Source organism: Amphritea sp. HPY, from assembly GCF_050870985.1.
Taxonomy (GTDB): Bacteria; Pseudomonadota; Gammaproteobacteria; order Pseudomonadales; family Balneatricaceae; genus Amphritea.
On record NZ_CP194015.1, the window covers coordinates 287,015 to 344,685 of the forward strand.

General features: G+C 51.8%; 37 protein-coding genes (2 of these 37 running past the window's edge). 28 read left to right on the forward strand and 9 right to left on the reverse strand.

What is annotated here, in order from left to right; all coding sequences use genetic code 11:
* The 3 genes from ACQUQM_RS01310 to ACQUQM_RS01320 all read left to right on the forward strand — a co-directional run.
* Positions 1–664, forward strand: the end of a protein-coding gene (locus ACQUQM_RS01310) for an ABC transporter ATP-binding protein (protein WP_432472681.1). 1,121 nt of this gene lie to the left of the window's left edge; only the last 664 of its 1,785 coding nucleotides appear in the window; its start codon lies beyond the left edge, outside the window; the stop codon is at positions 662–664.
* A 77-nt stretch (positions 665–741) separates the two neighbouring features.
* Positions 742–1,878, forward strand: coding sequence for a phospholipase D-like domain-containing protein (locus ACQUQM_RS01315; RefSeq protein WP_432472682.1), 1,137 nt, complete (start codon positions 742–744; stop codon positions 1,876–1,878).
* A gap of 90 nt (positions 1,879–1,968) precedes the next feature.
* Complete coding sequence (locus tag ACQUQM_RS01320) at positions 1,969–2,442, forward strand: glycine zipper 2TM domain-containing protein (protein WP_432472683.1); 474 nt, start codon at positions 1,969–1,971, stop codon at positions 2,440–2,442.
* Positions 2,443–2,646: 204 nt separating this feature from the next.
* Here the strand turns inward: ACQUQM_RS01320 and ACQUQM_RS01325 are convergent, their stop codons facing one another.
* The gene (locus tag ACQUQM_RS01325) at positions 2,647–3,240 is read right to left on the reverse strand and encodes a YecA family protein (protein WP_432472684.1); all 594 of its coding nucleotides are present in this window, start codon (positions 3,238–3,240) and stop codon (positions 2,647–2,649) included.
* 130 nt (positions 3,241–3,370) lie between these two features.
* Here ACQUQM_RS01325 and recQ point away from each other — a divergent pair, with 130 nt between their 5' ends.
* The 20 genes from recQ (at position 3,371) to ACQUQM_RS01425 (ending at position 45,583) form a co-directional block, all read left to right on the forward strand.
* A complete protein-coding gene (gene recQ, locus ACQUQM_RS01330; protein ID WP_432472685.1) occupies positions 3,371–5,536 on the forward strand; it encodes a DNA helicase RecQ in 2,166 nt (721 codons plus the stop codon).
* A gap of 2 nt (positions 5,537–5,538) precedes the next feature.
* Positions 5,539–5,958 (forward strand): YqaA family protein, encoded by a 420-nt coding sequence (locus tag ACQUQM_RS01335; RefSeq protein ID WP_432472686.1) that lies wholly within the window; start codon positions 5,539–5,541, stop codon positions 5,956–5,958.
* 77 nt (positions 5,959–6,035) lie between these two features.
* A complete protein-coding gene (locus tag ACQUQM_RS01340) occupies positions 6,036–6,818 on the forward strand; it encodes a hypothetical protein (protein WP_432472687.1) in 783 nt (260 codons plus the stop codon).
* 1,042 nt (positions 6,819–7,860) lie between these two features.
* Positions 7,861–28,764 (forward strand): Ig-like domain-containing protein, encoded by a 20,904-nt coding sequence (locus tag ACQUQM_RS01345; RefSeq protein ID WP_432472688.1) that lies wholly within the window; start codon positions 7,861–7,863, stop codon positions 28,762–28,764.
* A 139-nt stretch (positions 28,765–28,903) separates the two neighbouring features.
* On the forward strand, positions 28,904–31,087 hold the full coding sequence (locus tag ACQUQM_RS01350) for a type I secretion system permease/ATPase (RefSeq protein WP_432472689.1): 2,184 nt from the start codon (positions 28,904–28,906) through the stop codon (positions 31,085–31,087).
* Positions 31,080–32,729 (forward strand): HlyD family type I secretion periplasmic adaptor subunit, encoded by a 1,650-nt coding sequence (locus ACQUQM_RS01355; protein WP_432472690.1) that lies wholly within the window; start codon positions 31,080–31,082, stop codon positions 32,727–32,729. The genes ACQUQM_RS01350 and ACQUQM_RS01355 overlap by 8 nt, the downstream gene beginning before the upstream one ends.
* A 33-nt stretch (positions 32,730–32,762) precedes the next feature.
* Complete coding sequence (locus ACQUQM_RS01360) at positions 32,763–34,106, forward strand: TolC family outer membrane protein (RefSeq protein ID WP_432472691.1); 1,344 nt, start codon at positions 32,763–32,765, stop codon at positions 34,104–34,106.
* A 171-nt stretch (positions 34,107–34,277) separates the two neighbouring features.
* Entirely contained in the window at positions 34,278–35,159 is an 882-nt protein-coding gene (gene ttcA, locus ACQUQM_RS01365; protein ID WP_432472692.1) for a tRNA 2-thiocytidine(32) synthetase TtcA, read from the forward strand.
* A 16-nt stretch (positions 35,160–35,175) separates the two neighbouring features.
* Positions 35,176–35,628, forward strand: coding sequence for a YaiI/YqxD family protein (locus ACQUQM_RS01370; RefSeq protein WP_432472693.1), 453 nt, complete (start codon positions 35,176–35,178; stop codon positions 35,626–35,628).
* 105 nt (positions 35,629–35,733) lie between these two features.
* Entirely contained in the window at positions 35,734–36,513 is a 780-nt protein-coding gene (locus tag ACQUQM_RS01375) for an enoyl-CoA hydratase (RefSeq protein WP_432472694.1), read from the forward strand.
* A 372-nt stretch (positions 36,514–36,885) separates the two neighbouring features.
* Positions 36,886–38,211, forward strand: a complete 1,326-nt coding sequence (soxC, locus tag ACQUQM_RS01380; protein WP_432472695.1) for a sulfite dehydrogenase — start codon at positions 36,886–36,888, stop codon at positions 38,209–38,211.
* Positions 38,195–39,199: a c-type cytochrome gene (locus ACQUQM_RS01385; protein ID WP_432472696.1), complete on the forward strand. Its 1,005-nt coding sequence runs from the start codon at positions 38,195–38,197 to the stop codon at positions 39,197–39,199. Before soxC ends, ACQUQM_RS01385 begins: the two co-directional genes overlap by 17 nt.
* Before the next feature lie 87 nt (positions 39,200–39,286).
* Entirely contained in the window at positions 39,287–39,649 is a 363-nt protein-coding gene (gene soxX / locus ACQUQM_RS01390; RefSeq protein ID WP_432472697.1) for a sulfur oxidation c-type cytochrome SoxX, read from the forward strand.
* 536 nt (positions 39,650–40,185) lie between these two features.
* The gene (soxY, locus tag ACQUQM_RS01395; RefSeq protein WP_432472698.1) at positions 40,186–40,641 is read left to right on the forward strand and encodes a thiosulfate oxidation carrier protein SoxY; all 456 of its coding nucleotides are present in this window, start codon (positions 40,186–40,188) and stop codon (positions 40,639–40,641) included.
* A gap of 27 nt (positions 40,642–40,668) precedes the next feature.
* Positions 40,669–40,983, forward strand: a complete 315-nt coding sequence (gene soxZ, locus ACQUQM_RS01400; protein ID WP_432472699.1) for a thiosulfate oxidation carrier complex protein SoxZ — start codon at positions 40,669–40,671, stop codon at positions 40,981–40,983.
* Positions 40,984–41,031: 48 nt separating this feature from the next.
* Positions 41,032–41,910 (forward strand): sulfur oxidation c-type cytochrome SoxA, encoded by an 879-nt coding sequence (gene soxA / locus ACQUQM_RS01405; protein WP_432472700.1) that lies wholly within the window; start codon positions 41,032–41,034, stop codon positions 41,908–41,910.
* A 24-nt stretch (positions 41,911–41,934) separates the two neighbouring features.
* On the forward strand, positions 41,935–42,360 hold the full coding sequence (locus tag ACQUQM_RS01410) for a hypothetical protein (RefSeq protein WP_432472701.1): 426 nt from the start codon (positions 41,935–41,937) through the stop codon (positions 42,358–42,360).
* Positions 42,361–42,446: 86 nt separating this feature from the next.
* On the forward strand, positions 42,447–44,213 hold the full coding sequence (gene soxB / locus ACQUQM_RS01415; protein WP_432472702.1) for a thiosulfohydrolase SoxB: 1,767 nt from the start codon (positions 42,447–42,449) through the stop codon (positions 44,211–44,213).
* A 129-nt stretch (positions 44,214–44,342) separates the two neighbouring features.
* A complete protein-coding gene (locus ACQUQM_RS01420) occupies positions 44,343–44,999 on the forward strand; it encodes a hypothetical protein (RefSeq protein WP_432472703.1) in 657 nt (218 codons plus the stop codon).
* Between the two features lie 32 nt (positions 45,000–45,031).
* Positions 45,032–45,583 (forward strand): elongation factor P hydroxylase, encoded by a 552-nt coding sequence (locus ACQUQM_RS01425; protein ID WP_432472704.1) that lies wholly within the window; start codon positions 45,032–45,034, stop codon positions 45,581–45,583.
* A gap of 76 nt (positions 45,584–45,659) precedes the next feature.
* Here the strand turns inward: ACQUQM_RS01425 and ACQUQM_RS01430 are convergent, their stop codons facing one another.
* Genes ACQUQM_RS01430 through ACQUQM_RS01440 form a run of 3 tightly spaced genes read right to left on the reverse strand, consistent with a single transcriptional unit; the run spans position 45,660 to position 47,244 of the window.
* Positions 45,660–46,109: a copper chaperone PCu(A)C gene (locus ACQUQM_RS01430; protein ID WP_432472705.1), complete on the reverse strand. Its 450-nt coding sequence runs from the start codon at positions 46,107–46,109 to the stop codon at positions 45,660–45,662.
* A 29-nt stretch (positions 46,110–46,138) separates the two neighbouring features.
* Complete coding sequence (locus ACQUQM_RS01435) at positions 46,139–46,744, reverse strand: SCO family protein (RefSeq protein ID WP_432472706.1); 606 nt, start codon at positions 46,742–46,744, stop codon at positions 46,139–46,141.
* Positions 46,744–47,244 (reverse strand): hypothetical protein, encoded by a 501-nt coding sequence (locus tag ACQUQM_RS01440; protein WP_432472707.1) that lies wholly within the window; start codon positions 47,242–47,244, stop codon positions 46,744–46,746. The genes ACQUQM_RS01435 and ACQUQM_RS01440 overlap by 1 nt, the downstream gene beginning before the upstream one ends.
* Positions 47,245–48,036: 792 nt before the next feature.
* Here ACQUQM_RS01440 and ACQUQM_RS01445 point away from each other — a divergent pair.
* The 3 genes from ACQUQM_RS01445 (at position 48,037) to ACQUQM_RS01455 (ending at position 50,771) form a co-directional block, all read left to right on the forward strand.
* Positions 48,037–49,362, forward strand: a complete 1,326-nt coding sequence (locus tag ACQUQM_RS01445; protein WP_432472708.1) for a deoxyguanosinetriphosphate triphosphohydrolase — start codon at positions 48,037–48,039, stop codon at positions 49,360–49,362.
* A 94-nt stretch (positions 49,363–49,456) separates the two neighbouring features.
* Positions 49,457–49,822: a translation initiation factor Sui1 gene (locus ACQUQM_RS01450; protein ID WP_432472709.1), complete on the forward strand. Its 366-nt coding sequence runs from the start codon at positions 49,457–49,459 to the stop codon at positions 49,820–49,822.
* A 184-nt stretch (positions 49,823–50,006) separates the two neighbouring features.
* On the forward strand, positions 50,007–50,771 hold the full coding sequence (locus ACQUQM_RS01455; protein ID WP_432472710.1) for a retropepsin-like aspartic protease: 765 nt from the start codon (positions 50,007–50,009) through the stop codon (positions 50,769–50,771).
* Between the two features lie 77 nt (positions 50,772–50,848).
* Here the strand turns inward: ACQUQM_RS01455 and ACQUQM_RS01460 are convergent, their stop codons facing one another.
* Entirely contained in the window at positions 50,849–51,808 is a 960-nt protein-coding gene (locus tag ACQUQM_RS01460) for a methylenetetrahydrofolate reductase (protein ID WP_432472711.1), read from the reverse strand.
* A gap of 210 nt (positions 51,809–52,018) precedes the next feature.
* Here ACQUQM_RS01460 and ACQUQM_RS01465 point away from each other — a divergent pair, with 210 nt between their 5' ends.
* Entirely contained in the window at positions 52,019–52,579 is a 561-nt protein-coding gene (locus ACQUQM_RS01465; RefSeq protein WP_432472712.1) for a DUF1285 domain-containing protein, read from the forward strand.
* A 1-nt stretch (position 52,580) separates the two neighbouring features.
* Here the strand turns inward: ACQUQM_RS01465 and ACQUQM_RS01470 are convergent, their stop codons facing one another.
* From ACQUQM_RS01470 to metG, 4 genes are all read right to left on the reverse strand, one after another.
* Complete coding sequence (locus tag ACQUQM_RS01470) at positions 52,581–52,910, reverse strand: DMT family transporter (protein WP_432472713.1); 330 nt, start codon at positions 52,908–52,910, stop codon at positions 52,581–52,583.
* A 98-nt stretch (positions 52,911–53,008) separates the two neighbouring features.
* Positions 53,009–53,995 carry a serine/threonine protein kinase gene (locus ACQUQM_RS01475; protein WP_432472714.1) on the reverse strand — a complete coding sequence of 329 codons (987 nt, stop codon included), beginning with the start codon at positions 53,993–53,995 and terminating at the stop codon, positions 53,009–53,011.
* A gap of 9 nt (positions 53,996–54,004) precedes the next feature.
* Positions 54,005–54,478 (reverse strand): CYTH domain-containing protein, encoded by a 474-nt coding sequence (locus ACQUQM_RS01480; protein WP_432472715.1) that lies wholly within the window; start codon positions 54,476–54,478, stop codon positions 54,005–54,007.
* Positions 54,479–54,600: 122 nt separating this feature from the next.
* A complete protein-coding gene (metG, locus tag ACQUQM_RS01485) occupies positions 54,601–56,643 on the reverse strand; it encodes a methionine--tRNA ligase (protein WP_432472716.1) in 2,043 nt (680 codons plus the stop codon).
* 245 nt (positions 56,644–56,888) lie between these two features.
* Between metG and ACQUQM_RS01490 the strand changes: the two genes are divergently transcribed.
* Positions 56,889–57,671: the 5' portion of an HDOD domain-containing protein gene (locus ACQUQM_RS01490; protein ID WP_432472717.1), read on the forward strand. It continues 468 nt past the right edge of the window; 783 of the gene's 1,251 nt are visible here — the first part of the coding sequence; the start codon lies at positions 56,889–56,891; its stop codon lies off the right edge, out of view.

Genomic DNA, 57,671 nt, shown 5'->3' on the forward strand with positions numbered 1-57,671 from the left:
AAAAGGTTTGAGCCTGAAGATCGGGGGCGGACAGAAAATCGCTTTGGTCGGTGCCAGTGGTGGCGGTAAATCCACCCTGGTGCAGGTGTTGCTAGGGTTGTATCCCGCGCAGCAGGGTGAGGTGCGATTTGGCGGTGTTCCGGTGACACGGATAGGGCTTGATCTGGTGCGGGAAAATGTCGCCACGGTATTACAGCATCCGGCACTGTTTAATGACTCGGTGCGGGGTAATCTGACACTGGGACGAAAATACAGCGAGCAACAGTTGTGGCAGGCGCTTGAGGTTGCTCAGCTGGATGATTTTGTTGCGCAGCTTGATGGTGGTCTGGAAGCGCTGGTCGGCCGACAGGGAGTTCGCTTATCCGGCGGGCAGCGACAGCGTCTGGCTATTGCCCGGATGGTGTTGTCTGATCCAAAGGTAGTGATTCTGGATGAGGCGACTTCGGCTCTGGACGCGGAAACCGAGTATCGTTTACTTAACGCGCTGGGGGAATTTCTGAAACACCGCACGACCATTATTGTGGCGCATCGTCTTAGCGCGGTGAAGCAGGCTGACCATGTCTATGTATTTGAAGATGGTCAGATCTCGGAGCAGGGCGGCCATCAGGAGCTGTTATCGCGCAACGGACTATATGCGCGTTTATATGGTCAGCGACAGCAATGAGTCCTGTTGTTGATTGAGTTTGTGCTGCTTGTGACTGTGTGTAAGTTGACTGTATATAAAGGGTAGGAGGCTGAACAGTGCGACAACGGTATCACTGGCGAGCGGACAATAACATTGATCTGTTGATCGATGGCGACCAGTTTTTCCCCCGTATGCTGGCTGCCATAGAGGGAGCCAGACAGTCGCTGCTGCTTGAGTTTTATATGGTCAGTTCCGGACAGATAACCGATAGCTTTATCGATGCCCTGACCAGAGCCGCCAGACGGGGAGTTGAAGTTTGCTGGCTGGTGGATGACTTCGGTGGCCGTGATCTTAGTAGTGAGGACTGTGAGTTATTGCGTGCAGCCGGAGTTAACTTAATCCGATATAACCCGATCCGGATACGTAAGCTACAGCAGAATTTTGCCCGCGATCATCGCAAGCTGATGCTGGTGGATCAGGTGACAGCCTTTATAGGTGGCACCGGGATCAGTGACGAATATCTGAAGGCTGATTCTGAGTTTGACTCTGAGTTTGATGCTGCGGGATGGCATGAAATTATGCTGCAGGTAACAGGCCCGGTAGTTGCTGACCTGCTGGATCTGTTTCGACAGCAGTGGCAACGCAGTGCCAATAAGGTTTTGGCGTTAACGGATATCGGCTATCAGCGTTGCGGTGATGCTAAAGCGAAGGTTGCTGTGATTCAAGGTCTCTATCAGCAGGATATTAAACTGAGTTTTATTCGCCATATCAGCAATGCAGAGCAGAGGGTCTGGTTGGCAACGGCGTATTTTCTGCCATCTATTTCAGTGCGCAGAAGCCTGCGTCGGGCAGCCCGAAAAGGGGTCGATGTGCGTGTTATTGTTGCAGGGCCCTGTACCGATCATCGCTGGATATACCATGCATCCAAGCGTTATTATCGCCGCTTGTTGAAAGCAGGGGTCCGAATATACGAATATCAGCCTACGCTTCTGCATGCAAAAATAGGGGTTTGCGATGACTGGGTTTCGGCGGGTTCATGCAATCTGGATCACTGGAATCTGCGCTGGAATCTGGAAGCGAATCTTGAGGTTGTGGAACCCGCTTTGACTCTGCAGGTCATACACTTGTTGGAAAGTGATATGCAGCGTAGCGAGGAAATTACCTATGAGCGGTGGCAAAAACGTCCCTGGCATCTTAAGCTACGTGAGCTGATCTGGTCGCTGGTGAGTCAGCTGCTGTTAAAAATCCGTTAAGCTTAGGCAGGTTATTATTGGCGGTAAGCTTTATACTCTAAGTAAGACTTATGAATTTAGCCTCAGGATGAGGTGTTACAGGAACTGATTATGAATATGCCGATGACTAAAGTGCTGTTTGCGACTTTTATCTCTCTGACTATGTTGCTGCAAGGATGTGCTTCCTCGCTGACCGGTGAAACCTATTCACGCAGTGAGGCGCGAAGGGTACAGCAGGTGCAGTATGGCTGGGTTGAAGCAGTGAATCCGGTGGTGATTGAGGGCCGTACTGATAGTCCGTTAGGCGCTGGTGTTGGCGCTGTAGTTGGTGGCATTGCCGGTAGTGAAGTTGGCGGCGGCAAAGGTAAAACACTAGCGACAGTTGTCGGAGCTGTTGCCGGTGGCATTATCGGGCAGAAAGTGGAAGAAGGCGCGACGCGGAAACAGGGGCAGGAACTCACTGTATCGCTGGAAAATGGCCAGACTATTTCGGTGGTTCAGGAAGTCGATGCAGGCGGTTTCTTTCAACCGGGTGAGCGGGTCAGAGTCCTGCGTCAGGGCGGCACCGCAAGAATTGTGCGTTGAGGTCGCTTAGCTAATAAAGATTAAGTTAAAAGGCGAAGTTGGCGTAAGCTAAGTTAACAAGGCCTGGTTAGTAAAAAGCCCGCGATTGCGGGCTTTGTTATATTTGGACTGTAGCGCAGGGCTTATTTCTTATCGGCTGGTGCGTGGAACAGCAGGTAAAGGTCGATAAGCAATTCTGGGATAACTGCTACATCTTATATCGGCTTACTTCTTATCGGCCGGGGCGTGGAATAGCAGGTAAAGATCAATTAATAGTTCTGGGATATTACGGCACATCTCATCACACAGACGCTGGTCTTCACGCATCTTGGCGAATTCAGGATCTTCAAACAGTTCAGAGGCGATCATAATCGGCAGCATCAGTTCAGCGACCTCTTCTTCTGCCTGATGGTTGAACCACTCATCTTCTTTCAGGAATACCGCTTCCATGAATGACTGGGACCAGGTGGTCAGATCCGCTTGTTCTTCATCGCTTTCAGTTTCAAGCGTAAGTTCGCAGGGCATCAGCATATCCTGATCATTGTACAGGTCGCTGCCGATGCTGAAATAAAGGCGCTTGAGCAGATCTTCGATGCGTGCCTTTTCTGTTTCAGAAGAGTATTCAGGGGTACCGTCGAACAGTTCCTGCAGCCACTGTTTTTCTGAAATTTTTACCGGACTGATATTCAGCGCACACATATAACCGTGGGTGCCGATCAGATCCAGCGCGTCTTCTGAAACCGCATCAGAAAACATAAATGCTTCTAATTCGTCCAGTTCGGCATCGGTCAGAGGGGCGTTCAGCATGGCGTTTTGCATAAGATAGTGTCCGGCAATAAAAATAATGCGCTGATTTTAGCAGTGAAACGAGCCGGATGCGTAGTATTAATCGCAGGAATTACCGATATCCGGATGACAGGGCTTTGAACATCCCGGATAATCCGACGCCATGATTGAACAAGCAAAGCATTTACTCAAACAGATCTTTGGTTACGACCAGTTTCGTGAGCCCCAGGAAGCTGTCATCTCGACGCTGCTCGAGGGGCAGGATGCGCTGGTGGTCATGCCCACCGGTGGCGGCAAGTCTCTGTGTTACCAGCTGCCGGCGCTTATTCGTCCCGGCGTTGCGGTGGTTGTTTCACCGTTGATCGCATTGATGCAGGACCAGGTGCAGGCATTGTCACAGTGGGGGATTCGGGCCGGTTGTCTGAACTCTTCTATGGACTTTCGTCTGGCGCAGGAGATCGAACACCAGTTACGCAGCGGTAATCTGGACCTGCTCTACGTTGCGCCTGAGCGATTGCTGCAACCGCGCACCATGAAAATGCTCAGTGAATGTCAGGTGGCGCTGTTCGCTATCGATGAGGCACACTGTGTATCCCAGTGGGGCCATGACTTCCGACCGGAGTATTTGCAACTCAGTTACCTGCAGGAATGTTTTCCTGGCGTGCCTCGCATTGCGCTCACGGCGACCGCGGATGAGCGTACTCAGCAAGAGATCAGCGAACGGCTGGGGCTACAGCAGTCGCGTAAGTTTATCCAGGGCTTTGACCGGCCCAATATCCGCTATCGGATTGGTCAGAAGCACCGGGCTAAAGAGCAGCTGCTGAAATTCCTGAAAACAGAACATGCCAGCGATTCAGGTATTGTTTACTGCCTGTCCCGTAAAAAAGTCGAAGCGACAGCGCAGTGGCTTCAGGAGCAAGGCTACAAAGCCTTGCCGTATCATGCCGGCCTTCCTGCTGAGTTGCGTAGCCATAATCAGCACCGTTTTCTGACTGAAGAAAACATATTAATGGTTGCGACCGTAGCCTTCGGGATGGGCATAGATAAACCTAATGTGCGCTTTGTCGCCCATCTCGATCTGCCTAAGAGTGTTGAAGCTTACTATCAGGAAACCGGCCGTGCCGGACGTGATGGACTGCCTGCAGATGCCTGGATGGTGTATGGCTTGCAGGATGTAATTTTCCTGCGCCAGATGCTGGAAGCCTCCCAGGCGGATGATCTGCATAAGAGTATCGAGCGTCAGAAGTTGGAAGCGATGCTGGGGCTATGCGAGATAACCAGCTGTCGGCGGCAAGTTTTACTTTCTTACTTTGGCGAGCAAGGCAGCGAGTCCTGTGGTAACTGTGATACCTGCCTGGAGCCGGTTCCAGTGTGGGATGCCACTGACGCGGCACGTAAGGCTTTGTCGGCGGTATACCGCTGTAAACAACGCTTTGGTGTTAATCATGTTATTGAAGTGTTACTGGGCAAGAGTAGTGATCGGGTATTGGAGCTTGGGCATCATAAGCTGACGACCTTCGGTATCGGTAAAGAACTGGATCGCAATCAGTGGCGTTCGGTATTTCGTCAGCTGGTGGCACGGGGCTATCTCGGGGTTGATCCTAATAGTCATGGCGTATTGTACCTGACCGATAGTTGCCGGCCCTTGCTGAAAGGCGATGAGCAGATCGAGATGCGTCAGGATAAGCGTAAACATGAAGCCTTTACCAAGCGCAGTGATCCACAACAAAAGCTGGATGCTGAAGACTATGGCTTATGGAATGCACTTAAAGCTAAGCGTATGGAACTGTCGCGGGAGCAGGATGTACCTCCATATGTTATTTTCCACGATGCTACTTTGATGGAAATGGTGATGTACCATCCTCAGACCCATCAGCAGATGGGGCGCCTGAATGGTATCGGTGAGCGTAAGCTTGACCTGTACGGTGATCAGTTTCTGGAAGTGATCCGTGAGCATGAGCAGGCAGCCAACCAACAGCAGGATCAGAATCAGCAAGCCAGTGAGTCAATCTCACTGTATAAAGCAGGCATGACCGTTGCTCAGGTTGCCCGGCAGCAGCATCTTTCGGCCAATGTTATCTACCACCATCTGGCTCAGGGGATTTCCGATAGTGCGCTAGCGCTTGGTGATGTTATTGATATCAGTGCTGATCAATTGCGACATATTCAGCAGGTGATGTGCAGTTGTCTTGATGGTGTTGGTGTTGCCTTGAAGCCAGTCTATGACGAACTGGATGGTGCATATGAATACGGTGTACTGCGCTGTATTCGGGCAGATATGGAAAAGCCTCCTATAGCGCCAAAAAGTACCAACAAAGCAGCAGGCTGATTATGGATAGCTTCGGCCTGTGGAGCTTGTTCTTCAGTAGTTTTATATCTTCGACTTTATTGCCGGGCGGCTCAGAGGTGCTGCTGGGGTATCTGGTTAGTGAACAGGTCTATCCTTTTAGTGTCGTGGTTGCTATCGCAAGCCTGGGCAACACTCTGGGTGGCCTGGTGACTTTACTGATGGGCTGGTTACTGGCTATCAAGCTGCCATTCAAGGCCTTGCAAAAGAAACGTCACCTGCAGGTCCAGCAGCAGCTCACTAAGTACGGTCCGGTCTGTCTTTTACTGTCCTGGCTGCCGGTGATCGGCGATCCTTTGTGCTTCGTTGCTGGTTGGCTGCGTTTGGCCCTGTTACCGTCAATTCTGCTTATTATGGTTGGTAAAACCTTGCGTTATCTGGTGATAGGTCTGGCTGTTAGCTGATATATTTATCAGTAGCTGATTATCGTTAACTGCAGTTGATAGCAGTTAATAAGAGACTGATCAATCCGGGAGTACTTATGCTATCGGCCAGGACATTCAGACGACTTCGTATTCTGATTCTGCTCAGCATCCTGTTTGTTGTCGGGTTAAATAGCTGGCTGTCCAGTGTGCGCAGCCATAGCTGGCAGCGCTCGGTGTGGGTCGTGTTGTATCCGATAAATGCTGATGGGCGGACTGATACTCAGCAGTATATTGATGCGCTGGATAAGCCTCATTTTGAAGAGATCGAACAGTTTTTACAGCGCGAAGCTAAAAACTATTCGTCGCTTGAACAGCCGGTTACTGAGGTATTTCTGGCTGATTCGGTACAGTCTGAGCCTCCCGAAGTGCCAACTCAGGCGGGTATTCTGGAAAGTGTTATCTGGAGCCTGAGTATGCGCTGGTGGTCATGGAATAATGATTCCTGGCAAGGTCCTGAACCTGATGTCCGCATCTATCTTCGCTATTTCTCTCCCAATAATCGTGACGTTCTGGAGCATTCTCTGGGGCTGCAAAAAGGCATGATCGGTCTGGTGAATGGTTTCGCCAGTATCGATTACAACGCAAAGAATAATTTTGTTATCGTGCATGAGCTGTTACATACCCTGGGAGCCAGTGATAAGTACGACCCTCTGACGAATGAGCCTGTTTTTCCAGAAGGTTATGCCGATCCACAACAGCAGCCGTTGTTACCCCAAACGCGGGCGGAGGTAATGGGTGGGCGGGTGAAAGTGTCTCCAGGCTGGATTCTGATGCCCTTGAGTCTGGATGACGTTGTGGTCGGGCCTGAGACTGCAGCAGAGATAGGTTGGCGGGATTAGCTCACCGGTAGGGTAACTCCGTTCAAAGTTCTAAATAGTCTGCATTTGATCTATATGTTACAGCTTGCGCTGAAACAGTATCAATTATGCTGTCTGTAACATGAGGTTAGACTGAGGAACCTGCGAACAAGTCCTATTCGTGCTCTGCAGGCTCCAGGATCTGTCCTACGGGGCTTTCGGGAAAGTCCATGCTCTGTGTCAGAACTTATTATAAGGTCCAGACATTATTGCAAAGCTTTTCATTGATTGTGAGCTTTCCCATAGGCCAGCCCCCTAAGGGGATGATAAGTGCCGGCAGAACTTATTCGTAGGTTCCCTAACGGAGCAGTGGTTTATCAGAAAATAGTGTTAAATGATGTCTCACTTGAATCCCTGGCTGATTCAGCGGGCTCAGAAAATGCGGACTTAATAAACCAACTGGTCGATGATGGCAAGTTGATTGTCTGACCTATGTTGAGTTAATAAGGCGGCCTTCTAGGGCCGTTTTTTTGTTTGGCTGATATGAAAAAAAAGGTGGGGATTAAATGTCAGTTTCAAACAAAATCGATGTCCTATTTGATATCGTCTTTTTATCTCTAAAGAGGATGTGAGAGGGGCGGAAAGAATGATGAAAATCAGGTATAACCAATTTGAGTAGTAATAAATAGGCTGGAATTAGTCATCATGTAAGGCTTTGTTGATATTTAAGTAGCGGACTTTGTGTAACACTGGTGTTGGCTTATTTTTCTTTATAAACAGTTGGTTAGTAGTTTGGTTTTGGAAAGGTTACGCCTGGATTGAAATATCAGATAGAGGTGGTGAAAGTACAGTGTAATGATGTCAGGTTTGAAACAGATTCGTAAACGAAGTTTGGCATGTTGAGGCATGTGTTATTAAACGCATAACACGTGCTATAATCGCGAAAATTTAAAACATAAACAGATTTTCTTATCGACAACGGACTGAGTCAGCCTTTAAAGCGTGCAAGGGATTTGATTGCGCATGAAGCTGACAGATAAGTAGAAAAATTATTGATCGTTGTGTCATTTTCCGGGGGGAAAGGATGGATAAGGCAATATCTGCTGAAGTGTCGGTTGTCGAAATAACTGGCGATGTAGTCGTTGTTGATGCGCAAGGAGTTGAGCGCGTATTAGTACCTGGTGATAAAGTGCAATCGGGGGCGATGGTTATTACTCCCGCGCAGGGAAGTATCGCCCTTAATACCGGAAAAACAGCGCCTGAGACGGTGCCTGAAAAGTCCGCCGCTATGGTCGAAGTCGATCCTAAGACAGGCGAAATTACTCTTGCTATCCATGCTCTTGAGAATGAATCTCCTGATGTTGCTTCTATCCAGCAAGCGATTTTGGCAGGCCAGGATCCGACCGAAGTCCTTGAAGAAACCGCTGCCGGTAACACCGAGCCACAAAATTCAGGTTTTTCTGAGTTTGAAGATGTCGATAGAACGGCTCAGGAAGTAATCGCTAACGCCGGGTTTGATACAACCGGAACGGCGCTCGATCTGGTCAAATTTCCAGAATATGAAGGTGAGTTTGTAGCCGCGTCAACTTTAGCAACTATCATTATTTCCGGCCCTGCGACTGTGGCTGAAGGTGAAATAGCTGAGTATGTTGTCAGCTTAAATCAGCCTGCGCTGACCGAAATGGTGGTAACTGTTGTTACCGGATTTATTGCCGGTGGCGCCGATGCGGATGACCTTGTTCCTGTTACTCAGGATGTTGTTATTGCCGCGGGCCAGGTATCTGGTTCATTGTCTGTTGTTGTTAATACACTGGACGATGCATACCTTGAAGGTGCTGAAGGATATCAGGTCTCTGTAGCCGGTTTTGTCGGCGGTGGATTTGATGAGGTTGAGAGTAGCTCCGTTGTCTCTACCGTAATTCTGGATGGTGCAGGCAGTGAGCCAGGTCCGGATCCTGTTGATACTGCAACTCTTACATTGAGTGGTCCTGCAACAGTCGCGGAAGGTGAAGCGGCAACTTATTCCTTATCAATCGATAAGGCACCGGCTACCGATATGACTGTAACTGTAGTTACCGGTTATGTAGTGAATGGTGCAGATAGTGATGACCTGACACCTGTAACTCAGGATGTGGTTATCAAGGCTGGAACAACAGTAGGCATGACCACTGTGGTAGTAAACACCACAGATGATGCATATCTTGAAGGTCCTGAAGGTTTTCAGGTTAAGGTCGATGGTGTTACCGGCGGTGGCTTTGAAAACGTTGATGCTACAACTGTAGCAGATACCGATATTCTGGATGGCAACGGTAATGAGCCGGGTCCGGATCCTGAAGATACTGCTATCCTGACGCTTAGTGGCCCGGCAACTGTTGCTGAAGGTGAAGCGGCAACTTATACCTTATCAATCGATAAGGCACCGGCTACCGATATGACTGTAACTGTAGTTACCGGTTATGTAGTGAATGGTGCAGATAGTGACGATCTGACAGCAGTCACTCAGGATGTCGTGATTAAAGCCGGTACTACGGCAGGCATTACATCTATTGTGGTCAGCACTACAGATGATGCCACTCTGGAAGGACCTGAAGGGTTTCAGGTCAAAGTTGATAGTTTTTCTGGCGGTAGCTTTGAAAACGTTGATGCCTCTACCGTAGCGGATACTGATATTGTCGATGGTAATGGTAATGAGCCAGGTCCGGATCCTGCTGATACTGTCTATTTGCAACTGCATGGGAATGATTCAGTTATAGAGGGCGATGGCGAAACGCTGAGCCATACAATTGATCTGGTGAAAGCTGAAGACGGTCTGTCTTTTGTTAGTCTTGCCGTTGGTGAATTAATTGAAGTTACTCTTAGCTACACACCTGTCGGAGGCATTGATGTCATAGTGCCTGAAGATCTGATTAGCCAGCAGGTAACGGTGACAATAATTGGTGATGGCGGGCCTCGATACACTATAGAGAATAGTGTTTTTGATGATGGCATTGTCGAAGGCGTTGAAGGTTATACGCTGAAAATACTATCAATTAATCCGGCTAATACTAGTACCAGCTTTGAAAACCTTGCAATAGATCCTAACAATAACCGTTCAGAAGGACGCATTATTGATAATGACAGCACCAATATTGCTGTAGACAGTGTCACTGTTGTTGAAGGTGAGGATAGCTTCGCTGAGTTTACGGTTAGCCTGACCCAGCTGAGTGTAGATGACGTTACCGTCGACCTTACGCTTGCCGATGGCAGTGCTCCAAATGATGCAACCAAAAATCTGGATTATGGTTCAGAGACAGAACTACAGGTTTCCGTTGATGATGGTGTTTCCTGGCAGTTGGCCAGCACTGTAACTATCGCTGCTGGCAAGGCCGATGTACTGGTCCGTGTGCCGGTAAATGAAGATTTCTATAAAGAAGGCGATGAGACATTCAGTCTGATTGCCACAGAAACAACATCCGTTACGGTTAATGGCGGTGCTTCAGGCACAGGAACCATCCAGGATGCCGGCTCGCCGGGTAATCCGGAAGGTGCGCCAACGCCTGAAGATACAGTTTATCTGCAGCTGAGCGGCAACGACACGGTTACAGAGGGCGATGGAAATGCTCTTCAGCACAGCATCAATCTTGTTGCTGCAGATGGTTTGACTCCAATCGCGCTCTCTGTCGGTAAAACCATTGAAATAACGTTGAGTTATGCCCCTATTGCAGGGGTAGATGCCGTTGAAGCGGCAGACCTGGATCCTCAGTTAGTCACGGTTACGATAGTTGGCGACGGAACCAGTAGCTACACCATTGATAACGCAGTGTTTGATGACAGTCTGATTGAAAGTACAGAAGGGTATGTTGTTCAGATAACTGGTATAAATCAGGCAAACAGTAATACCAGTTTTGAAAATGTTGCAGTAGATATCAATAACAACCGGGCAGAAGGTCGGATTATCGATAATGATCCACCGGTTATTGAAATTACACCGCCGGGAGACGGTGCTACACCAGCCATTACTGATGACATAAACCGCACCTACGAGAGCGGTCTGGACGATAACGACGGTTCCGAAAGTACCAGCGGCAGCTTCACCGTGACCGCCGCCGACGGTCTGGGCAGCATCGCCATCGACGGCACCACCGTCACCACCGGTGACAGCGTGACCCACAGCGGTATCGGTATCCTGACCGTCGGCACTATCGTCGATAACGGCAACGGTACCTACACCGTCAACTACAGCTACGACCTGAGTGCCGTGCAGACGCACAGCGCTGCGGGCAACGATGTTGTTACCGACACCTTCAGCGTCACCGCTGTCGATGGTGACGGCACGCCGACAGCCACGGCCTCCACCATCACCATCGAGATCGTCGATGATGTACCGGTGGCCGCTGTTGATACGGCCAGCACCACCGAGAACACCCAGGTCACCTACAACGTCATCAACAATGACGATGCCGGTGCCGACGGTGGCAAAGTACTGGTCAGCGCCAGCCTGGCAGACAACACCAAGGGCAGCTTGAGCTTCGATACAGCGACCGGCGAGATCAGCTTTACGCCGGCACTGGGCGTGGCGGATGAAGATGTCGTGATCAACTACACCATGCGTGATGCCGACGGCGACGTCAGCAACAGCACCCTGACGGTGAGCGTGGGGGCGGACTCTGTACCGACCATCACCACCACACCGCCGGATGACAATGGCACTGCGGATATAACCGACGACATCAATCGCACCTATGAGAGCGGTCTGGACGATAACGACGGCTCCGAGAGCACCAGCGGCAGCTTCACCGTGACCGCGCCGGACGGCCTGGGCAGCATCGCCATCGACGGCACCACCGTCACCACCGGTGACAGCGTGACCCACAGCGGTATCGGTATCCTGACCGTCGGCACTATCGTCGATAACGGCAACGGTACCTACACCGTCAACTACAGCTACGACCTGAGTGCCGTGCAGACGCACAGCGCTGCGGGCAACGATGTTGTTACCGACACCTTCAGCGTCACCGCTGTCGATGGTGACGGCACGCCGACAGCCACGGCCTCCACCATCACCATCGAGATCGTCGATGATGTACCGGTGGCCGCTGTTGATACGGCCAGCACCACCGAGAACACCCAGGTCACCTACAACGTCATCAACAATGACGATGCCGGTGCCGACGGTGGCAAAGTACTGGTCAGCGCCAGCCTGGCAGACAACACCAAGGGCAGCTTGAGCTTCGATACAGCGACCGGCGAGATCAGCTTTACGCCGGCACTGGGCGTGGCGGATGAAGATGTCGTGATCAACTACACCATGCGTGATGCCGACGGCGACGTCAGCAACAGCACCCTGACGGTGAGCGTGGGGGCGGACTCTGTACCGACCATCACCACCACACCGCCGGATGACAATGGCACTGCGGATATAACCGACGACATCAATCGCACCTATGAGAGCGGTCTGGACGATAACGACGGCTCCGAGAGCACCAGCGGCAGCTTCACCGTGACCGCGCCGGACGGCCTGGGCAGCATCGCCATCGACGGCACCACCGTCACCACCGGTGACAGCGTGACCCACAGCGGTATCGGTATCCTGACCGTCGGCACTATCGTCGATAACGGCAACGGTACCTACACCGTCAACTACAGCTACGACCTGAGTGCCGTGCAGACGCACAGCGCTGCGGGCAACGATGTTGTTACCGACACCTTCAGCGTCACCGCTGTCGATGGTGACGGCACGCCGACAGCCACGGCCTCCACCATCACCATCGAGATCGTCGATGATGTACCGGTGGCCGCTGTTGATACGGCCAGCACCACCGAGAACACCCAGGTCACCTACAACGTCATCAACAATGACGATGCCGGTGCCGACGGTGGCAAAGTACTGGTCAGCGCCAGCCTGGCAGACAACACCAAGGGCAGCTTGAGCTTCGATACAGCGACCGGCGAGATCAGCTTTACGCCGGCACTGGGCGTGGCGGATGAAGATGTCGTGATCAACTACACCATGCGTGATGCCGACGGCGACGTCAGCAACAGCACCCTGACGGTGAGCGTGGGGGCGGACTCTGTACCGACCATCACCACCACACCGCCGGATGACAATGGCACTGCGGATATAACCGACGACATCAATCGCACCTATGAGAGCGGTCTGGACGATAACGACGGCTCCGAGAGCACCAGCGGCAGCTTCACCGTGACCGCGCCGGACGGCCTGGGCAGCATCGCCATCGACGGCACCACCGTCACCACCGGTGACAGCGTGACCCACAGCGGTATCGGTATCCTGACCGTCGGCACTATCGTCGATAACGGCAACGGTACCTACACCGTCAACTACAGCTACGACCTGAGTGCCGTGCAGACGCACAGCGCTGCGGGCAACGATGTTGTTACCGACACCTTCAGCGTCACCGCTGTCGATGGTGACGGCACGCCGACAGCCACGGCCTCCACCATCACCATCGAGATCGTCGATGATGTACCGGTGGCCGCTGTTGATACGGCCAGCACCACCGAGAACACCCAGGTCACCTACAACGTCATCAACAATGACGATGCCGGTGCCGACGGTGGCAAAGTACTGGTCAGCGCCAGCCTGGCAGACAACACCAAGGGCAGCTTGAGCTTCGATACAGCGACCGGCGAGATCAGCTTTACGCCGGCACTGGGCGTGGCGGATGAAGATGTCGTGATCAACTACACCATGCGTGATGCCGACGGCGACGTCAGCAACAGCACCCTGACGGTGAGCGTGGGGGCGGACTCTGTACCGACCATCACCACCACACCGCCGGATGACAATGGCACTGCGGATATAACCGACGACATCAATCGCACCTATGAGAGCGGTCTGGACGATAACGACGGCTCCGAGAGCACCAGCGGCAGCTTCACCGTGACCGCGCCGGACGGCCTGGGCAGCATCGCCATCGACGGCACCACCGTCACCACCGGTGACAGCGTGACCCACAGCGGTATCGGTATCCTGACCGTCGGCACTATCGTCGATAACGGCAACGGTACCTACACCGTCAACTACAGCTACGACCTGAGTGCCGTGCAGACGCACAGCGCTGCGGGCAACGATGTTGTTACCGACACCTTCAGCGTCACCGCTGTCGATGGTGACGGCACGCCGACAGCCACGGCCTCCACCATCACCATCGAGATCGTCGATGATGTACCGGTGGCCGCTGTTGATACGGCCAGCACCACCGAGAACACCCAGGTCACCTACAACGTCATCAACAATGACGATGCCGGTGCCGACGGTGGCAAAGTACTGGTCAGCGCCAGCCTGGCAGACAACACCAAGGGCAGCTTGAGCTTCGATACAGCGACCGGCGAGATCAGCTTTACGCCGGCACTGGGCGTGGCGGATGAAGATGTCGTGATCAACTACACCATGCGTGATGCCGACGGCGACGTCAGCAACAGCACCCTGACGGTGAGCGTGGGGGCGGACTCTGTACCGACCATCACCACCACACCGCCGGATGACAATGGCACTGCGGATATAACCGACGACATCAATCGCACCTATGAGAGCGGTCTGGACGATAACGACGGCTCCGAGAGCACCAGCGGCAGCTTCACCGTGACCGCGCCGGACGGCCTGGGCAGCATCGCCATCGACGGCACCACCGTCACCACCGGTGACAGCGTGACCCACAGCGGTATCGGTATCCTGACCGTCGGCACTATCGTCGATAACGGCAACGGTACCTACACCGTCAACTACAGCTACGACCTGAGTGCCGTGCAGACGCACAGCGCTGCGGGCAACGATGTTGTTACCGACACCTTCAGCGTCACCGCTGTCGATGGTGACGGCACGCCGACAGCCACGGCCTCCACCATCACCATCGAGATCGTCGATGATGTACCGGTGGCCGCTGTTGATACGGCCAGCACCACCGAGAACACCCAGGTCACCTACAACGTCATCAACAATGACGATGCCGGTGCCGACGGTGGCAAAGTACTGGTCAGCGCCAGCCTGGCAGACAACACCAAGGGCAGCTTGAGCTTCGATACAGCGACCGGCGAGATCAGCTTTACGCCGGCACTGGGCGTGGCGGATGAAGATGTCGTGATCAACTACACCATGCGTGATGCCGACGGCGACGTCAGCAACAGCACCCTGACGGTGAGCGTGGGGGCGGACTCTGTACCGACCATCACCACCACACCGCCGGATGACAATGGCACTGCGGATATAACCGACGACATCAATCGCACCTATGAGAGCGGTCTGGACGATAACGACGGCTCCGAGAGCACCAGCGGCAGCTTCACCGTGACCGCGCCGGACGGCCTGGGCAGCATCGCCATCGACGGCACCACCGTCACCACCGGTGACAGCGTGACCCACAGCGGTATCGGTATCCTGACCGTCGGCACTATCGTCGATAACGGCAACGGTACCTACACCGTCAACTACAGCTACGACCTGAGTGCCGTGCAGACGCACAGCGCTGCGGGCAACGATGTTGTTACCGACACCTTCAGCGTCACCGCTGTCGATGGTGACGGCACGCCGACAGCCACGGCCTCCACCATCACCATCGAGATCGTCGATGATGTACCGGTGGCCGCTGTTGATACGGCCAGCACCACCGAGAACACCCAGGTCACCTACAACGTCATCAACAATGACGATGCCGGTGCCGACGGTGGCAAAGTACTGGTCAGCGCCAGCCTGGCAGACAACACCAAGGGCAGCTTGAGCTTCGATACAGCGACCGGCGAGATCAGCTTTACGCCGGCACTGGGCGTGGCGGATGAAGATGTCGTGATCAACTACACCATGCGTGATGCCGACGGCGACGTCAGCAACAGCACCCTGACGGTGAGCGTGGGGGCGGACTCTGTACCGACCATCACCACCACACCGCCGGATGACAATGGCACTGCGGATATAACCGACGACATCAATCGCACCTATGAGAGCGGTCTGGACGATAACGACGGCTCCGAGAGCACCAGCGGCAGCTTCACCGTGACCGCGCCGGACGGCCTGGGCAGCATCGCCATCGACGGCACCACCGTCACCACCGGTGACAGCGTGACCCACAGCGGTATCGGTATCCTGACCGTCGGCACTATCGTCGATAACGGCAACGGTACCTACACCGTCAACTACAGCTACGACCTGAGTGCCGTGCAGACGCACAGCGCTGCGGGCAACGATGTTGTTACCGACACCTTCAGCGTCACCGCTGTCGATGGTGACGGCACGCCGACAGCCACGGCCTCCACCATCACCATCGAGATCGTCGATGATGTACCGGTGGCCGCTGTTGATACGGCCAGCACCACCGAGAACACCCAGGTCACCTACAACGTCATCAACAATGACGATGCCGGTGCCGACGGTGGCAAAGTACTGGTCAGCGCCAGCCTGGCAGACAACACCAAGGGCAGCTTGAGCTTCGATACAGCGACCGGCGAGATCAGCTTTACGCCGGCACTGGGCGTGGCGGATGAAGATGTCGTGATCAACTACACCATGCGTGATGCCGACGGCGACGTCAGCAACAGCACCCTGACGGTGAGCGTGGGGGCGGACTCTGTACCGACCATCACCACCACACCGCCGGATGACAATGGCACTGCGGATATAACCGACGACATCAATCGCACCTATGAGAGCGGTCTGGACGATAACGACGGCTCCGAGAGCACCAGCGGCAGCTTCACCGTGACCGCGCCGGACGGCCTGGGCAGCATCGCCATCGACGGCACCACCGTCACCACCGGTGACAGCGTGACCCACAGCGGTATCGGTATCCTGACCGTCGGCACTATCGTCGATAACGGCAACGGTACCTACACCGTCAACTACAGCTACGACCTGAGTGCCGTGCAGACGCACAGCGCTGCGGGCAACGATGTTGTTACCGACACCTTCAGCGTCACCGCTGTCGATGGTGACGGCACGCCGACAGCCACGGCCTCCACCATCACCATCGAGATCGTCGATGATGTACCGGTGGCCGCTGTTGATACGGCCAGCACCACCGAGAACACCCAGGTCACCTACAACGTCATCAACAATGACGATGCCGGTGCCGACGGTGGCAAAGTACTGGTCAGCGCCAGCCTGGCAGACAACACCAAGGGCAGCTTGAGCTTCGATACAGCGACCGGCGAGATCAGCTTTACGCCGGCACTGGGCGTGGCGGATGAAGATGTCGTGATCAACTACACCATGCGTGATGCCGACGGCGACGTCAGCAACAGCACCCTGACGGTGAGCGTGGGGGCGGACTCTGTACCGACCATCACCACCACACCGCCGGATGACAATGGCACTGCGGATATAACCGACGACATCAATCGCACCTATGAGAGCGGTCTGGACGATAACGACGGCTCCGAGAGCACCAGCGGCAGCTTCACCGTGACCGCGCCGGACGGCCTGGGCAGCATCGCCATCGACGGCACCACCGTCACCACCGGTGACAGCGTGACCCACAGCGGTATCGGTATCCTGACCGTCGGCACTATCGTCGATAACGGCAACGGTACCTACACCGTCAACTACAGCTACGACCTGAGTGCCGTGCAGACGCACAGCGCTGCGGGCAACGATGTTGTTACCGACACCTTCAGCGTCACCGCTGTCGATGGTGACGGCACGCCGACAGCCACGGCCTCCACCATCACCATCGAGATCGTCGATGATGTACCGGTGGCCGCTGTTGATACGGCCAGCACCACCGAGAACACCCAGGTCACCTACAACGTCATCAACAATGACGATGCCGGTGCCGACGGTGGCAAAGTACTGGTCAGCGCCAGCCTGGCAGACAACACCAAGGGCAGCTTGAGCTTCGATACAGCGACCGGCGAGATCAGCTTTACGCCGGCACTGGGCGTGGCGGATGAAGATGTCGTGATCAACTACACCATGCGTGATGCCGACGGCGACGTCAGCAACAGCACCCTGACGGTGAGCGTGGGGGCGGACTCTGTACCGACCATCACCACCACACCGCCGGATGACAATGGCACTGCGGATATAACCGACGACATCAATCGCACCTATGAGAGCGGTCTGGACGATAACGACGGCTCCGAGAGCACCAGCGGCAGCTTCACCGTGACCGCGCCGGACGGCCTGGGCAGCATCGCCATCGACGGCACCACCGTCACCACCGGTGACAGCGTGACCCACAGCGGTATCGGTATCCTGACCGTCGGCACTATCGTCGATAACGGCAACGGTACCTACACCGTCAACTACAGCTACGACCTGAGTGCCGTGCAGACGCACAGCGCTGCGGGCAACGATGTTGTTACCGACACCTTCAGCGTCACCGCTGTCGATGGTGACGGCACGCCGACAGCCACGGCCTCCACCATCACCATCGAGATCGTCGATGATGTACCGGTGGCCGCTGTTGATACGGCCAGCACCACCGAGAACACCCAGGTCACCTACAACGTCATCAACAATGACGATGCCGGTGCCGACGGTGGCAAAGTACTGGTCAGCGCCAGCCTGGCAGACAACACCAAGGGCAGCTTGAGCTTCGATACAGCGACCGGCGAGATCAGCTTTACGCCGGCACTGGGCGTGGCGGATGAAGATGTCGTGATCAACTACACCATGCGTGATGCCGACGGCGACGTCAGCAACAGCACCCTGACGGTGAGCGTGGGGGCGGACTCTGTACCGACCATCACCACCACACCGCCGGATGACAATGGCACTGCGGATATAACCGACGACATCAATCGCACCTATGAGAGCGGTCTGGACGATAACGACGGCTCCGAGAGCACCAGCGGCAGCTTCACCGTGACCGCGCCGGACGGCCTGGGCAGCATCGCCATCGACGGCACCACCGTCACCACCGGTGACAGCGTGACCCACAGCGGTATCGGTATCCTGACCGTCGGCACTATCGTCGATAACGGCAACGGTACCTACACCGTCAACTACAGCTACGACCTGAGTGCCGTGCAGACGCACAGCGCTGCGGGCAACGATGTTGTTACCGACACCTTCAGCGTCACCGCTGTCGATGGTGACGGCACGCCGACAGCCACGGCCTCCACCATCACCATCGAGATCGTCGATGATGTACCGGTGGCCGCTGTTGATACGGCCAGCACCACCGAGAACACCCAGGTCACCTACAACGTCATCAACAATGACGATGCCGGTGCCGACGGTGGCAAAGTACTGGTCAGCGCCAGCCTGGCAGACAACACCAAGGGCAGCTTGAGCTTCGATACAGCGACCGGCGAGATCAGCTTTACGCCGGCACTGGGCGTGGCGGATGAAGATGTCGTGATCAACTACACCATGCGTGATGCCGACGGCGACGTCAGCAACAGCACCCTGACGGTGAGCGTGGGGGCGGACTCTGTACCGACCATCACCACCACACCGCCGGATGACAATGGCACTGCGGATATAACCGACGACATCAATCGCACCTATGAGAGCGGTCTGGACGATAACGACGGCTCCGAGAGCACCAGCGGCAGCTTCACCGTGACCGCGCCGGACGGCCTGGGCAGCATCGCCATCGACGGCACCACCGTCACCACCGGTGACAGCGTGACCCACAGCGGTATCGGTATCCTGACCGTCGGCACTATCGTCGATAACGGCAACGGTACCTACACCGTCAACTACAGCTACGACCTGAGTGCCGTGCAGACGCACAGCGCTGCGGGCAACGATGTTGTTACCGACACCTTCAGCGTCACCGCTGTCGATGGTGACGGCACGCCGACAGCCACGGCCTCCACCATCACCATCGAGATCGTCGATGATGTACCGGTGGCCGCTGTTGATACGGCCAGCACCACCGAGAACACCCAGGTCACCTACAACGTCATCAACAATGACGATGCCGGTGCCGACGGTGGCAAAGTACTGGTCAGCGCCAGCCTGGCAGACAACACCAAGGGCAGCTTGAGCTTCGATACAGCGACCGGCGAGATCAGCTTTACGCCGGCACTGGGCGTGGCGGATGAAGATGTCGTGATCAACTACACCATGCGTGATGCCGACGGCGACGTCAGCAACAGCACCCTGACGGTGAGCGTGGGGGCGGACTCTGTACCGACCATCACCACCACACCGCCGGATGACAATGGCACTGCGGATATAACCGACGACATCAATCGCACCTATGAGAGCGGTCTGGACGATAACGACGGCTCCGAGAGCACCAGCGGCAGCTTCACCGTGACCGCGCCGGACGGCCTGGGCAGCATCGCCATCGACGGCACCACCGTCACCACCGGTGACAGCGTGACCCACAGCGGTATCGGTATCCTGACCGTCGGCACTATCGTCGATAACGGCAACGGTACCTACACCGTCAACTACAGCTACGACCTGAGTGCCGTGCAGACGCACAGCGCTGCGGGCAACGATGTTGTTACCGACACCTTCAGCGTCACCGCTGTCGATGGTGACGGCACGCCGACAGCCACGGCCTCCACCATCACCATCGAGATCGTCGATGATGTACCGGTGGCCGCTGTTGATACGGCCAGCACCACCGAGAACACCCAGGTCACCTACAACGTCATCAACAATGACGATGCCGGTGCCGACGGTGGCAAAGTACTGGTCAGCGCCAGCCTGGCAGACAACACCAAGGGCAGCTTGAGCTTCGATACAGCGACCGGCGAGATCAGCTTTACGCCGGCACTGGGCGTGGCGGATGAAGATGTCGTGATCAACTACACCATGCGTGATGCCGACGGCGACGTCAGCAACAGCACCCTGACGGTGAGCGTGGGGGCGGACTCTGTACCGACCATCACCACCACACCGCCGGATGACAATGGCACTGCGGATATAACCGACGACATCAATCGCACCTATGAGAGCGGTCTGGACGATAACGACGGCTCCGAGAGCACCAGCGGCAGCTTCACCGTGACCGCGCCGGACGGCCTGGGCAGCATCGCCATCGACGGCACCACCGTCACCACCGGTGACAGCGTGACCCACAGCGGTATCGGTATCCTGACCGTCGGCACTATCGTCGATAACGGCAACGGTACCTACACCGTCAACTACAGCTACGACCTGAGTGCCGTGCAGACGCACAGCGCTGCGGGCAACGATGTTGTTACCGACACCTTCAGCGTCACCGCTGTCGATGGTGACGGCACGCCGACAGCCACGGCCTCCACCATCACCATCGAGATCGTCGATGATGTACCGGTGGCCGCTGTTGATACGGCCAGCACCACCGAGAACACCCAGGTCACCTACAACGTCATCAACAATGACGATGCCGGTGCCGACGGTGGCAAAGTACTGGTCAGCGCCAGCCTGGCAGACAACACCAAGGGCAGCTTGAGCTTCGATACAGCGACCGGCGAGATCAGCTTTACGCCGGCACTGGGCGTGGCGGATGAAGATGTCGTGATCAACTACACCATGCGTGATGCCGACGGCGACGTCAGCAACAGCACCCTGACGGTGAGCGTGGGGGCGGACTCTGTACCGACCATCACCACCACACCGCCGGATGACAATGGCACTGCGGATATAACCGACGACATCAATCGCACCTATGAGAGCGGTCTGGACGATAACGACGGCTCCGAGAGCACCAGCGGCAGCTTCACCGTGACCGCGCCGGACGGCCTGGGCAGCATCGCCATCGACGGCACCACCGTCACCACCGGTGACAGCGTGACCCACAGCGGTATCGGTATCCTGACCGTCGGCACTATCGTCGATAACGGCAACGGTACCTACACCGTCAACTACAGCTACGACCTGAGTGCCGTGCAGACGCACAGCGCTGCGGGCAACGATGTTGTTACCGACACCTTCAGCGTCACCGCTGTCGATGGTGACGGCACGCCGACAGCCACGGCCTCCACCATCACCATCGAGATCGTCGATGATGTACCGGTGGCCGCTGTTGATACGGCCAGCACCACCGAGAACACCCAGGTCACCTACAACGTCATCAACAATGACGATGCCGGTGCCGACGGTGGCAAAGTACTGGTCAGCGCCAGCCTGGCAGACAACACCAAGGGCAGCTTGAGCTTCGATACAGCGACCGGCGAGATCAGCTTTACGCCGGCACTGGGCGTGGCGGATGAAGATGTCGTGATCAACTACACCATGCGTGATGCCGACGGCGACGTCAGCAACAGCACCCTGACGGTGAGCGTGGGGGCGGACTCTGTACCGACCATCACCACCACACCGCCGGATGACAATGGCACTGCGGATATAACCGACGACATCAATCGCACCTATGAGAGCGGTCTGGACGATAACGACGGCTCCGAGAGCACCAGCGGCAGCTTCACCGTGACCGCGCCGGACGGCCTGGGCAGCATCGCCATCGACGGCACCACCGTCACCACCGGTGACAGCGTGACCCACAGCGGTATCGGTATCCTGACCGTCGGCACTATCGTCGATAACGGCAACGGTACCTACACCGTCAACTACAGCTACGACCTGAGTGCCGTGCAGACGCACAGCGCTGCGGGCAACGATGTTGTTACCGACACCTTCAGCGTCACCGCTGTCGATGGTGACGGCACGCCGACAGCCACGGCCTCCACCATCACCATCGAGATCGTCGATGATGTACCGGTGGCCGCTGTTGATACGGCCAGCACCACCGAGAACACCCAGGTCACCTACAACGTCATCAACAATGACGATGCCGGTGCCGACGGTGGCAAAGTACTGGTCAGCGCCAGCCTGGCAGACAACACCAAGGGCAGCTTGAGCTTCGATACAGCGACCGGCGAGATCAGCTTTACGCCGGCACTGGGCGTGGCGGATGAAGATGTCGTGATCAACTACACCATGCGTGATGCCGACGGCGACGTCAGCAACAGCACCCTGACGGTGAGCGTGGGGGCGGACTCTGTACCGACCATCACCACCACACCGCCGGATGACAATGGCACTGCGGATATAACCGACGACATCAATCGCACCTATGAGAGCGGTCTGGACGATAACGACGGCTCCGAGAGCACCAGCGGCAGCTTCACCGTGACCGCGCCGGACGGCCTGGGCAGCATCGCCATCGACGGCACCACCGTCACCACCGGTGACAGCGTGACCCACAGCGGTATCGGTATCCTGACCGTCGGCACTATCGTCGATAACGGCAACGGTACCTACACCGTCAACTACAGCTACGACCTGAGTGCCGTGCAGACGCACAGCGCTGCGGGCAACGATGTTGTTACCGACACCTTCAGCGTCACCGCTGTCGATGGTGACGGCACGCCGACAGCCACGGCCTCCACCATCACCATCGAGATCGTCGATGATGTACCGGTGGCCGCTGTTGATACGGCCAGCACCACCGAGAACACCCAGGTCACCTACAACGTCATCAACAATGACGATGCCGGTGCCGACGGTGGCAAAGTACTGGTCAGCGCCAGCCTGGCAGACAACACCAAGGGCAGCTTGAGCTTCGATACAGCGACCGGCGAGATCAGCTTTACGCCGGCACTGGGCGTGGCGGATGAAGATGTCGTGATCAACTACACCATGCGTGATGCCGACGGCGACGTCAGCAACAGCACCCTGACGGTGAGCGTGGGGGCGGACTCTGTACCGACCATCACCACCACACCGCCGGATGACAATGGCACTGCGGATATAACCGACGACATCAATCGCACCTATGAGAGCGGTCTGGACGATAACGACGGCTCCGAGAGCACCAGCGGCAGCTTCACCGTGACCGCGCCGGACGGCCTGGGCAGCATCGCCATCGACGGCACCACCGTCACCACCGGTGACAGCGTGACCCACAGCGGTATCGGTATCCTGACCGTCGGCACTATCGTCGATAACGGCAACGGTACCTACACCGTCAACTACAGCTACGACCTGAGTGCCGTGCAGACGCACAGCGCTGCGGGCAACGATGTTGTTACCGACACCTTCAGCGTCACCGCTGTCGATGGTGACGGCACGCCGACAGCCACGGCCTCCACCATCACCATCGAGATCGTCGATGATGTACCTGTTGCCAATGCAGACAGTGGTTCTGTTACCGAAGATGCTCTTGCGAATACAGTTATTGGCAATGTCATCACCGGTACAGGATTTGCTGCTGCTGATCAGCCGGGTGCTGATGTACCAGTCAATGTAGTTGGCGTAGCGGCGGGTAATACAGCTGCAGATCTTGAAAGTGCAGTAACAGTTAACACTGTTATTAACGGTACTTACGGTACTATCATTATTGCGGCAAACGGTGAATATACTTACACCTTAGATAACTCTAGGACGGTAACTCAGGAATTAGCCTTCGGCGCTACCCCCGATGAAGTGTTTACTTACACCATTAGAGATGGCGACGGTGATCTTAGCCATACAACAGTGACTATTACTGTTAACGGTGCCAATGACCTGCCGGAGAGTGCTGATAAATCAATCATTATTAATGAAGATGAAACCTATCAGTTTGTACTAACTGACTTTGCCTTTAACGATGCTGATACAGCGGATTCTCTACAGAGTATTCGTATCGACTCGGTTGCAACAGAAGGCAGTCTGGTATTTGATGGAGTAGTGATAACCGCAGCTAACCTGGCGGCTTTCAACGGTGGCTCTAATGTGATCGATGTAGCAGATCTGTCCAAGTTTACTTTCGTGCCGGATCTTCATGAGTCAGGTGCTGATGTTTATGGTGGCAGTTCTGAAGGTGATCAGCAGGCGGATTATGCCTCTTTCGACTTCAGTGTCAGCGATGGTAATGACTGGAGTGTAAGTTCCTCCACTATTACCATCGATGTGACGCCCGATGCTGACGCACCAACACTGTCTGTTGGTGCTACTCAGTCTGGCGTTGAAGGTACTCCGATTGCGCTTTCAGCGATCAGTGTTGGATTCTCTGATCTGACAGATAATTCCGAAACACATACTCTGGTTATTTCTGATATTCCGGCAGGCTCGGTATTGACTGATGGTACGCATACCTTTACTGCAACCGCAGCGGGTAACAGTATTGATGCAACCGGTTGGGATCTGGCTAACCTGAGTTATACTGCGCACGCCGATGTGCCGGATAGCATCAGTGAAAACCATACATTAAAGGTGACTGCCACTGCTCAGGAAATAGCTGATGGTGTTGTAGTAGATACCGAATCTGTGGTGCAGGATCTGGTTATTAATGTGGTTGATACGGCTCCTGTCGCAGTGAGTGACTTTGACTCCGTTGGCTACGGTGGCGCGACATCTGGCAATGTAATTACCGGTGATGGTGGTGATTCTGTAATGGAAGATCAACTTTCAGAGGATTCCGTTACATTTACAACTATTAGCTTTGGAAGTGAAACATATACCTTCGATGCTTCCGGTCAGCTCTTTGATGGTTTGAATAATGCAGTTGTTAATAACACTATTATTGCCGATCACGGAACTTTACAGATCAACAGTGATGGTAGTTATCAATATGATTCTACAGACAGTAAAGTAGTAGTTTCTCACTCCGGCAGTGATTTGGTTAACGACTGGACCAAGATCGATGTTAAAGCCTTTACTGAAGGTGAATATGATCCGAATAGTTCAGCTGATCTTGATCTGACACTGGCTTCTGTTAATCAGGTGAGTACCAATAATAATCGACTTGGCGTTGGTGGTAACCCTGATGGTAAGCATATTGGGCAGGATGGTGCAGGAAGTGAGGCTCTGGTGTTTAGCCTGACAACTGAGACTAAGATTGCCACAATCGACTTTAATGGCATGGGTAGTTCAGAGCAGGCCGTGATTCGTTATTATGAAAGTGATAACAAATATATAGGTCAAAAATTAGTTTCTGGTGCCGGTAATGGCACTGAGACAATTCAGTCAGATACGGCTTTCCAGTATATCGTTGTTTCCGCGTTAAATGATGACGCCAGTTTCCGGGTAGATGGTGTTAGCTTTGTACAGGCTAACGAAGGCTCAGACAGTTTCAACTATACGATTCTTGATAGTGATGGTGATAGTAGTGCTGCAGTCTTAACCGTGCAACATGATATGAAAGTGACCGCGGTTGATGATACTGCTCAGGTGTCTGAAAGTGGCTTGGCAAACGGTACTGCTGCTAATACCGATCTGGAGATAGCAACGGGTGATCTGCTATCTAATGACTCAGGTATCACTCCAGGATCAGTTATCTCCCAGATAAGCAGTGACGGTAACACTGATAATTCTACTGATGCCAATGGCGTTCTGACAGTTGTCACTGAACACGGCACCATCCAGGTTTATACACAGGACTATAACGGTCAGAGTGCCGGTTACTATGAGTATGAGCTTACAGGTGCGACTACTGGCGACAATGTTACTGACACTATCACCTACACAGTATCCGATGGTTCAACCACCTCAACTGCAACGCTGACTATCGACATTAATGATGATGCGCCTCTTGCCCGGGATATTGTGCAAGAGTTGCCAGAGTCCGATGAAGTGGATTACAACCTGGTATTTGTCCTCGATACATCCGGCAGTATGAGCTACGCACAATGGGGCGGTGAGGTTAAGTCGGTTGATGAGAATGGCAATGTAACAATCCGTACCCGTCTTGATATGGCAAAAGCCGCGCTGATCGAGCTGGTTAAAGAGTATTTTGCCCAGACGCCATCGGTTGAATTGAAGCTGATTACCTTTGACAACAGTTCAGATCTGCTCAATGACGGTAACTCATACTCTGATGAGACCAGTGCAATCGCGGCTATTAACGCAATTACCGGTAGTAGTAGCACGACTAACTACCAGGCAGCACTGGATAACGTGGCTACAGCCTTCGGCGGTGGTTACTATGATACTTCTGCAAATAATACAGTGTATTTCCTATCTGATGGTGAGCCAACAACGGGTCAGACCGGAACAGGCTTAGATAGCTATGATAGCTTCCTTGTCGGCAAAGATATTGACTCTTATGCGGTTGCTATAGGAACGGGTATCAGTGATTACACCGAATTAAACAGAATTCACAATGTTGATGCTGATGGCAGTGGTGTTAAAGATCCTGCGATCAATGTGCCGGATCTGGACAAACTCGACGAAGAGCTGCTATCGACGGTTCCGGCCAGTTATGGCGGTAACGTGCTTACAGGTTCAACCAGTGGCGTTTCTACTTTTGGTGCCGATGGCGGATTTGTAGAATCGATTACTATCACCCTGAATAACGGTACGGCTGATGAGTCGGTGATCTTCAGTTACGATTCTGTCGCGAAGGAAGTATCTATTACACAGAATGGTAGTTTCCTAAGTGGCTTCCCTCAGGTCAGCGATACACTGACACTGACCAGCGCTGAAGGCTTTGAGTACGGTAAGCTGGTATTTGATTTTGCCAGCGGTGACTATCAGTACTTTACTGAAAATGTGGTATCTGAAGGGGATCAGTTCAGCTTTGGTTTTGTTGCCAACGATAACGATGGTGATGTGGCTCAAGCGACAACAACCATTAAAGTTATAGATGGCAAACCGGTTGCGGAGAATGACAGTGATACGCTGTTTGCCCAGAGCTCTGTGTTTGAGGGCAATGTGGTCAGCGGTATTGGTACCGATGGTGGCGTTAATCTTGGCGCGCAGTTAACATCGTTTACCCAGCAGGGCTCCGGCGTTGATAATGCAATCGATGATGCTCAGGTTTCTTCGGTGACATTCAAGGGTGTTACCTATGATCTGACAACAGACAGCGCCTTTAACGGTTCTGAATATGGTTATGTTATCAGCGGCGGTGAGCTTGTCTGGACTCACAATAATGACGGTAGCGTACTGACGTTCAATGTCACAGGTTACTATCACTATACGCCGCCGACAGCAGATATACCGACAAACCCAGCAGCATCGGTCTTAACTTACGATCTGCTAAACAACGCTGATGCGACTTCAGCTGGCGTCATTCTGCAGGGTATGTCCAGTACTAGCAGTACTCCTGATAGAGCTATTACTTTTGAAGATTCAGACGGAGTAGGAGTCAGCGGTGGGGTGTACCCTGAAATTGATAACCTTGAATCGTTAGTGATTACATTTGATCGTGCAGATCATCCGAACGGTGTCTCGGATGTTCAGATAGATATCGATGGCTCTGATAGTAACCTGGGAGGAAATAACTCTCTGACCTATACCATCTACCACCTTGATGGTTCTGAGATCGGGCAGTTCAGTAGTGCCAGTGAAGGTTGGAATACAGTCCCGGTTGAGTACAGCAATATAGGTCAGATTGTAATTCAGGCTGCCAGTGGTACAAGTAGCTCAGCTACTTATGCGCGGGTTAGTGGTATTCGCTTTGCAGAGGTTACAATCGATAACTCGGCTACGGCAATCGATGCAGAGGAGATCGGCTATACCCTGACCGATACGGACGGTGATAGCTCTGATGCGACACTGACGCTGAGCACAATCAGCAATACAATAGTGGGTGACGCAGCTGTCAATAACCTGACCGGAACTGACGGCAACGACCGATTGGTCGGTCTGGAAGGAGACGATATCTTACAAGGCGGTATCGGACATGATTTGATAGAGGGCGGGGCCGGTGTCGATACTATCAGCGGTGGTGCTGGCTCTGACCGTTTACTGGGTAGTATGGGCAACGATATCCTCAGTGGTGATATTGGCGACGATATTCTGATGGGTGGTGCGGGTAATGACCTGCTGAATGGTGGTTCAGGTTCTGATAGCTTTACCTGGTTAGGTGGGGATCAGAGTCTGACAGTAATGCCGGCGGTGGATCATGTGCAGGACTTCAATCATGCTGAAGATCTGTTAGACCTGTCTGATCTGTTAGATTCAATCGGTGCTCAGCCTAATATCATTGAGGAATTCCTTAGTGTGAGCCAGGGGGCCGAAGGTACCGTTTTGAGTGTTAAAGGTGGTTTTGGTGGCTCGATTGCCCAGGAAATCGTGCTTGACGGTATAGATATAAATACTTTGAAGAGCGATCTGGGTATAACTGGCGGTACTAATGAAGAACTACTGAATCAGCTTATTTTGGATTCCAAAGTAATAATTTAATGAGTAGTGGGCAGCCTGAAGGACCGGGCTGCTCTGTTTTTTATACTTGGCAAATTGGGTGTGATTTAATGATGCCCTCAACTTTACAAGTATTTAGTTGCAGCTGAGCTGCATATGAGACGAGTTATAGGGAGATAGAGTGTCACAATTAAATACAGACTGGAGTATCAGTACCGGTCATGAGCAGTTTGTTGATCCATTGCTGGATTCACTTGTTTTACTGAGTAAATATTATGGCACTGCCGTATCAGATGATTCTCTGACCAGTGGTTTACCGCTGGTCGAAAACTCCCTGACGCCTGAGCTGTTTGTCCGGGCTGCAGAGCGAGCCGGTTTAGCCGCCCGACTGGCATGTCAGCGGCTGGACCAGGTTCAGAATGTACTTTTACCTTGCGTATTGTTGCTTAAGGGACGGCGTGCCTGCGTGTTGATGAAACAGGATCATGCCAAAGGCGAAGCGCTGATCCTGCATCCGGAAAGTGGTGGTGAAGAAATTGTTTCACTGGAACAGCTAACAGAGGACTATTCTGGCCATCTGTTTTATATAAAGAAAAAATACCAATTTGATAAGCGCAGCCCCGATGTTCTGGGTATTAAGAACGAGCATTGGTTCTGGGGTACTTTCCGTAAAGTCATGCCGATCTATCGGGACGTGTTGATAGCCTCTTTGCTGATCAACCTGTTTGCGATCGCCTCACCACTGTTTGTAATGAACGTGTATGACCGGATCGTGCCTAACCTGGCGTTCGATTCACTGTGGGTGCTGGCGATAGGTGTCGCTTTCGTATTCCTGTTCGATCTGATCCTGAAACACTTACGCTCTTATTTTATCGATGTTGCCGGTAAGAAGCTGGACCTGCAACTGTCGGCCAAGATCTTTGCCCGCGTGCTAGGCATTCGTCTTGAAGCCCGGCCGCTGTCGGTGGGCGCCTTTGCCAATAATCTACAATCATTTGAGTCGATCCGGGAGTTTATTACTTCGGCTACTGTCAGCGCGCTGATCGACCTGCCTTTCGCATTACTGTTCCTGTTGGTTATCTGGGCCGTTGGCGGGCCGCTGGTTATCGTGCCAATTGTGGTGATGGTAGTCCTTGTCGGTTATAGCATTTATATTCAGAAGCCTCTGGCGCAGCAGATTGAACTTACCTCAAAACTGGCTTCCCAGAAGCAAGCGACCCTGGTGGAAGGCCTGACTGGGCTCGAAGCGGTTAAGATTAATGGTGCTGAGAGCCAGTATCAGGTGGTATGGGAACAGGCTGTCAGTAAAATGGGGCAGCACGACATCAAAACCCGCAAGCTGGCCAATGGCGCTTCCAGCCTGGCCGGTTACATGCAGCAGATGATGACTGTTGCCGTGGTGGTGATGGGGGTATATCTGGTGGCAGAAGGCGAGCTTAGCATGGGCGGCATTATTGCCGCGGTTATGCTCGGTGGACGCGCAGTGCAACCACTGGCCCAATTGGCTCTCTTAGCGACCCGGTACAATCAGGCGAAGGCATCGATGACTCTGATCAATCAGGTTATGCAGATGCCAGTTGAGCAGGAAGATAGCAAACAATATATCAGTCGTCCTAAACTTGCTGGCAAGGTGGAGTTTGATAATGTCAGCTTTGCCTATCCCGACCAGCCGTCACAGGCACTTTCCGGTATCAGCTTCAGCATTAATCCGGGTGAAAGGGTCGCCCTGATAGGCGGTATAGGTGCCGGTAAAACCACACTGGAAAAAATGATCCTGGGATTGTATCAGGCGACGGAAGGTGATGTGCGTATTGATGGTGTCAACATTGCCCAGCTGCACCCTGCGGATCTGCGCCGAAATATCGGCAGTGTAACCCAGGATAGCCACCTGTTTTTCGGCAGTATCCGCGACAACATTGTTATGGGTGCGCCTTTCACTAGTGATGAGGCTCTGTTGCGAGCAGCCGAGTGGGGTGGAGTAACTGAATTCACCAACCATGATCCCCAAGGCCTGGAACGGCAAGTGGGCGAAGGTGGGCGTCAATTGTCGGGAGGTCAGCGTCAGTCTGTGGCTGCAGCACGGGCGATAGTGCTTGATCCACCGATATTGTTATTGGATGAACCGACCAGCCAGCTGGATCGGAAGACAGAGCAAAGACTGATCAACCAGATTAAACAGTTGGATAGTAGTAAAACCGTTATTCTCAGTACCCATAAATCCAGTCTGCTGGAAGTGGTTGATCGGATCATCGTGTTAGAAAAAGGACGTTTAGTCGCAGATGGCCCTAAAGCCGAGGTAATTAACTGGATGCGTGAAGGGCTAAACCGGCAGCAGGGAAAGCAGCAGGAGAACGCTGATGTCTGATAAGAATGCAGTAGCGGAAAAGCCTGAGGCAGCGATGCAAGATCAGGCTAATAACTCTGAAAGATCGAAGGCTGAAGCGAAAATAACACCAGCTGATCAGGATGTTAATACTGAAACAGCTCAGCGAGAGAGTTCTGAGCAGCCAGAGATTTTAGAAACAAGCGACAGGGTGATTCCTGTTCAAACTGAAGCTGCAGAGAAACCAAAATCGGTAGCCGCTGAGCTGATCGCCGCAGCGACCAAAAAGTCAGAGGTTAAGGAACCGCCAATTGCCAAAGAGCTGCATGAATTCATCGACAGTGCCGCCGAGAGCGCCCTGTTAGATACACCGCAAAGTTCAAGAATCCTGTTATGGGGCGTGGCATGCTTCGTAGTGATCGCGATTGCCTGGGCATATTTTGCCGAGTTGGATGAAATTACCCGGGGTGAAGGCAGCGTCATACCGTCGCAGCAGGTCCAGGTGGTGCAGTATCTGGAAGGCGGTATTCTGAAAGATGTCTTTGTCAAGGAAGGTGATCAGGTCGATGCTGGTCAGGCCCTATTAAGGGTCGATGAAACACAGTTTTTGTCTGACTTCAGAGGGCAGGCGCAGGAAGCCGCATATCTGGAAATCTCGGTTGCGCGGCATAGTGCCGAGTTAGCAAGTATTCAGGTTGCAGACGGGGTGTTAGTCGATGACTGGCAGGTACAGGCTAAAGTTCAGTCACAACCTATTATGCTCGATGATGCCTGGAAGGCGCTGCATCCAGAACTGTTTCAGCGTGAACAGGCGCAGCTTGAAGAATATTTGCGTAACCTGACCAACCAGTTGGGTATCCTCGGGCGTCAGATTGAACAACGGGTTCAGGAAGAACGTGAGCTGGTATCAAAGGTTAGTCACTTGCGTCGTTCGTACAGACTGAGTCAGCAAGAGATCGCTATGACCCGGCCGCTTGCTGAGGAAGGTGTTATTCCGAAAATTGAGCTGATAAAGCTGGAAAGGGATCTGAATAACTATAGACAAGAGCTGGAAGGCGCGAAGTTGCTATTGCCTAAAGTGCAGCTATCTATACAGGAAGCAATTGCGAAAAGACGCGAAATAGCATTAAATGCGCGCAGCGAAAGCCAGCAAAAACTGAATGAAAGTCAGGCGCAGCTGAGTCAGTCCAATGAGGCGCAGGTCAGTCTGCGCGACCGGGTCGACAGAACCACTGTGGTCTCGCCGGTGCAAGGTACGATTAAAACCATATCAGTTAATACCATCGGCGGTGTTATTCAGCCGGGAATGGATCTCATCGAAATCGTTCCGACTGAAGATCATCTGTTGATCGAAGCAAAAGTCTCGCCAAAAGATATTGGCTTTCTGCGTCCGGGCTTAGATGCTGTGGTTCGCCTGACGGCATATGATTTTTCTATCTATGGTGGTCTGAAAGGTACATTGCAGCATATCAGTGCCGATAGTATCGAAGATGAGAAAGGTAATATCTATTATCTGATCCGGGTACGGACAGATAATAGCGATCTTGGCAAAGGCAATAAGTCTTTGCCGATTATACCGGGAATGATGGCGACTGTGGACATCATGACGGGTAAAAAGAGTGTACTGGATTATCTGTTGAAGCCGATCTTTAAGGCGCAACAGCAGGCATTACGGGAACGTTAAAATTAAATGGACTTTAACCGGGGGGAACGGTTCATGTTAAAACTACCAAAAATTGGCGCTATTGCCTTTTTGGCCTTGTCAGGAGCGGCATCGGCGCAAACGCTGATGGAAGCTTCTGCTTATACGATAGAAAGTTCGCCGGATGTGGCGATTATTAAAAGTCAGTATCTGAGCCGTATCGAGCAGATTGGTGTGTCTAAAGCAGGCTACCTGCCGACAGTTGATCTGGCGCTGGGCTATGGCCGCGAGTGGACCGATAGCATATCAACCCGCTCTGCAGTGGGTCATGAAGATGTGAAACTGAACCGTGGCGAAGCATCTTTGACTGTGTCACAGATGCTTTACGACGGTATGCGTACCAGTAATGATCTGGATCGTACCCGCGCCGAGGCGACTGCACACCGCTATCAACTATGGAGTGCTGCAGAAAATGCCACACTGGAAGTTGCTGATGCCTACATGGGCGTAATCTTCGCCGAAAAGGCTTCGGTGCTGGCGGCGGATAATCTGGAAGCGCATATCGATATTCTTGACGGTATCAAAAAGCGTTCAGAGCATGGTCTGGGCTCCGCCTCAGATCTGTCTCAGGTAAAAGGCCGGTTAAGCCGTGCCCATTCGAACTACCTGGCGACAGACAACAATGTACTGGATGCTCGTGCCCGATTCTTACGTATCGTCGGTCGCGACTCTCTGGGGCTGGTTCTGCCAGAGCCGGTTGAAGATTATATGCCGGTGTCTTATGAGTTAGCGTTAGAGCGTGCGGGTAAGGTGCATCCTACTTTACAGTCTGCTCAGTATGACGTTGATGCAGCCATTGCTAAATTGAAACTTCTGGATGCGTCTTTCCGGCCGGATGTGCGTTTTGAACTGGGCAGCACCTGGAATAACGATCTTGATGGTGCCGATGGTCATAATAATGATATGACTGCGATGGTGCGTATGCGCTATAACCTGTTCAACGGTAATGCCGATGATTACCGTAAAAAAGAGGGCTACTATCAGTTGCAGGAAGCTTCTGCGATTAAAGATCGTGCCGAGCGAGAAGTGGCTCAGGGTATGGCGCTGTCCTGGAATGCATATCAGCTGCTGGAACGGCAGATGGAGTTCCTGGAAGCCCACGTTATCGAATCCGAAAATACATTGGGCGCTTACAAAAAACAGTTTGATCTTGGACGACGTACCCTGGTCGACCTGCTGGATGCTGAAAATGAATTGTTTGAGGCGCGTCGCGAGTTGCTGCAAGCCGATAAGGATCGCTTCCTGACGCAGTTCCGCGTGCTTAACTCAATGGGTGAATTGCTGGCGGTACTAAATCTCGATAGAGAGACTTTGTTATCTAAAGATGAGCTTAACGAAATCTCAAAACTGCAACAGTGATCTACTACATACCCACGCCAGAGATGGCGTGGGTATGATCTGCATCAAGTGTAAGATCCTCTCACACTTTCCAGCCTGTATTTTAAGAACCTGTTTACAACCCTCTGTGCTGCTTAATCCATGTTTATCCGCTATAATCGCCGCTTTTCATAGCCTGTATAAAGATTGATCATGAGCGAAGAGCTGGATAAACAACAGAAGACCCGGGTAAACAAGTTACAGAAGCGGCTACGCCGTGAAGCTGGTCGGGCTATCGAAGATTTTAATATGATCGAAGATGGCGATAAGGTGATGGTGTGTCTGTCCGGTGGTAAGGACTCCTTTGCCATGCTGGATATCCTGATGAATCTGCAAAAAAGTGCCCCGATCAGTTTTGAGATCGTCGCAGTTAATCTGGATCAAAAGCAGCCTGGTTTTCCTGAGCATGTGTTACCTGAATACCTGACAGAGATCGGTATTCCTTTCCATATCGTCGAGCGGGATACCTATTCTGTTGTCAAAGAGGTGATCCCTGAAGGTAAGACTACCTGCTCTCTCTGCTCGCGTCTGCGTCGTGGCACGTTGTATGGCTTTGCCGAAGAGATCGGTGCTAATAAGATAGCCCTTGGTCACCACCGGGATGATATTCTGGAAACCTTTTTCCTGAACATGTTTTATGGCGGTAAGTTGAAGTCGATGCCACCTAAACTGGTCAGCGATGATGGTAAGAATATGGTTATCCGGCCACTGGCTTACGCCCGCGAAAAAGATATAGCCGCTTATGCCGAGCTACGCGAATTTCCTATTATCCCTTGTAACTTGTGTGGCTCACAGGATGGCTTGCAGCGTCAGGTAATTAAAGAGATGTTGCAGGACTGGGATAAAAACCACCCGGGCCGTATTGAAACTATGTTTCGTTCTCTGCGTCATGTTGTGCCTTCGCATCTGGTTGATACTGAACTGTTTGACTTCAAAGGTCTGCAGCGGGGTTATGCCCACGGCATCGTTGAAAATGAAGACGACGGTCAGCCTGCACAGAAAATGCCGGAAATGATCGATATCTTGTCACTTTAACAGGCAGAACATAGTTATGCAGATCTGGGTTGATGCCGATGCTTGCCCTAATGTGGTTAAAGAGATCCTGTACCGGGCTGCCGAGCGGCTCTCGGTACCGACTACATTGGTAGCGAATCAATATCTGAATACGCCACAGTCGGCGGTAATCAGCTCAGTGCAGGTCGCTGCCGGCTTTGATGTGGCGGATAACTATATCGTACAGAAATGTCATGCCGGAGACCTGGTCATTACCGCAGACATACCGCTGGCATCTGAAGTGATCGAAAAAGGCGCGCATGCACTTAATCCCCGAGGCGAGTTCTATACTCCTGAAAATATCAGACAGCGACTGAATATGCGGGATTTTATGGATCAGCTGCGCAGCTCGGGGATCGATACTGGTGGGCCTGCAAAACTGAACCAGAATGATCGACAGCTGTTTGCCAATCAGCTGGACCGCTTTCTGGCAAAGCACGTCACAAAGTAACCGCAATAAGACGCGGCTCGATTCGCTATATATAAGGGTATTCCTTTATTTTTGCGGTCATATGATTTAGTTTTCGGTTATTAAATAAAAATAACCGAGGCGACCATGACCGATTCTCTCCTTCTACGGGACGATGCCGATGGCATCTGTATCCTCACTTTAAACCGCCCTGATGCTTATAACTCCCTGTCACTTGAGCTGATGCAGGCACTGATCTGTTGTTTTGATGAGATCGCTGACGATACTTCTGTCAGGGTCTTAGTGCTCAAAGGTAGCGGCAGGGGGTTCTGTTCCGGCCATGATCTTAAGCAGATGCTGGGCGAAGGTGAAGAAGACTATTATCAGTGTACATTTGATACCTGTTCAACGTTGATGCAACGGATCGTTAACCTGCCGATTCCGGTTATTGCGCAGGTTCATGGCGTCGCGACTGCAGCGGGTTGTCAGTTGGTGGCCAGTTGTGATCTGGCGGTCGCCAGTAATAGCTCAAGGTTTGCAACGCCAGGCGTCAATATCGGATTGTTCTGTTCGACACCGATGGTGGCGCTTAGTCGTGCAGTATCTAAAAAGCATGCCATGGAGATGTTGCTGCTGGGGGATATGATTAATGCTGAGCGCGCCCGTGACATCGGTTTGATTAACTGGGCGGTTGCGGATGAAGAAGTTGAATCGCTGACCCTGCAGGTTGCCGGCAAAATCGCAGCACGCTCCCGTAAAGCTATTTCCATCGGCAAGCAGGCATATGTCACCCAGATTGATAAGCCTTTAGCAGAGGCTTATGAGCAATGCAGTAGAGTGATGACCGGGAACATGCTGACCTATGATGCGCAAGAAGGTATCGATGCCTTCATCAATAAACGTAAACCTGAGTGGCAGCACAGGTAACTTATACCGTTATCTTTCTGGTTAGTCAGATCGATTTTAATAGAACCGACCAGCGCAGGCAGGTCGGTTTTTTTATGCCTGCCTTACACCGAGGCAACGTATGAAAGTCATTGATGAAGATCAAATTACTAAAAAAACGCATGCATTTTTACGCTAGTCTGATAGTATTTTTACAAAATCGAATAAGCATATTTCTTTATGGAATATAAGAAGAGTCTAATAAAGCTAATTCGTATAAATAAAGTTGCTACAGCGGTCTGTTCTATACATTAGTCGAATTCTTATATATTTCTTTTGGGTATAAGGTTAGATCTAATAATAATATAGAGCTGATACTAAAGCTCAGTTGTATAGAGCCGTCTGGAGGCGTGGATGTCCAATCAGATCAAAGGTCCTTCGACCCGAGAGCTAATGGCACAGTTAGCAAAAGAGTCTGAAGGTTTATCAATTCGGGATCGTCGGGATTTCCTGAAAAAAGGTATGCTGGCTGCGGGGGCTGTCGCGACTAGTGTTGTAGCGGAAAGTGCTGTTGCGGGGAATAGTAACTTACCGCCGCTGGAGCCGGCATGGGGACGCCAGCTGGGTGCCGGGGTGGTAGATAAACCTTACGGTAGCCCTTCAGCATATGAGCGTGAGGTGGTACGCCGGACGGTACCCTGGCTGACTGCAGAGTCGATAGCATCGATCAGCATGACGCCGATTCAAGACCTGAAGGGAATTATCACGCCGAATGGCCTGGTGTTTGAACGTTACCATGCCGGTGTTGCCCAGATTAATCCGGAAGAACATCGCCTGATGATTCACGGTTTAGTCGAGCGGCCGATTATCTTCACGATGGAAGATCTGATGCGTTTTCCTTCGGTATCTGAAATTAAGTTTATTGAGTGTCCTGCTAACGGCGGCATGGAGTGGAAGGGAGCGCAGATGGAAGCGCTGCAGTTCACCCACGGCATGCTCAGTTGCTGTGAGTGGACCGGTGTTCCCTTAAGGGTTCTGCTGGAAGAAGTAGGTGTTAAACCGGAAGGAAAATGGATTTTGGCAGAGGGCGCCGATGGCTCCCACATGAGTCGATCAATTCCGCTGGAAAAAGCCCTCGACGACACCTTAGTAGTCTACGCCCAAAATGGTGAGATGCTGCGCCCGGAACAGGGTTATCCGCTACGTCTGCTTAATCCTGGCTGGGAAGGTAATACCTCTATCAAATGGCTGCGCCGCCTGGAGATTGGAGATAAACCCTGGTATCACCGGGAGGAAACCTCGAAGTATACCGACCTGATGGCTGATGGCCGGGCCCGCAAGTTTACCTTTGTTCAGGAAACTAACTCGGTAATTACTAATCCCTGTCCGGAAAAGCCGATTATCAAAAATGGGCTGATCGAGATTGAAGGAATCGCCTGGTCTGGCCGGGGCAAGGTTAAACAGGTGGATATCTCGTTTGATGGTGGCGTTAGCTGGGTACCCGCCAGTCTGAAAGGCTTAGTACTTGATAAAGCGCTGACCCGATTCAGTCTGGTGACTAAGTGGGATGGCCAGCCCTGGTTATTGCAGAGTCGCGCTATCGATGAAACCGGCTATGTTCAGCCGACGCTGGGACAGTTGCGCGAAATCCGCGGTACTAACTCGATCTACCATAAGAACTCGATTCATACCTGGAAAGTTGCAGCAAACGGAGGTATTTCAAATGTTCAGATTAGCTAAAAATACCCTCTGTACTGTTGTTGTGTCAGCGACTCTGCTGTCGTTTGCAGGACCGGCTTCTGCTGGAGAAAAATTTGGTTTTGGCCAGACCGCAACTGCTGAGCAGATCAGTGGCTGGGATATCGATATTCGGCCCGATGGTAAAGGTCTGCCCGCCGGACAAGGGTCTGTGGAAGAGGGAGAGGCGCTGTATGAGCAACTCTGTGCCAGCTGTCATGGTTTATTCGGTGAAGGAGAGGGGCGCTGGCCGGTACTGGCCGGTGGCGAGGGAACCCTGACTGAAGATCGACCGGTTAAAACTGTGGGCAGTTACTGGCCATATGCCAGCACTCTGTATGACTATATTCGTCGGGCTATGCCGTTTACTGCGCCGCGTTCTCTGAGCAATGAGCAGACCTATCAACTGGTTGCTTACGTTTTATATCTGAATGAATTGATCGAAGAAGATTTTGTGATTAGCCAGGATAATCTGGCCAGTATCGAAATGCCGAATCAGGAAGGCTTCTTCGTCGATCCCCGTCCGGACGTTAAGAATACCCGCTGTATGAAAGACTGCGCTGACATCAGCACCATGCAGATTGTTGGCACATTGCAGGGTATTACGCCGGTTAGTCATTTTGTCGAGGGTGCTGATGCGCCTGCGGCATCGCACCATGCGCAGGAAGAGAAAGAGCGACAGTTGCAAGGTGAAACCGGAGCTGCTGACGGCCATGTTGTTACGTTAACTGAGAGTGCCGTTGCTGGCAGGGATACATACAGTAATGCCTGTCAGGCATGTCATTCGTCGGGGATTGCCGGTTCGCCAAAATTTGGTGACAAGAATGCCTGGAGTGTCCGTATCGGTCAGGGTATGAGTGTCTTAATATCCCACGCGATTAATGGCTTCTCAGGGGAGAGTGGTACGATGCCGCCAAAAGGCGGGCGTAGCGATCTTTCGGATAAACAAGTTGAACAGGCAGTGGCTTATATGGTGGAATCCAGCCAGTAAGTTGATGATTTAAGGCCTGATTATTATAATCAGGCCTTTTTATTAAAATAACAATAACCTGAAAAAGGTAATACCGGAGGAAGGGGAATGCGCAAGCTGAAAACCTCGTTATGTACGGCAGGTTTCCTCGCGATGCTGACTGCTGGAACCGCACAGGCGGCAAGCCAGGATGATCTGATTGCGATGGGAAAGGCGGTCTACCTGAATAAATCAAAGGGTAACTGCGTTTCTTGCCATCAGATAGATGATTCCGATGCCACGCAAGCTGGTAATCAGGGACCACCAATCGTTGCTATGCAGCAGCGTTTTCCTGATAAGAGGATGCTACGGGCCCAGATATGGGATGCCACAGTGAATAATCCGCTGACGATTATGCCGCCACTGGGTAAACACTGGATCCTGTCGGAGCAAGAGATCGACGCTGTCGTCGAATACGTTTACCAGTTTTAACCGTGTCGTGAACGGTATTGATAGCCATATTAAGTCACGATAGATAGGGGATTTGAATAATGATAAATCAGTCGAACTGCCGTTAAGGCAATCGCAACGGGTGGCGCCCTGCATGGGGTGCCGCAGTGAGTAATCCGTTAACGATTATTCCATTGTTAGGCACACTCAGGTGGCAAACACTGGATCCTGTCGGAGCAAGAGATCGACGCTGTCGTCGAATACGTTTACCAGTTTTAACCGTGTCGTGAACGGTATTGATAGCCATATTAAGTCACGATAGATAGGGGATTTGAATAATGATTAATCGTCGAACTGCCATTAAGGCAATCGCAACGGGTGGCGCCCTGCATGGGATGCCGCAGTGAGTAATCCGTTAACGATTATTCCATTGTTAGGCATACTCAGGTAGGCAAACACTGAATTCTATCAAAGCAAGAGATCGACGACTGTCGTCGAAAATGTTTACAAGTATTAACTATATCGTGAACGGTATTGAGAACCGTATTGTAAGTCACGATAGATAGGGGATTTGAATAATGATTAATCGTCGAACTGCCATTAAGGCAATCGCAACGGGTGGCGCCCTGATTGGCGCTAGTGTACTGATGCCTCGTCTGGCGATGGCGGCATGGAATAAGGATGCCTTTGGTTCTGATAATCAGGGCACAGCGATGAGTGCTCTGTTAGGTGGTGAGCCAACGGCCAGTGATGAAGTTAGCCTGAAAGCGCCAAGTATCGCAGAGAACGGTGCAGTGGTACCGGTAACAGTCAAAACGTCAGTGGCGAATGTTGAATCGATCAGCCTGTTTGTTGAAGGCAACCCAACGCCATTAGTCGCAAATTTTGCGATTCCGGCCGGCACTAAAGCTGAAGTATCGACCCGTATCCGTATGGGTAAGACTTCGACGATTACGGCGGTGGTGAAAGCTGAGGGTAAGTTACTCAGTGCATCCCAGGAAACCAAAGTCACCATCGGTGGTTGTGGCGGTTAATTTAGCTTTAGTAAAGAGGAAAGAATCATGGCTGGTATTATGAAAGTTAAGGCTAAGGCTAAAAATGACGTGACAAGCGTTAAGCTGATGGCGAAGCACATTATGGAAAGTGGTCAACGTAAAGATAAGAAGAGCGGTGAACTGATTCCTGCAATGTTCCTGCAGGAAATTACTATACAGCACGGCGGAAAAACAGTGTTTTCCGGCAACCTGGGTACTGCGGTTTCTAAGAACCCATACCTGTCATTCAAATTTGATGGTGGTGCCAAGGGTGATGAGTTAACGATTAGCTGGGTTGAAAATACGGGTAAGACCGGCACTGAGACTGCTGCGATAAAGTAAACCGGCGCTGCCGATTTACCCTGCTGGTTAAGCTGTGGAGTGAATTAAATGAAAATAATAAAAAAACTGACCGTTGGCCTGACTGTTGGCTTAGGTGTGACGATGCTGTCACAACTGGCCCTTGCGGCTGATTCGGGTTTTACGCTGGAAACAGTGAACCCTGAAGCGGACCGAATAGCCCTGCAAAACTACTTTAAACAGCGTTTTCCTGAGACTGAAGTTCAGGACTATGTGAATGGTATCTACGCCGTCGATGCGGATTCCCGTGCGCAATGGGAGGAGATCGAAGAGTTTCCGCCGTATGAATTTGCTGTCGATGAAGGTGAGGCACTGTTCAATACGCCTTTTGCTAACGGTAAAGGCTATGCCGATTGTTTCGACAACGGCGGTATCGGTATTCGCCAGAACTTCCCGTACTGGAATAAAGAAGAAGGCACAGTTAAAACCCTGGAAATGGAGATTAACGAGTGCCGTGAAGCTAACGGTGAAAAGCCACTGAAATGGGGCAAGGGTGAGATCGCTAAAGTGTCTGCTTACATGGCATGGACCTCCCGCGATAAACAGTTTGATGTACAGATCCCAAGTGATGATGCGCGGGCAAAAGCGGCTTACCTTGAAGGTAAAAAGTTCTTCTACGCCAAGCGCGGACAGTTGAATCTGTCTTGCGCTAACTGTCACGTACAAGGAGCTAATATCCGGATTCGTGCCGACCTGCCAAGCCCACAATTAGGGCACGTATCACACTTCCCGGTGTTCCGCTCCAAATGGGGCTCTCTGGGTACCTTGCACCGTCGATATTCAGGTTGTCATAAGGATTCCCGGTCTAAGCCGATGAAGCCTCAGACTGAGACTTTCCGTAATCTGGAATACTTTCAGACCTATATGAGCAATGGTCTGGTGGTGAATGGTCCGGGCGCACGTAAGTAATCAGGCAACGAAGGAAACTGAATCATGAAAAAAGCACTGATCGCAGCGGTTGCTGCACTGACGCTGGTTCCGGCTTTCGCGTCTGCCGAAAGCTTTGACGATGCGTTCAACAAGGCCAGGGCAATGTATGGCAAGGGCCATGTCTTCGAATGGCAAGGCAGCCAGTATGCCGCAATCCATGAAGAGGAAGCTGAAGCCAATGTCGCAGCGACTGCGGACAATGCGCAGCTGATGATCGATAAGGCTAAGGCGAAAAATAAAGAAGCGGCTAAGCTGGGCTTTGAGTGGAAGTTAACCGGGGATATTCTGAAGAAAGCTGAACAGGCTAAGGCTGACGGCGATTTCCGTAAGGCTCTGGATCTGGCGACGCAGGCTAAATACCATGCCCGTATGGGGATTCAACAGTATCACTACGCCCAGTCAAACTGGCAGTTGTCGGTACCCCAGTAATTTTAAGCCCGGTAGCCTTAACTTCCTATCCCCCTGCGACCACCCGGTCGCAGGGGATTTCCGCTTTATCTGACAGGTGATCACGTATGTCTATGTCTCGCCGCGAGTTTGCCCAGCTATTAGGTCTGGCTGGTGCTGCTGGTATTCTTCCCGTACAGGGATTTGCTGCTAAGAAGCAGCCCGGTGATCTTTATGAAGTACCCAATTTTGGTAATGTGCGATTACTGCACATGACCGATTGTCACGCCCAGTTACTGCCGATCTATTTTCGCGAACCCAATGTCAACCTGGGTATCGCCGGTGCGTATGGTCAGGCGCCGCATCTGGTGGGTGACAAGTTGCTACAACATTTTGGTATTCAGTCGAATACTCTGGAAGCCCATGCTTTTTCCTGCATGAATTATGAAAGTGCCGCGGGTAAGTACGGTAAGGTGGGGGGCTTTGCTCATATAAAAACCCTGGTCAATCGTCTGCGACAGAGCTACGGCAGCGAGAACACTTTGTTGCTGGATGGCGGTGACACCTGGCAGGGCTCAGGTACCTCATTCAAAACCCGGGGTATGGATATGGTCCGGGCGGGTAATGATCTGGGTGTCGATATTATGACTGGCCACTGGGAGTTTACCTACCATCAGGAAGAGATATTGAACAATATCAAAGCTTTCAATGGTGAGTTTCTGGCTCAAAATGTCTTTATTACTGAAGATGCGCTGTTTGAAGGTGCCGATGAGTATATTCATGATGAAGATAGTGGTCGGGTATTTAAACCTTACACGATCAAAGAGATGGGTGGAGCCCGGATCGCTGTAATAGGCCAATGTTTCCCGCGTACCAAGATCGCCAATCCGGCACGCTTTATTCCGGACTGGACCTTTGATATCTACGATGACAACTTGCAGGAACTGATCGATGAGATCCGTGCCAACGAAGGGGTCGATGCGGTTATCGTGCTCTCTCATAACGGTATGGATGTCGATCTGGAGATGGCCCGTCGGGTTAGCGGTATCGATGCGATTCTGGGGGGGCATACCCACGATGGTATGCCGACACCGACTATTGTAAAGAATAACGGTGGTAAGACCCTGGTATGTAACGTTGGCTCTAATGGAAAATTCGTCGGTGTTATGGACCTCGATGTGCGTGGTGGAAAAGTACATGATTTCCGTTATCGCCTGATGCCGGTGTTCTCTGAGCTGCTGCCGGCTGATCCACAGATGGCAAAGCTAATTGACGATATTCGTGCACCTTATCTGGGCTGGTTGAATGAAGAGCTGGCGGTGGCCGATGAGCTGATGTTTCGCCGCGGTAACTTCAACGGTACTTTTGATCAGGTGATCTGTAACGCATTGAATGAAGTGAATGATGCGCAAATCTCACTGTCGCCGGGTTTCCGTTGGGGTACAACAGTACTCAAAGGGCAGACTATCACCATGGAACATGTGTTGGATCAGACCTGTCTGACCTATCCGGAAACCTATGTGCGCGAGATGAAGGGGGAGGAGCTGAAGCTGATCCTCGAAGATGTCGCCGATAATCTGTTTAACCCGGATCCGTACCTGCAATCCGGTGGAGATATGGTTCGCGTAGGTGGCTTTGATTATGTGTGCGATCCAACAAAGTCGATCGGTCAGCGGATCAGCGAAATGACATTGGACAATGGGCAAAAGATCGACGCAGCTAAGAGCTATAAAGTATCCGGCTGGGCGACAGTTGGATCCCGTTCAGACGGTGCCGATATCTGGGATGTGGTGGGCGAGTATCTGCGTGATCATAAGGTCGCGAAGATCGAGAAACTGAATACACCTAAACTGGTTAACGTCGCCGGTAATCCCGGTTTGACTGACTATAGCTGATTCAGGTCAGCATTGTCTTATAACGAGACGTATAAGGGCTCTTAGCAGGGCCCTTTTTCGTTTTGGCGCGTTCTACTTATGGCTTTCATCCGCTAGAATGGCAATCTGATTTAAGCATGGAGTAATAAGGTGAAAGCGATAATACTGCTCGCTGTGGCAGCGACACTGTCTCTGTCCGGCTGTAATGCGGCGAATGTACAGCCCCAGCCTGTGGAACTGCCAGCTCCTGTTGCAGCCGTACAGGATAACAGTGCGCAGCAAGCACAGCAGTTTGAAACGCTAAATAGCCGGATTACGCTGTTGCAGGAACAAGTTTTAGGCTTGAAGGTACAGAATGCTGCCGTTGCTGAGAAGGCCCAGTTATTACTGAATCAGTTTCAGGTACTAGCACAGAATATTGGTCGGGAAGGGGTTAAACAGGAATCTGAAAACTCCCCCCAGCAGCTGGAATTGCTGCTCAGTCGGCTTGATCGGCAGTTAGTAGAACTGCAACAGGCGGCACCGGATCTGGGCGTCGGTAATCCGTTCCTGCTGGCAACCTGTTATACCGCCAAAGGTAAGTGGAAACTGATTCGCTATAACCGGTTCAGTGGTGAGAGCTGGATCTCTGCTGATACCAATTGGCAGCCGCTGAATGAAGAGTTAACGCCGGCAATTTCTTCTTATGAAGTTCAGCTGTTACGGGCTAATGGTGATGTGAAGGGCTATGTCGCTGCGCGAATTGATCAGAATACCGGTGATACCTGGTGGCTGAGCGGTGAGACCTGGGTGAAGTATCAGCATTAGTATCAGCATTAGTATCAACAACAGTATCAACAATGAATGACATGACGTTAATGAAAGAGAGAACAGCACAGAGCCTGATCGAGATCTTCAATGGGTTATTCGAAGACAGCCTGAATACAGTTTTGTTATTGGGGGATGATGAGCCTATCTATCTCCCTGCTGATGAGGATAATCCGCGACACCGGGTCATTTTTGCCCACGGTTTTTTTGCCAGTGCTTTGCATGAGATAAGCCACTGGTGTATCGCCGGTGAGCAACGTCGTCAGTTGGTGGATTTCGGATATTGGTATAAACCCGATGGTCGTACCGCTGCAGAGCAGGCTGAATTTGAAACAGTTGAGGTTAAACCGCAAGCGCTGGAGTGGATATTATCCCAAGCAGCGGGGCATAAATTTCACTTCAGTGCCGATAATCTGGGGAGTGATATAGGCGCCAGTGATCAGTTCAAGCAGAATGTGTTACAGCAAGTACAGCAGTATATTGGTGAGGGAATCCCGCTGCGGCCTGGTAAGTTAGTCGAAGCCTTTCAGGAATATTACGGCACCCGGATCCAGCTTTCAGATTTCAGTCTGGAAGGGAAATAAGCGATCTGATTCAGAACAAAAAAACCGGCTCTTTGGCCGGTTTTTTATGTGTTAAGTCAGTCGGAGAGACCTGAAATCAGTGGCTGTGCTTTTTACCCATTGCAGCCATTACCTGTTCCACCGGCAGCTCCAGTTGCTTACTGGTTCCATCACTGAAGTTGAGTTTCAGGTCAACGAATTCGCCTTGCTTAAGGTTACGGTTAAGTCCTATTAGCATGATGTGGTGGCCTCCGGGTTTCAGTTCGACTGTTTCGTTGCCAAACATGGATACCTGAGGGATGCGTCGCATCTTCATCACACCATCGTCAGAGTGAGCGTGTGTATGTAGCTCAACTGACTTAGCCACAGAACTCTCAGCTGAAAGCAGTGCGACATTATCGCTGCTGCCATTCTTCAGGGTCATAAAGGCGGCGCTGTTAGGCTGCCCGGGAGGAACTGCCCGAACGTAGCCATGGTCGATGTTTACCTCTGCAAATACGCTGGCAGAAAGGGTCAGCGCAGAGATCAGGGTGATCAGTTTATTCATGGAGTTTACTGCCGCTCTAAAATTTAGTGTTAGTTAAGAAGCTGACGTAGCTTAGCGGTCAACTCATTCGGCATAGTGCCGTGCATCAGTGTTTCTCTCAGGTTACCCTGCTGATCGATCAGATAGGTCCGGGATGAGTGATCGACCGCGTAGCCCATGGCCGAGTCTTTCAGTTCGACAATGCGATAAAAGGCACCATACTGCTTTACAACCTGATCGATCTGATCCCGGTTACCGGTCAGGCCGAGCATGGTTGGATAAAAAAACTGGCTGTATTCTGCCAGGCGTTCAGGTGTATCCCGCTCGGGATCAACACTGATAAAGATTGACTGGACCTGGGCGGCTTCCTGCGGCGTCATGCTTTTAAGTGCCTGGGACATTACCGCCAGAGATGTCGGACAGACATCCGGACAGGAAGCGTAACCGATATAGAGTGCGACAACCTTACCACGGTAATCCGGTAGCGAAATCGGGCCCGAGGCCCCTTGCAGGGTGAAGTCCCCACCGAGCTTATGTGACAGTAACTGATTTGAATCACTGTTGCGTGGTGCCAGGATAAACGCAACCGCAAGGCCCGCGAGTAGTGCAGCGGTCAGGATCAGCAGATTTCTCAGGGTAGACAGATTATTGTTCATTATTGTGCCCTGAAATCAAACCGGGCCTTCACCGGGCCCTGTGGTGTATTAACCAAAACGGTTGCTCGCCAGCCCATCTCGCCGGTGACGCAGGCGCCTAATGATCCACGGCCGGTAAATAGTCCGTCCTGTTGCCGTAGTAAAGGTGTCTGGTTGATACCCATATACATCTCGGTGCCTTGCAGGTCGACCAGGGCGGACTCTACGTCAACACCATTGACGCTAACATTGAAATTGACCGGCTGCAGAGAGCGCATGTTCCTTGGGCTCACATCGAGAGTGATCGCGACGCCACCGGCTTGAGCTGTACATGCCTGCTGACTGATGTCGCAATCAGGATTACTTAATTGTGCCGGCACTGAACCGGCACCGATACTAAAATATTCTGAAAATAACCAGCCGCTGATAATCGCAATTACTAATGCAGTAATAGTGATGTAGTTACGACTGGAGCTGCGACTGGGGTTGCAACTGGAACTGCTGGCTTCGGTTTGGCTCATTAAAATCTCATGCTGCTGCGTGGCCTGATTCAAGTAGCCATAGATTAGTTTGATTTTGGCTGAAAAAGGCGTTGAAAACGATGTGACAAATTGTCGCACTATCCGATGGACAACAACAGCCCTGGAACAGGGTCACCGAAGATAAATAACCGATGGAAGGTACTAATTTAGGTTTTTTTCCTATATAGGGCGAGATGAAATTTTGTTTAAATTAGATAGATCTGATTTTGAAGATAATAAGTTGAGCCAGCTTCGGGGGGGGGGGGGAAGGGCGTTGTTCATTCGCTATTCATAGATAGTCTGTATGATTTAATACAATTTTCAGGGATGAAACTATATCGCAGAGGTATACCGATCAGGGGGGATCGTAATGCTAAATCGTTGTCGTCAGTGCCAATATCTTATTGAGTCTGAACTTATTAGTGAAGCACATAGTCACTTGAAGCTATTAATAAGCAGGCCGCAAGCTCAGATATACCAATGTGATGTTTGTAGTAGCTGCTTTATTTTTACCGATCAGGATATATCCCTGGTACTGTTCAATGCAGAGCAACAGGAACAGGTAAAATCAGTACCGGCTCCGTTATAACTATTATTATCGGTTAAAGAACCCTCCATCGTGAGGGATTTTTATTACCTCATCGTCATGTTGCTATCTTGTTAATTAGCGTCTCCTTTGCTGGATGTTGTGGTTGTATTAATGTCGATCCCGCTGCCAGGGATTGCTTTGCCAGTGGTGAAAGAGCAAACTGAGGCAGAGCTTTTTACAGCCAGTGAATGGAGATCTGCTGAATGGTAATGCAGTGGGATAAGCTACTGACAACTAAGCGCTATGGTCATGAAAACCTACGTCCGGAAGAGATTGGCCGTAGCCATTTTCATAAGGACCATGACCGTATTATCTTTTCCAGTGCCTTTCGCCGTCTGGGGCGTAAAACCCAGGTTCATCCGCTGGCGTTGAATGACCATATCCATACCCGCTTGACCCACAGTATTGAGGTCGGCAGTCTCGGCCGTAGCCTGGGTATCCGGGTCGGTGAAATACTTCAGGATCAGTTGCCGCACTGGATCAGCCCGCATGATCTGGGCACTATCGTACAGTCCGCCTGTCTGGCCCATGATATAGGTAATCCGCCATTTGGCCATGCCGGTGAGTATGCGATTCGTGATTGGTTTAAACAGAAGGCTGATAGTCCGTTATTGCAATCATTATCGGATCTGGAACGGCTCGACCTGCAAACTTTTGAAGGCAATGCCCAGGGCTTTCGGGTCGTGACCCGTATTGAAAACCATCTCTTCAGTGGTGGTCTGCGGCTTACCTATCCGACGTTGGGTACGCTTCTGAAATATCCCTGGACCGTTGAACGGGCGGGAAAAAAAGGTAAATTCAGTAGCTTCAAAACAGAGTCTGAAATCCTCGATGCGCTGGGGCGTGAACTTGGCCTGGTACAGTTGGGTGAGCATTACTGGTGTCGTCATCCACTGGCGTATCTGGTCGAGGCTGCCGATGATATCTGTTATGCGATCCTTGATCTGGAAGATGCAATTGAACTGAATATTCTCGGTTTCAACGACATTAAACCGATTCTGCTGCAACTATGCGGTAATCTGGATTATCAGGATGAAATCTTTTCTACTCAGGCCTCTGCCCGGCGCAAGATCTCTGCCCTGCGCGGGATGGCGATGGAGAATATGGTCGAGTCTACCGTTGCTGCATTCACTGCTAACCTGCCACAGATTATGACTGGAAAATATAACGGTGAGCTACTGGCCGATGGTGACCCGGGTGTACAGCAGGGCTTGTCTGCGGCGAAACAGCTGGCCAAAGAAAGAGTATTTCCGGATAACCGTAAAGCAGAGCTGGAAGTGGGGGCTTACAGTACATTGGGTACATTGCTTGATGCTTTCTGTGAGGCTGCATTTGAATTGCATACCGGCGGTGAGGATCAGCTGAGTTACCGCAGCCAGAAAATTATCAGTCTGATGGGAATTCATTGCCCGCAAGCTGATTGGCCGTTGTATCCTTCTTTTATGCGGGTACTCGATTTTATTGGCGGGATGACGGACAATTATGCTGCTTACCTGGCACGTCAGATCGGTGGTAAATCGATTAGCTAGTATTGTGTGATGTTTTTGTCTGGCACGTCATATTAGTGGTAAGTCGGTTAATTAATAATTTCAAGATAAACATGTTGAGGTGTAACAGGTGTCAATGCGAGATCAGTTAGGTTCGCTGGTATTTTCCACTGAGAAAGGTAAGTTGTGTCCGGCTTGTCATGAGGCCCTGGATGCCTGTATCTGTGATCAGCTGGCGGATCAGCAGCGGCTGGATAATCTGGATGGCGTCGTACGCATCCGGCGGGAAACCTCGGGTCGTAAGGGTAAAGGCGTGACCACTGTTAGCGGCGTTCCAGTGGCGGATAAAGAGCTTAAACAGTTGGCAAAAAAATTGAAGCAGCAGTGTGGTACTGGCGGAGCACTGAAGGATGGTGTTATCGAAATTCAGGGTGATCACCGCGAAAAACTGAAGCAGTTACTGGAGCAACAAGGTTTCACTGTTAAACTTGCGGGCGGATAAGATGGCTAATAAAGTAAAGAAAAAAGTCTGCACGTTTTGCCTGATGATGCGTTTTATGCTTTTTTTTATGGTAATAGTTGGTGCTTTTTTGCTCAATGGTATTTATAATTTCCTGAATTAGTAGCACGTCGGTCGTGTTACGCCCTGACAGGGAGTCGGGTTTAATATCTACAGGGAGTAGACTATGAACGTTATCGATCCGCGTGCCGTCCTGGCCGTGTTGCTGGTTTTTCTGTTTAACCCCGGCACCTTACAAGCTGAAGTTATCTCTTATGTTGACGACACCGGGCGTAAAGTCTTCGTCGATCATGTGCGTAAAATTCCCCCTCGTTTCCGTGATCAGAGCGAATCCTTCAAGGAGGAGGGCGAGCTACTACCATCGGAAGATAAGCAGACTCTAGACACTCAGCGTAAGCAGGCACAGCAGGCTCTGACCAGACAGCGGGCACTGCGTAAGCTGGAGCAGCAGCTGGCCAGCATGCAAAGCGATGTCATAGTGCGGGGTAATCAGGTGATAGTACCGGTTAAACTGTACTGGCGCGGGCGTTCAGCTAATTTGAAGCTGTTGCTCGATACCGGTGCGTCCATGACTGTAGTGCACAGTGACGCTGTTGTGAGTCTGAAGTCTGCAGCACGCAGTAGTAGCTATGCTCAGGTTGCCGGTGGTGGTGTGATAAGTACCGAACAGGTGGTGTTCGACCGGTTGGAGTTTGGTCCCTATAAGCTGGCCAGCAAGACGGTTTCGGTTATCGATACTGAGCGGGCCTCAGGCTTTGATGGTCTGCTGGGGATGGATATTATAAGCCAGCAGCGCTACGAGATTGATTTTGCCAGACAGAAGATTACATGGAACCCTGATGGCTACCGTAAGCTCAGTGTTGCGCTGGAGGAAGCTCGTGCCGATGAGGATGAGATGCAGTCATCGGCGCAGATGCAGCCTTTACAGTAATTTTTCTGAACTGGATTACAACAAGAAGCCCGCTTTTGCGGGCTTTTTGTTGACTGTGTAGAGGTTCCTATGCTGTTTTAGCCCAGTTCCTGTTCAGCCAGTTTCAGGTCCAGCGTTGCTTTCAGCAGCTTGTACAGGCGGATGGCCGCATCGATCTCTTCTTTTCGGTTAGTCAGGCTTTCGATGTTGAGTCCCAGAGGAATACCCAGGTCACCACAGGCTTCCAGTATCTGATCTAAGTTGTTTCGGCAAATACGAACCGATTCACCCAGAGGATTCGCGGCGTCCAGTATGCGGTGTTGCGTGGCAACTGGCACAGAGATGCCCAGCCATTCCATAAATTCCAGGGTTTTGGCGCTGCCGCATGGGGTAAACGTCAGAATAATCCGCTTTGGTTCAACTCCGCGCTCTTTGCACTCACGCGCATAGGAGCTTAACAGATCGATGGTCGCCTGAGCGTTATATACCGCCTGGGAGATAAAATACTCGCAACCTTGTGCTGTTTTTTCCAACAGACGAAGATGTTCATTGCCTTTGCTTGCATGCCGCTCAGCAATAGTTACACCACCCAGATGAAAGTTCAGGCTGTGTTCCTGGAGTGCATTGTAGGCTTGCGGCAGGGGTAGTTTAATATCGCCTTCAGATGATGGGCTACCCACTAATACCAGATCACGAACACCGTGCGGACACCATGCGCGGTCCAGCCACTCATCAAAATCATCCCTGTTACGTTGTGAGACGCTTTTGTAGGTGATGACCGGACGGCCGGATTTCTCACGCAGAACGGCAGCATATTCCCGAGGATCGTGGGTTGTCATAAAAGGGAATGGACGTGGCTTGTCGGTACGGCTGCTTTCATCCTGGATGTCATACACAATAACGCCGTCATAATCGATCTGGCCCAGTCGCTCCAACAGTTTACTGCCGATCTCATTAACCTGTCCCATAGAAACAGAAGACTTCGGTGGTGTGGTACCGATGAAGTAGACGCCGCGGCTGGGGTCTGCGAATTTCTGTTTCAGTCTAGAGTCAGTCATTTCTGTTTCCGTTGGTATTGCTGATAGGTTGTGTGAGTACCTGTATGGAACTTATATCTGTTCCTTAAGTGCTAATAATTCTAACAATGAATTGGTTTCATGTATTTAGGTTATAAGGTGAAATTTTTTGTAGTTAATATGAGTAGATTTAATTCCACATGAAATAGAATAAATAACAGGCGTGATTTTGGGTTAAACATAGGAGGCCGCGTGGCTAAACCAAAGCTAGATCTTGCAGGTATTCAGGCTCAGGTTCCAGAGCAGGGGGCGCAGCGAAAGCTACCGCCGGTGCATCTGTGGAATCCAGATTTTTGTGGCGATCTGGATATGCAGATCACTCGTGATGGTCGCTGGATTCATGAAGGTGGTGAGATAAAGCGTCCGGCCATGGTCACTATGTTTTCGACCATTTTATGGCGTGAGGGTGAAAATTACTTTTTGGTGACGCCGGTTGAGAAAGTGGGGATTCAGGTAGAAGGCGTGCCGTTCTTTTTCACCGGGCTGGATCTGCGTGAGGGTGAGCAAGGCCGGGAGTTGGTTTTCACTTCGAACACTGACGATGTCATTGTTGCAGGACCAGACCATCCGTTGCGTGTTGAGACTGATGTAAACAGCGGTGAGCCTTCACCCTACCTGATGGTGCGCTACGGCATGGAAGGGCGGCTCAGTCGGAATGTGTTCTATCAGCTAGTGGATCTGGCTGAGGAACGGGACGGTCAGTTGATTGTGAGCAGTGCAGGCTCTACCTTTCAACTGGGTAGCCTGGATTGAGTCAGTGGCCTGAAGAGCTTGAAAACAGGTTAATGACAATGACGCCTGCCACTATCAGGCAGATACCCAGTATGGCTGGCAGGTCGGGTGTTTGTTTGTAAACCACTGCGGCCACTATGGCGATTAATGCTACGCCGACGCCAGCCCAGATCGCATAGGCAACCCCAAGTGGAATGCTCTTCAAAGCCAGTGACAGAAAGTAAAAGGACACAGCGTAGCCGACAACGACCAGGACACTGGGGCCGATACGGCTGAACTCATCTGAAGTTTTCAGGGCGCTGGTGGCGATGACTTCTGCAAGGATGGCTATGGCGAGGTAGATCTGTCCCATGTTATGCACTCATTTTTCAGGGGCTTGGAAATACAGTAATGCGTAGATAAGGGCTCCTGATCACTTACCTGCGTCATAACCCGGTAACTACTGATCTGTCAGAATATCTGCAGGGGCGGTTCCTGAAGGGCTGCCAGCTGTTCCCGAAGTTCCAGTATATGTTCACTCCAGTAGCGTACGGTATTAAACCAGGGGAAGTTGTGGGGAAACGCGGGGTCTTCCCAGCGGCGGGCAATCCAGGCGGCGTAGTTCATCATGCGCAGGGTGCGTAGCGTTTCTGCCAGCTGCAGTTCCCGGGGCTGAAAATCGTAGAACTCGTTATAACCTTCGATTATCTCTGAAAGCTGGATCTGCTGGCTATTGCGGTCGCCGGAAAACAGCATCCATATATCCTGAATTGCCGGCGCCATGCGGGCATCGTCAAAATCGACGAAGTTGGGTGCATTATCACGCCACAGCATATTGCCGATATGGCAGTCACCGTGCACCCGGATAAAGTTCAGGTCGCCACTTTGTTGCCAGATCTCTTCCATGCGTTGCAGCAGGTCGGTACTCAGTGAATCATAAGCCAGTTGCAGTTCAGCCGGGATGAATTTACTGCTAATCAGTTCAACGCTGTCACGTCCATAGCTTTGTATATCAATGCTCGGGCGGTGTGCGAAAGGTTTTTGCGCGCCGATAAGATGAATTCGTCCGAGCATGCGACCTAAGGTATAAAGATTGTCCAGGTTATCCAGTTCCGGGGCATGGCCACCCTTACGGGGGAACAGCGCGAACATAAACTCGCCATAGTAGAACAGGCTTTCGCCTGCGCTATTGGTCAACGGCGCGACGACAGGTAGCTCCTGTTCCTGCAGTTCGAAGCAAAACTCATGTTCTTCTATAATCTGCTCCCGGGTCCAGCGGGCAGGGCGGTAAAATTTTGCAATCAGCGGTTGCTCGCCTTCGATACCAACCTGATAGACTCGGTTCTCATAGCTGTTCAGGCCAAATACCCTGCCATCACAAAGGTAGCCCAGGCTTTCTATCGCGTCCTGAATGTAACTTGGCGTCAGGCTTTCAAACGGGTGCAGGTTTTCGCTCATAATGACCAACTATTTGTCCGACCAGGTGTTATAAGGATTGTTGAGCAAATTCGAGTTGTAATATTTGGCATCGCCGGTTACTTCTATAGTAACCCAGTCAGGCAGTTGCACTGCTTCGTGTTCGTCGTTGAGTTCAACCTCTGCGACTATCAGTCCAAGATTGTCGCCGGCAAAGATATCGACTTCCCAGAGATGCTTGTCGTGGGTAATCAGGTGGCGAACTTTATCAATTTTGGGGCCGCTGCACAGTTCAGCCAGCATCTGCTCTGCATCAGCCAGGGGGACTTCATATTCAAATTCGCTGCGTACCGCGCCGCGATTTTCGCCTTTGAGGGTCAGAAAGGCCTGATCCCCCATGATACGAACACGTACTGCAGTCTTATCCTGGGTGGGCACATAGCCCTGTTTAATGCTGATACCACAGTTCAGCTCGCCCAGCTTAGCCGGATCAATCAGGAATTTACGTTCGATTTCCTTTGCCATTTCAAACTCCAACAAAAAAGGCACTGATTAAAGTGCCTTTTTACTAAATAGCAACGCTTCCAACGAAGTCGAAGCGTTTATGCCTGGATATGCATAAGAGTAATCAGCTGCCAGGGGCAGTGTTACATTATTCTCATGCCTGGTTTAGCGCCTTCGTGTGGCTCTAAGATCCACAGATCCTTACCGCCAGGACCTGCTGCCAGAACCATGCCTTCAGACATGCCGAACTTCATCTTACGCGGCGCCAGGTTAGCGACCATAACAGTCAGCTTGCCTTCCAGGTCTTCTGGTGCGTAAGCGGACTTTATACCGGCAAACACATTGCGGGTTTCGCCACCAAGATCAAGCGTCAGCTGAAGCAGCTTTTTAGCACCGTCGACATGCTCCGCTTTGGCAATCAGGGCGACCCGCAGATCAAGCTTTGCAAACTCGTCAAAGCTAATTGTGTCGGCTATTGGGCTCTCATCCAGCGGTGACTTTTCAGCAGCCGGAGTCGGAGCAGCTTCAGCAGCTGCGGCCATGGTTGCCTTGCTGTCTTCGATCAGGGCGTTAACTTTATCTTCTTCAACCCGTTGCATCAGTGGCTTGAACTTGTTGATCTTATGATCCAGCAGCGGCTGCTGGATAGCATCCCAGTTGAAGTTTTCGATGTTCATAAACTTAGCTGCATCTTCAGCAACCTGTGGCAGAACCGGTGCCAGGTAAGAGATGATGACACGGAACAGGTTGATGCCCATGGTGCAGCAATCCTGAACTTCCTGCTCTTTACCTTCCTGTTTAGCCAGAACCCATGGCTCGGCGGCATCGATATACTGGTTGGCTTTATCGGCGATATGCATAATCTCGCGCATCGCTTTGCCATACTCGCGCGCTTCATACGCGTTAGCGATCAGTTCACCTGATGCAACGGCTTCTTCATACAGGGCGGGCACTGCCAGCGAGCCACCCAGTTGGCCATCAAACTTCTTCTTGATAAAACCTGCGCAACGGGAGGCGATATTAACCACCTTGTTGACCAGATCGGCATTTACCCGCATCCGGAAATCATCCAGGCTCAGATCGATATCATCAATACCGGAGCCGAGTTTTGCCGCGAAGTAGTAACGCAGATATTCAGGGCGCAGATGCTTGAGATAGGTTTCCGCCATAATGAAGGTGCCGCGGGACTTGGACATCTTCTGTCCATTAACCGTCAGGAAACCGTGGCAGAATACACCGTTCGGTTTACGGAAACCGGCGCCTTCAAGCATCGCAGGCCAGAACAGAGTATGGAAGTAGGCGATATCTTTACCGATAAAGTGATACAGCTCGGTATCTGAAGATTCGTTCCAGTACTCATCGAAATCAACGTCGTTCTTCTCGCACCAGTTCTTGAAACTGGCCATGTAACCGATTGGCGCATCCAGCCAGACGTAGAAATACTTGCCTGGCGCATCCGGGATTTCAAATCCCCAGTACGGTGCATCACGGGAGATATCCCAGTTCTGCAGTCCGGATTCAAACCATTCGTTCAGTTTGTGGATCATATGTTCCTGAACATGGTTATCAACCCAGTTGCGCAGGAATTGTTCGAAATCACCGAGTTTGAAAAAATAATGCTCAGATTCTTTTTCGATCGGCTTCGCTCCGGAAACTGCAGAGTATGCATTCTTCAGTTCAACCGGGCTGTAAGTCGCACCGCAGACCTCGCAAGAATCGCCATACTGATCAGCAGCACCGCATTTAGGGCACTCGCCCTTAACGAAACGATCCGGAAGGAACATCTCTTTTTCAGGATCGTAGGCCTGGGTGATGGTCTTTTTATCGATATGGCCACCGTCACGCAGACGGGTGTAAATCAGCGATGCGAACTGCTGATTCTCGTCGGAATGGGTGGAGTAGTAATTATCAAAGTTAACCATGAAACCGGCGAAGTCGCGCTGGTGTTCCTGGCTGACCTGATCGATCAGTTCCTGAGGTGTAATACCCATCTGATCCGCTTTAAGCATGATCGGAGTACCGTGGGCATCGTCAGCACAGACATAAGTGCACTGGTTGCCACGCTGGTTCTGGAAGCGGGTCCAGATATCAGTCTGGATATATTCCACCAGATGACCCAGATGAATTGGGCCGTTGGCATAAGGCAGAGCACTGGTAACGAGAATCTTGCGTTGTTTGTCTGTCATGATTCAAAACTGATCTACGGTTAAATATAAGCGCGCAATTTTACCCTTAAACAGGGTTAATTACAGTACTCAGGCCGATCTTTTTCTTTCTGCTTAACAATCCGCTTGTAAAGGGGGGGCTGACAGATTCACAGAATGGTGAGTTGAAATTGGACAGCGCTAAACTTTGCGGTTCATTCTTAGCTTAAGCGATAAAAAAAAACAGGCTACAGGATTTAGCCGGTTTTTGCTGCCGGAGCTGAGCGATGTTTAAAAGTATTCTTAAAGAGGAGCGGATTTCAGTCCTGTGGCTGGGCGAGTTGCTGTCTGATATTGATCAGATACCCGCTGAGTTAGGACAAAAGATCATTATCGAAAGGGCACCAAGATCTGAGGTAGCCTCTCAGATGCTGGCAACAGGAGAGTACACAATACTGGTGGTGCAGTTTAGTGGTAGTGATTTCGCGTTTCGCTATCAATGGTTGCGTGAAGCGGTGCGACAGCATCCCGGAGTGATCCGGATTATGTTGAATGATAATCTGCAGGCGCATCAGGTGGCGAAGGCGTCGGAGCTTTGTCATCGGTCGATCTCTTTCACTGCGACCATACATGCAATGTTGGATGAGATTGGTCAGTGCTTTCAGGCACGGCATATTATTAACAAGCCCGCGGTACAGGATTATGTTGGTACAGTGGAGCGCTTACCCTCTATCCCCTCGATCTACCTGGAATTGAATGATGCTTTGGCCTCTGATGCTGTCGGTGCTGCTGATATAGCAAAAATCATAGAACAGGATCCGGCGATGACGGCGAAGATCCTGCAGTTGGTAAACTCCGCTTTTTTTGCTTTAAGCAGCCATGTGTTCAAAATTAAAGATGCCGTGGTTATCCTGGGGGTAAGGCAGCTACGGGATCTGTTCTTGGTTTCTCGGCTGTTTCAACATTATCCCCAGACTAAGACCTGGACAACGTTTTCGTTCGAAAACCTGCATAGTCGCTGCATGGTGGTGGGGCGTTTCGCGCGGGCGATATGCCGCGATATGCGGGTG

Excerpts from the sequence above, each read along its gene's own strand:
- ACQUQM_RS01460 (WP_432472711.1), bottom strand. The coding sequence starts at position 51,808 with ATGACTGACTCTAGACTGAAACAGAAATTCGCAGACCCCAGCCGCGGC.
- ACQUQM_RS01385 (WP_432472696.1), top strand. The coding sequence starts at position 38,195 with ATGTTCAGATTAGCTAAAAATACCCTCTGTACTGTTGTTGTGTCAGCG.
- ACQUQM_RS01335 (WP_432472686.1), top strand. The coding sequence starts at position 5,539 with ATGGATAGCTTCGGCCTGTGGAGCTTGTTCTTCAGTAGTTTTATATCT.
- ACQUQM_RS01410 (WP_432472701.1), top strand. The coding sequence starts at position 41,935 with ATGAAAAAAGCACTGATCGCAGCGGTTGCTGCACTGACGCTGGTTCCG.
- ACQUQM_RS01375 (WP_432472694.1), top strand. The coding sequence starts at position 35,734 with ATGACCGATTCTCTCCTTCTACGGGACGATGCCGATGGCATCTGTATC.
- ACQUQM_RS01430 (WP_432472705.1), bottom strand. The coding sequence starts at position 46,109 with ATGAATAAACTGATCACCCTGATCTCTGCGCTGACCCTTTCTGCCAGC.
- metG (WP_432472716.1), bottom strand. The coding sequence starts at position 56,643 with ATGACAGACAAACAACGCAAGATTCTCGTTACCAGTGCTCTGCCTTAT.
- soxX (WP_432472697.1), top strand. The coding sequence starts at position 39,287 with ATGCGCAAGCTGAAAACCTCGTTATGTACGGCAGGTTTCCTCGCGATG.
- ACQUQM_RS01470 (WP_432472713.1), bottom strand. The coding sequence starts at position 52,910 with ATGGGACAGATCTACCTCGCCATAGCCATCCTTGCAGAAGTCATCGCC.
- ACQUQM_RS01435 (WP_432472706.1), bottom strand. The coding sequence starts at position 46,744 with ATGAACAATAATCTGTCTACCCTGAGAAATCTGCTGATCCTGACCGCT.
- ACQUQM_RS01355 (WP_432472690.1), top strand. The coding sequence starts at position 31,080 with ATGTCTGATAAGAATGCAGTAGCGGAAAAGCCTGAGGCAGCGATGCAA.
- ACQUQM_RS01340 (WP_432472687.1), top strand. The coding sequence starts at position 6,036 with ATGCTATCGGCCAGGACATTCAGACGACTTCGTATTCTGATTCTGCTC.
- recQ (WP_432472685.1), top strand. The coding sequence starts at position 3,371 with ATGATTGAACAAGCAAAGCATTTACTCAAACAGATCTTTGGTTACGAC.
- ACQUQM_RS01320 (WP_432472683.1), top strand. The coding sequence starts at position 1,969 with ATGAATATGCCGATGACTAAAGTGCTGTTTGCGACTTTTATCTCTCTG.
- ACQUQM_RS01360 (WP_432472691.1), top strand. The coding sequence starts at position 32,763 with ATGTTAAAACTACCAAAAATTGGCGCTATTGCCTTTTTGGCCTTGTCA.
- ACQUQM_RS01455 (WP_432472710.1), top strand. The coding sequence starts at position 50,007 with ATGAACGTTATCGATCCGCGTGCCGTCCTGGCCGTGTTGCTGGTTTTT.
- ACQUQM_RS01370 (WP_432472693.1), top strand. The coding sequence starts at position 35,176 with ATGCAGATCTGGGTTGATGCCGATGCTTGCCCTAATGTGGTTAAAGAG.
- ACQUQM_RS01425 (WP_432472704.1), top strand. The coding sequence starts at position 45,032 with ATGAATGACATGACGTTAATGAAAGAGAGAACAGCACAGAGCCTGATC.
- ttcA (WP_432472692.1), top strand. The coding sequence starts at position 34,278 with ATGAGCGAAGAGCTGGATAAACAACAGAAGACCCGGGTAAACAAGTTA.
- soxY (WP_432472698.1), top strand. The coding sequence starts at position 40,186 with ATGATTAATCGTCGAACTGCCATTAAGGCAATCGCAACGGGTGGCGCC.
- ACQUQM_RS01345 (WP_432472688.1), top strand. The coding sequence starts at position 7,861 with ATGGATAAGGCAATATCTGCTGAAGTGTCGGTTGTCGAAATAACTGGC.
- soxA (WP_432472700.1), top strand. The coding sequence starts at position 41,032 with ATGAAAATAATAAAAAAACTGACCGTTGGCCTGACTGTTGGCTTAGGT.
- ACQUQM_RS01450 (WP_432472709.1), top strand. The coding sequence starts at position 49,457 with ATGCGAGATCAGTTAGGTTCGCTGGTATTTTCCACTGAGAAAGGTAAG.
- soxB (WP_432472702.1), top strand. The coding sequence starts at position 42,447 with ATGTCTATGTCTCGCCGCGAGTTTGCCCAGCTATTAGGTCTGGCTGGT.
- soxZ (WP_432472699.1), top strand. The coding sequence starts at position 40,669 with ATGGCTGGTATTATGAAAGTTAAGGCTAAGGCTAAAAATGACGTGACA.
- soxC (WP_432472695.1), top strand. The coding sequence starts at position 36,886 with ATGTCCAATCAGATCAAAGGTCCTTCGACCCGAGAGCTAATGGCACAG.
- ACQUQM_RS01480 (WP_432472715.1), bottom strand. The coding sequence starts at position 54,478 with ATGGCAAAGGAAATCGAACGTAAATTCCTGATTGATCCGGCTAAGCTG.
- ACQUQM_RS01475 (WP_432472714.1), bottom strand. The coding sequence starts at position 53,995 with ATGAGCGAAAACCTGCACCCGTTTGAAAGCCTGACGCCAAGTTACATT.
- ACQUQM_RS01440 (WP_432472707.1), bottom strand. The coding sequence starts at position 47,244 with ATGAGCCAAACCGAAGCCAGCAGTTCCAGTTGCAACCCCAGTCGCAGC.
- ACQUQM_RS01325 (WP_432472684.1), bottom strand. The coding sequence starts at position 3,240 with ATGCAAAACGCCATGCTGAACGCCCCTCTGACCGATGCCGAACTGGAC.
- ACQUQM_RS01445 (WP_432472708.1), top strand. The coding sequence starts at position 48,037 with ATGGTAATGCAGTGGGATAAGCTACTGACAACTAAGCGCTATGGTCAT.